The following is a 57,545-nucleotide window of genomic DNA, read 5'->3' as shown; positions in this document are numbered from 1 at the left end:
CCGTGATGGTCGCCTGCATCGCCTGGCCCTTCACGGCCGGCGTGCCGCCGATCGAACCGGCCGCGACCTGCACGTTCTGGTTCGTGATCGCCGTTTCGACGTCCACGGGCGTGAGCGCGTACTGGTTGAGCTTGTTCGGGTCGAGCCAGATCCGCATGGAGAACTGCGTGCCGAACAGCGTGACCGTGCCGACGCCATCGACGCGGCTCAGCGGATCCTCGATATGCGAGGCCACATAGTTCGCCAGGTCGTAGCGATCCATGCTGCCGTCGGACGACACGAAGGCCATCACCATCAGGAAGCTGCTGCTGGACTTGGTGACCTTGATGCCGGCCTCCTGCACCACGGTCGGCAGCACCGGCGTGGCGAGTTGCAGCTTGTTCTGCACCTGCACCTGCGCGATGTCGGGATTGGTGCCCGCCGCGAAGGTCAGCGTGATCGTCGCCGCGCCCGAATCATCGGACGTCGACGACATGTACAGCAGATGGTCGAGACCGCTCATCTGCTGCTCGATCACCTGGGTCACGGTGTCTTCGACGGTCTTCGCCGAGGCGCCCGAGTAGCTCGCGCTGATCTGGATGGAAGGCGGCGCGATCGTCGGATACTGCGCCACCGGCAAGTTGAAGATCGAGGCCGCCCCCGTCATCATCAGGATGATCGCGATCACCCACGCGAAGATCGGCCTGTCTATGAAAAATCGAGCCATTTAATGCAACCTCACACTGCGCCAGCGGACGCGGCCACAGCAGCCGATGCCGAATTCGAAGCCGTTGCGGGCGCAACCGTCGAGGTGGGCGTCGCGCCCTGGTCGACGGTCTTCACGGTTTCGCCCGGCTGCACCTTCATGCCGCCCGAGATGACGACGCGGTCGCCTGCTTCGAGGCCCTTTTCGATCACCCAGTTATCGTTCTTGACGCCGCCCGTGGTGAGCTGGCGCGATTCGATCTGGTTCTGCGCGTTGACGACCAGCGCCGTCGCATTGCCCTTCTGGTCGTGCGCGACGGCGGCTTCGGGCAGCAATACGGCCTGCTCGTTGTAGCCCTCGTCGATGCGCGCGCGCACGTACATGCCCGGCAGCAGCACGTTCTGCGGATTGTCGAAGGTGGCGCGCACGGTGACGGAGCCGGTCGTCTGGTCGACGGTGACGTCGGAGAATTCCAGATGGCCGTCGCCCTGATACGGCTGGCCGTCTTCCAGGATCAGCTGCACTTTGGCCGCGTGCGGGCCGGTCAGCGTGACCTTGCCTTCGGCGGCGGCGCGGCGCAGCTTCAGGCCATCGACGCTCGACTGCGTGAGGTCGACGTAGACGGGATCGAGCTGCTGCACGGTCGCGAGTTCGGTTGCGCCGCTCGATTGCACGTACGCGCCCGGCGTCACCGACGACTTGCCGATGCGCCCGGAAATCGGCGAATAGACGTTGGTGTAGCTGAGGTTGATCTTCGCGGTCTCGACGCTGGCGGCGTCGGCCTGCACATCGGCTTGCGCCTCGCCTGCGGAGGCCACGGCGTTGTCGTAGTCCTGCTTGCTGACCGCATTGGCCGCGACCAGCACCTTGTAGCGATCGGCCTGCGCCTGTGCGGCGATCAGCGTTGCGCGCGCCTTGGCGAGTGTCGCGACGGCATTGTCGAGCGTGGCCTGATACGGCGCGGGATCGATCTGATAAAGCAGTTGCCCCGCCTTGACCTGGCTGCCTTCGACGAAGGTGCGCTTGAGCACGATGCCGGTGGCCCGCGCCTGCACTTCAGCGACGAGGTGGGCGCTCACGCGGCCCGGCAATTCGACGGAAACGGGCACGGCGGTGGTTTGCACGCGCATCACGTTGACTTCCGGCGTGGCGGCGGCGGGGGCTTGCGGCTTGTCCGAACAGGCGGCGAGACCAATGGTGGCGCACAGGACTGCAACGGCGCGGATGATGGGTGTTCCCGGTGTAATGGCGTGAATTCCTGAATGTCTTGTCATATTCGCTTGAGGCGCGGCGGGCCTGTGGCCCCGCTGGCTTACCAATCCCTTAAACATTGCTTCACGCGCAATGTACGCGGCTACGCCTGGCGCCGGGTTACGGCACAAACGCTCCGTAAGATTCACTAAGCAAACGCATAAATCTCGCAGGTAAGATCGGCCCGACTCGATGCTCGACGTGCATTCGCGCCTGACTGGCGGGGGCGCACAACGGGGTCGGATGCAATTCGTGTGGCCTTGGCGCACACGGAGCAGAAAGAAATTCGAAGGGCTGTTTGAAGGGCTGTCTGATATGAGAAGGACGAGGGAGCAGTCGCTCGCATTGCGCAAAACGCTACTCGATTGCGCGGAGCAGATCTTCGCGCGCAAGGGCTTCGCGCAAACGACGCTCGACGAAATCGCCGCTAAAGCCGGCGTGACGCGCGGCGCGATTTACGTGCATTTCAAGAGCAAGGCCGACGTGTTCGAAGCGCTGTTCGAGCGGCCCGACCTTTCGCTCGCGCCTTTCGATCTGACCGCGCGGCCCGCCAGCATGCGGCCGATGGCGTGGCTCGCGCAGGAATTGCGCGGCAAGCTCAAGCGGATGCTGGGCAACCGGTCGGCACGGCGGCTTTACGGCATTGCGCTCGCGGACGCTGAATCGGTGCGCCGCAATGCCGCACTGGCGAAGCGCATGGAATCGGCCGTGGCCGGCGCAGAGGCAAAGATCGCCGATGTGCTTGGCGATGCAGCGCAGTGCGGCGAGATCGACACGGCGCTCGATACGCAGGCATCGGCGCGTTTCATCTACGCGGCGCTCACGGGATTCTTTTGCCGCCAGCTAGCGGGGGGCCAGCCTGGCGCGGACGACCTGCTGGTCGCGCGCGTGGTGGAGACGGTGTTGTGCTGCGTACAACTGAGCACTCCGGATCATATTGCCGCACAACCGGCGAGCCGCGCGCCGGCCTCCCCTCAGCCTGCCCTTCAATCCGCCTTGCGCGGATAAGGGAAACTCATCGTCACGACAAAGCCGCCTTGCGCGGCATTGGACACGACCATCGTGCCGTCGTGATGGCGCACGAGGCGGCGCACGATCGCGAGCCCCAGCCCGCAATGCGCCTCGCCGCTGCGCGCCGCATCGAGGCGCACGAACGGACGCTGCACGCGATGCAGGTCGTTTTCGGGCACGCCCGCGCCGTGATCGCGCACGCGCAGCACATAGCGGCCCTCCTCCTTTGAGGTCGACACTTCCACCGGCGGCTCGCCGTAGGTGAGCGCGTTTTCGATCAGGTTCGACAGGATCCGGTCGAGATCGACGGCGGGCAACTGGAAGCCCTCGCCCGCGCGCAGATCGAGTTTGACCAGCGCATCGTCATCGTGCTGCGCGCCGTAATCGCGGCGGCAGTGCTCCTCGACGCCGACGAACGCCGACTGGTTCACGCTCTCGCGCGCGAAGTCCAGGAACTGCGTGACGATGCGCGACATCGATTCGGTTTCGCGCAGGAAGGCGGCGCGGTCGGCGTCGGCGGTGAGCAGGTCGGCGCGCAATTGCATGCGCGTGATCGGCGTACGCAGATCGTGGGCAATGCCCGCGAGCATGATCGAGCGCTCGCGCTCGGCTTCCGCGAGTTCGCTCACCATGTCGTTGAAATCGCTCGCGAGTTCGCGCAGTTCCCGCGGCCCCGCTTCCGCCACCCGATGCACGCCCCGGCCAATGCGGTATTCGCGCGCAGCCCGCGCGAGCGCGCGCACGGGCCGCTGCACCTGCCACGCGAAGAGCACCGCCACGATGACCGCGCCCATCAGCGTGAGTGCGGAAAACCCCATGAAATGGCTCAGCGGCGGCATGAAGGCCGGTATGACGATCCAGTAGGACGCATTGTCTTTGCGCACCCACACGTTGCCGTTGTCGCTTTCGACCAGGACGTGGCTGCCCGGCCCGAGCTTTGGCCGCAGCGTTTCTTCGAAGGGGCCATTGGTGTCCGTGCAGGGCGCCGGGCACCCCGCCGCCAGCGCCTTGTCCACGCTGACATATTGGATGCCGAGCGTCTGCGCCACCTGGTCGGCAAGCGCCGGATCCTGCTCGCGCACCTGCGCGGCCACCACCATCGTGTTGATCGAGCGCTGCGCATCGATGCGCGCGCGCGCCTGGTCGATCAGCAGCAAGGCCATGAAATGCCCGGCCACGATCAGGCCGACCGTCATCAGCGACAGCCGGATGAACAGCGTGTCAAACGTCCGTTTCATGGGAATCTTTATCGGCATCCTTATCGGCGTCTTCGTCGGGCACGAACATGTAGCCGACACCGCGCATCGTTTGCAGGCGGCGCGGGTTCGACGGATCGACTTCGATCAGGCGGCGCAGCCGCCAGACCGGCACGTCGATGCCACGCTCGGTGACTTCCGCGCCGGGGCCATGCAGCAGATCGAGCAGGCGCGAGCGCGAAAGGGTTTCCATCGGATGCAGCGCGAACACTTCGAGCATGGCGTATTCGCTGCCGGTGAGCTTGATCGGCTCGCCGTCGCGCAGCAGCGTGCGGGTCGCGAAGTTCAGCTCGAACGGGCCGAAGCGGCATGGCGCGCGGCGCTCGACCGGTGCGCCGCGATCCGGGTCGCCCTGGCGGCGCAGCACGGCGCGAATGCGGGCGAGCAGTTCCTGCGGCATGAACGGCTTGCCCAGGTAATCGTCGGCGCCAAGTTCGAGACCCACTACGCGATCGGTGCCGTCCGCGCGGGCCGTGAGCATGACGACCGGGATGCGGTCGCCGCGCCCGCGCAGCTCCTTGAGCGCCGTGAGGCCATCGATGCCCGGCATCATCACGTCGAGAACGATGACGGAAGGCCGCTCGCGCTGGAGACGGCGCTCTAGCTGCATGGCATCGTGCAGCACGGAAAACTCGATATTGCGCTGCTGGAAGAAAACGCGCAGGAGATCGCGCAGCGCTTCGTCGTCATCGACGAGCAAGACCTGGAATTCAGGATCGGACATCGGGTGCGCCTCCAGGGACGGCAAGGCAACGGGCAACGTGCCAGCAAACGGATAGGTGCTGCAAATTCAAGGGCAAGGCGGGTGAGTCAATGGGATGCGGTTCGTACCACGGCGACTATTTTGCCCTGGCGGCGCATGTCACGACGCATCGAGCCGCTGGGCCGAAAAACGCAGCCCGTCGAAAAGCCGTTCGGCCACGCGCTGCGGAAAGCCTTCGGGCAGGTTCGCGCCGACGGTTTCGATCACCTGCGGCGTGCGCTCGACGAGGCGCTCGACGATTGGCGCGGCATCGGGGCCGTAATGGCACAACTGCGCGGTGGCGTCGAAATGCGCGCGCTTCACGTCGCGCATGCGGTAATGGCGGCTCTTGCCCCACACCGCCATCGCGAGCGTGGCCTTGTGCCATGACCATTGATTGCCGCCGTCGCCCTCCACGGGCCAGATCGACATGACGTCATAAAGCGGCGCGAGCTGGAAACGCCCGCCCGGCAGCAGGCGCAGGCTGAAATTCTTCGCGTGGCCGTCGGGCGCGGCGAGCATCCAGAAGGCAATCTGCGCGGCCAGGAACGTTTCGATATCCTCGCGCGCCGACTGCGACTGGCGCAGCAGGTCGGCGATCTCGCGCACGCCGGGGCCGCCCTGCGCCTCGTACTTTAAATGCGACGCCACGCCCAGCGCCTGGCAAAAGTCTTCCTGCGGCAAGCGCAGCAGCGCGCCGCTGCGCGAAACGGCGCGGTCGAAACGCTCGACGGCCAGCACCTTCTGCGCGCCAAACGTGGCGATGTGCGCCGACGACACCGGCAGCCCATACGCCTTGAGCACGGCCAGGCACAGCCATTCGTTTTCGACTGAGGTATTGAAATCGACCTTGCGATGGCCGATAAAGCCCAGCGGCAGCTTGAGGATGTGGGTAGTGGGCGTTGCGCCGTGCGGCAACAGCCAGCGCCCCGCGTGATGCAGCAGTGCGGTCTTTTCCTGCGCACCGGCCAGCGAGATGCGCAGTTCTTCGTCGGCGTCGCCGGAGCCTGGCTGGATGGCGCCCGAGGTCTCCAGCAACAGCCTTTCGATGGCGGCATCGTCGAGCGGCGTGCCGTCGATGCGCGCGAGCGGCGCGGGCGTTTCGTCCTCGTCGAGCAACTGCACCGCGCCAATGCAGTCGCGCCCGATCACCTTCAGCAGATCGAACGCGCCGATGGAGTCCGTGCGAAAGCGCGCCGCGATGCGGCGGCGAATCACCGTGCTATCGGGCAGCAGGTTGTCGAAGTAGTCATAGACGCGCGCGCCGCGCAGCGGCCGCTCGCCCACGCCGAACGGCAGCGAAAGCGACAACGGCCGCCCCGCTTCCGACGCCTTCCAGCGCGCGTCGTAACGCAGTTCGGCCTCGCCCGAGCCCGTCAGCGTCCAGCTGCCGACGCGCTCGCTATTGGCCCAGATCGACAGGGTGCGCGAATGCGATTTGCGGCCCATCGGCTACCACTCCGGGCCGTCTTCGCGCGCCTCGTATCGCGGCACATTGTCGTGGCGCGACTGCACGCACAGTTCGAGATCGTAGAGCGCGAACAGCGCCAGCATCTGTTCGAGCGAGATGCTGGCCGTGCCGGTCGTTTCCAGCGCGGACAGGCGCGGCTGGCCGATGCCGAGCGCCGCCGCGGCCTGTGTCTGGTTCAGGCCGAGTTCTTTTCTCGCCGATTGCAGGATCTCGGCAAGCCCCGCCGGCGTGTGGACGATGATCTTCATGCGATATTCCTGTAAGGCATAAACTGATTATATGCCTTCAGGTGATATCCCGACAATATCGCCGACACGCATAAACAGCAAATATCGCCAATACCGATACACGCCTAGAGCGACGGCACCGCCTCCCGGCGGAACGATGCGCCAGCATGGCGCTGCGGCAACGTATCGCCCGCCCCGAACAGCTTCTGGCGCAACGTGCCCTCCTCGTACGCCGTCTTGTAGAGACCGCGATCCTGCAATTCGGGCACGATCAGATCGACAAAATCCTCGTAGCTTTCGGGCACCACCGTGCGGCTCAGATTGAAACCGTCCACATCGGCCTCGTCGACCCAGGCCTGCAACTCGTCGGCGACCTGCGCAGGCGTGCCGACGATGGCCGGATAGCGCCCGCCCAGCTCGAACATCTCCAGCAGCGCCCGACGCGTCCAGCCGTGCTGCTTCGCCGTGCGCGTGGCCGACTCGATGGCGTTGCCCGGCGTGTAATCGACCGGCTCGTCCAGATCGTACTGCGCGTAGTCGATGCCCGTACTCGCCGCGAAATGCGCGAGCCCCGCCTCACGGCTCGCATAACGCCGATAGTCCGCGTACTTTTCGTGCGCCTCGCGCTCGGTCGCGCCCGTCACGACCGCCGCGCCGACGAAGACCTTCACGTCATCGGGACGCCGCCCCGCACGCACCAGTTGCTCGCGCAGCGCACGCACCGTCTCGCGCCCCACCGCGCGATTGGGCGGCGAAATGAACACGCACTCGGCGTGACGCGCGGCAAAACGCTGCCCGCGCCCCGAACTGCCCGCCTGGAACAGCACCGGCGTGCGCTGCGGCGACGGCTCGGCCAGATGGTAGCCATCGACGTTGTAATAGCGCCCCGCATGCTGCACGCGATGCACCTTCGCCGGGTCTGCGTAGACGCGCGCGGCCTTGTCGCGCAGCACGGCATCGGCTTCCCAGCTGCCTTCCCAGAGCTTGTAGAGCACGTCGAGATATTCGTCGGCGCGCTCGTAACGCTCGTCGTGCGGCAGTTGCTCCGACACGCCCATCGCCCGCGCCGCGCTATCGAGATAACCGGTCACGATGTTCCAGCCGATGCGCCCCTGCGTCAGATGATCGAGCGTCGAAAAGCGCCGCGCCAGCAGATACGGCGCTTCATACGTGAGATTCACCGTCACGCCGAAACCCAGATGCTGCGTGACCGCGGCCATCGCAGGCACGAGCAGCGTGGGATCGTTCACCGGCAACTGGATCGATTCGCGCAGCGTTACGTCGACGTTGCGCTGATAGACGTCGTAGACGCCGACGATATCGGCAAGAAACAGCCCGTCGAACAGGCCTCGCTCAAGCGTGCGCGCGAGATCCGTCCAATAGGCGATCTTGCGGTAATCCGCCGAGCGGTCGCGGGGATGCGTCCACAGCCCGTGATTGATATGGCCCACGCAATTCATGTTGAACGCGTTGAGCAGAAGTCGCTTCTTGTTCGTGTTCGGCATCACAAGGCTCCGTGGCGCGGCGGCAGTGCATCGTTCAGATAGAAGTTGCCGATGGCGTGATATTTCCAGCGCACGGGATCGTGCAGCGTGTGTGTGCGCGCGTTGCGCCAGTAACGGTCGAGGCCAAGGCCGTCGAGCGTCGCCGCTGTGCCCGCGAGTTCGAACAGCCGCGAACCGGCGTCGAGCGAGATCGAGGTGGTGAGCGCACGTGCTTCGGCGACGGCAATCGAGGCCTGGGCAACCGACAGATCGTCGGGTGCGGCCTGCGCGGCGTCCACGTAGCGGCCCGCGCGGCGCACCAGGGCTTCGGCCGCAGTCAGGCGCGCGGCCAGGTCGCCGAACTGCGCGATGGTCAGCGGATCGTCGGCGGCGCGTTCGACCTTCGCGTCGATCCACGGCCGCGAGCGCTCGCGCACGAATCGCAACGCGGCGTCGAATGCGCCGCGCGCCTGGCCCAGGTCGATGGCCGCGTGAATGATCTGCGCAAGCGGGCCGATGGTGGTCGCCCGCTCGAACGACGTCTGGAACGGCACGATCCATTCGGCCTGCACCCGCACGCCCTCGAACTGCACCGAGCCGCTGCCCGTCACGCGCTGGCCGAAGCCATCCCAGTCGTCGGTGACCGTCACGCCCGGCGCGCCGCGCGGCACGAACACGAGATACGTGACATCGCGCCCGTCCTCTTCGCTCACGACCAGCGTGGGAATCCAGTGGGCGTACAGTGCGCCCGTGCAATAGAACTTGCGCCCGTCGATGCGCCAGCCTTGCGCGTCGCGCGAGAGTCGCGTGCGGCGCATGAAATCCTTGTGGCCGATTTCCGCGAGCGCATTGCCGAAGCGTTCGCCCGCGAGCACGCGGCCATAGAAAAAGCGCCGCTGCTCGACGCTGCCGCCCACTCTCAGCACTTCGAGCGCGTAAAAGTGATTCTGCGGAATCTGTCCGAGCGAGCCGTCGGCGGCGGCAATGGTCGCCGTGACCTCGGCCAGCGTGCCGTTCTTCACGCCCGGCCCGCCGAATTCGCGCGGCACCGTGATCGCCCACAGACCGCTGGCGACGAAGGCATCGAGTTCGTCCCACGGCAAGCGGCGCTCGCGGTCGCGCAACGCGGCTTCCTGTGCGAAATCGTTCGCCAGGCGTTGCGCCACCGCGATGGCCTGCGCGTCGCTTTCGATGCGGGCGGGCGACTGTTGCGGCGCCTGCGCAGGCTGCTCGCTGCGTTCGAGCAAGCCGGTTGAAATATCGACATTCATGCTTCTTTCCCGATCAAGTCTCTTTCAGTTCCACGAATGCCGCGCGGGCAGCGCACCGTTCAGGTGGTAATTGCCCAGCAGATGCAGCTTCCAGCGCACCGGATCGTGCAGCGTATGCGTGCGCGCATTGCGCCAATGGCGGTCGAGGTTGTGCGCCGCGCGCGTCGCCGACGAGCCCGCCAGCTCGAAAAGTTTTTCGCTCGCTTCCAGTGCGATGCGCGTGGTCAGCACTTTCGCCTCGGCCACGGCCACCGAAGCACGCGCGCTGGCCTTCTCGCTCAAGCCGTTGCCGAACCGCTCCACGGCCAGTTCGTCGAGCGTGCGCCCCGCTTCGAGCAGGACTTCGCGTGCCGCGTGAAGGTCGATTTGCAGACGCCCGATATCGGCGATGATGTAGGGATCGTCCGCTGCGCGAGCGACGCCCGAATCCATCCACGGACGCGCACGTTCGCGCACGAAGGCGATGGCGTCGGCCACCGCCGCTTCAGCAATGCCCTGATCGATGGCGGCCTGAATGATCTGCGAGGTCGGGCCAAAAAGTCCGGGCTGGTCGGCAAGCTGCCAGAGCGGCAGCACGTCCTGAGGGTCGATGGCGACGTTGTCGAACCGAACCGCACCGCTCGCCGTGGTTCGCTGTCCGAATGAACTCCAGTCGTCGATCACGGTGAGACCCGGCGCGTCGTGCGGCACCCAGACCTGCACGGCGCGGCCTTCGTCGTCGGTGGCGCGCGTGGGCACGCGATGCGCGAAGAGTGCGCCCGTCGAATAGAAGCGCTCGCCGTTCAACCGCAGGCCATCAGGTGTAGAAGAAAGACGCGTCGCACCATGCAGGATCGTCGGCGAAGCGGCCGAGCGACGCTCCGGGCCGGCATTGCCGAAGCGATGCCCCGCCAGTGCTTCGGCATAAAGCCGCGCTTTTTGTGCAGGCGAACCGCTTTCGCGCAACAAGCCCAGCACACCGAAATGATTTTGCGGAATCTGGCCGAATGCGGGATCGGCTTCGCAGAGAATGACGAAGACTTCGGCGAGCGTGGCGTACGAGACTTCCGCGCCGCCGTATTCGCGCGGCACGGTGATCGCGCCCAGTCCGCTTTCCGACCAGCGTTCAAGCTCGTCCCATGGCAAGGCGCGCTCGCGGTCGCGTTGCGAAGCGCCTGGCGCGGCGGATTGCGCCAGCGCGCGGGCCGCTTCGAGCGCTTGCGCATCGTTCGTGATGCGCTTTACGCGGCGCGGATCGGGTAACCGCGGCACACGCGCCGCGGCGTTGGAAGGTTCACTAATGGGCATGGCAATCCGAACTGACCTGATTGGCGTCCCACGCTTTTGGCGCGGGTTCTGACAATCATTTGAACAGTGCGAACTCCAATCCCCTACTAGTTTTTCTGCGATTGCATATGACGATATCGGCTATGCGCGCATGCAGGCGGGGCATTCGTCGGCGTGCGCTTTAGCACGCGCATGACGCGCGGCGGCGGCCTCGCCGTAGTCTTCGCCATCGATGTCATAGCCCGACGGCTCCCAGCGGATCGCCAGCAGCACGAGCAGCGACGCGAGCGGCGCAATCGCGATCACCCAGAACACCCGGGTGCCGAGCGCCGCCGCCAGCACCGGGAACAGAAACAGCGAAACCGTGGAGGCTGAACGCACCAGCGTCTGGTTGAAGCCGACGCCGATGCCGCGCAGCGAAGTCGGATAGCTGAGCGACGCGTAAGTCATCGAATGCGAACCCGGCCCGAAACCTTGCCCGAACAGATAGGCGCCGAGCAGCAGGATCGCCAGCGCGACGAAAGCACCACTCGACGGATGGCCGATCAACGCGAGGCCAACCAGTGCGATCACCTGCAGCGTATGCCCGAGCACCGTCATTTTCCACGCGCCCACTGTGGGCGCGGTTCGCACGCCGATCAAGCCGCCCACGAACGCAAACAGCAGGTTGAGCAGCAGCGACGCCACGATGGTCGTGAGCGGCCCCTGCTTCAGGAAACTCGCGATGATGACGGGCAGCCCGAAGATGATCGCGTTATAGCCGAACGAAGACGCCGCGCCGATGGTCGCCGCGAGAATCGTGCGGCGGCGATACGTGGCGTTGAACAGCACGCCGTAGTTGCGCCACGTTGCGCGCGGCAGCTTTGCCGCCTGCGCCGCAGCATCATCGGCGCTGCGTTCGACCACCGCATGCACGCCCCACGAAAGCTTGAGAATGCGCGCGGCCTCTTCGAGATCGCCCTGATTCGCGGCCCACACCGGCGACTCGCTGATATAGCGGCGGCGCACCAGGATGATGACGATGGCGGGCACCGCGCCGAACGCGAGCGTCAGCCGCCAGAGCCAATCCGTGTGATGCGCGGGCAGGATCGCGTAAAGCCCGAGGATCAGCAGATAGCAGGTGCTCGTCGCCGCATACCACGCGGGGCACCAGGCCGCGACGCTCGCCGCCTTGTTGCCGCGCCCCGCCACGCGCGAGAACTCCGCCAGGAACGCCATCGCGACCGGCAGATCCAGGCCGACGCCAAAGCCCATCAGGAAGCGTGCGCCGCCCAGCACCCACGCATTGGGCGCGAGCCCGGCGATGATCGCGGCCACGACGAAAAACAGCATGTCGGCCATGAAGACGCGATAGCGCCCGATCCGGTCGGTCAGGTAGCCGCCGAACAGCGCACCCAGGATCGCGCCGAACGTGATCGCGGCCGACACGAAGCCGACTTGCGCCGGCGTCAGCGCGAACTGTCGCGCGATGTCCTTTACGCCATACGCGAGCGACGTGAGATCGTAGGCATCGAGAAACACGCCGCCCAGCGCAATGGCAATCACGGCGCGCGTGCGCGTGCCCTGCGTGGGGCCTGCGTTGACGAGTCGCGCGACGTCTTCGGCGCTGCGAATGACGGCAGGTGCGGTGGCATCGGTGCTGGCCGCGGCGGCGCGTGCATCGAACCCGGAATCGTGAGAAGGAACGGCAATGGTCGACATGAGGGGAACCCATCCAGATAGCATCCGCTGCATCGTAGACAGGGCTTCGCGCAGGGCAAAGCGACGTTTTCACCTATGCTTTGCGCAAATCGCGGAAATCGATGTGCAAGCGCCATGCAAGAGAAAAACGCTTGTGGGAAGGCGCTTTGCACGCTGCGTCATGTGCTTATGACGATCCCTGCGATAACCAACGCGCGCGAAATTGTTTGGCGGCAACGCAGGCGCCCCCTAGCATCGCCCCATCTTTCACCACGTCACGGTCACACTTCCATGAACAAGAACAAGAGAACACTGCTGGCATCGGGGCTGGCCTCCCTCGCGCTGATCGCCGGCGCAGCGCTGGTGCCGTTCGGCCAGTCCGCCGCAGCGGCGCAGCACACGGTGCGCGTGGGCATCATGTCGGGCGAGGACGAGGACGTGTGGCGCGTGGTCGCCGCCAACGCCGCGCAGCACGGCATCGACGTCAAGGTGACGACGTTCGGCGACTACACGCAACCCAACGCGGCGCTTTCGCAGCACGACTTGGACGCCAATTCGTTCCAGCACAAGCCTTATCTGGATGCGCAGATTGCCGCCCGCCATTATGCGATCGTGCCCGTGGGCTTCACCTATGTGCAGCCGATTGGCCTCTATTCGCGCAAGCACCCGTCGGTCGCCGCGCTGCCCGACGACGCGACCATCGGCGTGCCGAACGATCCGAGCAACGAAGGCCGCTCGCTGTTGCTGCTGCAATCGTATGGGCTCATCAAGCTGCGCGACAACGTCGGCCTGCTGCCCACCGCTCGCGATATCGCAAGCAATCCGAAGCAACTGAAGATCAAGGAACTCGACGCGGGGATCGTCGGGCGCGCCATCGGCGACCTGGACGCCGCCGTGATCAACACCGACTGGGCGATCAAGGCCGGTATCCGCATTCCGCAGGAACGCATCGCGCAGGAGAAAGTGGACGGCAGCCCGTATCGCAACTTCATCGCCGTCAACGAGAAAGACGCCAACGCGCCGTGGGTGCGCGACCTCGTCGCGAGCTATCAGCAGGCCAACGTCGCGGCGAAGATTCTGGCGGTCTATCACGGCACGACGCTGCCCGCCTGGAACGGCGCGCCGCAGCAGTAAGCGGCAGCGCAACCGCGCAGCGGCTGGGACGGCACGGAGCCGTCCAGCCGCTACGCCCCACCTCAAGCCCTCTCCAGCGCGTAACTGGCCACTGTAGTAAGGTTCCTTCTCCAGTCGAACGGAAAGGAACGCCGCCATGACCGCGAAGCCCGTCAAGATCCCCGGCCCCGACCACCCCATCACCATCGAGCGCAATCCGTCGCGTGTGGTCGTGAAGGTCGCGGGCAAGACCGTCGCCGATACGCGCCGCGCGCTGGTGCTGCGCGAGGCGAACTACCCCGGAGTGATTTACGTGCCGCGCGAGGACGCCGATATGGCCCTGCTCGCGCGCACCGATCACCGCACCTACTGCCCCTACAAGGGCGACTGCTCCTACTACTCGATCGTGCCGGGCGGCGAGCGCTCGATCAACGCGATCTGGACTTACGAAGCGCCCTACGACGCCGTCGCGCAGATCAAGGATCATCTGGCGTTCTATCCCGACCGCGTCGACTCGATCGAAGACTTGCCCGCTTGAGCTGCGTCACGCAGCCTCGCGTCGCGCCGCCTTCGCAGCGGGCACGCCAACGAGCAGCGCCACGCCGCTCACCGCAAGCAGTGCGGCGAGCGCATACAGCGCGTTGTCCATGCTGCCCGTATGCGTCTTGATGAGGCCGATTGCCCACGGACTCACGATGCCGCTCGTAATGCCGATACTGCTGATCAACGCAATGCCGCCCGCCGCCGATTTACCGGAGAGATACGCAGGCGGCACGGCCCAGAAAATCGGCAGCGCGGCAAAGATCAGCACGGCTGCGACCGAGAGAATCGCCATCATCGCGGCAAAGCTCGCCAGATGCAGCGTGAGCGACGCCAGCGCAATGCCGCCGCCCATCGTGCAGGCCGCGAAATGCCAGCGGCGCTCGCCGCCACGATCCGAGCGGCGCGCGATCAGCATCAGCCCCACCGCGCCCACCGCGTTCGGAATCACCGTATAAAGGCTGATCGCGAGCACGTCATGCACGCCGAAGTCGCGAATCATCAGCGGCATCCAGAAGTTCAGCGTGAGCGATGCACAGGTCAGCGAAAAATAGATGAACGCGAACAGATAGACACGCGGATTGCCCAGCGCCGCCAGGAATGCGCGCGACGAATGCGCGTGCGATTGGCCCTCCTGTGCAACATCGCCGTCACGTTGCGCGATCAGGTGTGCTTTTTCCGCGTCGCTCAACCAGCGCGCCTGCGCGGGGCCGTCCACGAGCTTGAACGCCGCCATCAACCCGAGCAGCACGGCGGGCAGCCCTTCGATGGCAAACATCCAGCGCCAGCCTTCGAGCCCCATCGCGCCGTTCAGGTCGCGCATGATCCAGCCTGAAACCAGCCCGCCCAGCACGCCTGCCACGGCCACACCCGCGAAGAAGATCGAGAACACGGCGGCGCGCCGGCGCGGCGGGAACCAGTAGGTCAGGTACAGCACGATGCCGGGAAAGAAGCCCGCCTCGAACACGCCCAGCAGGAAACGCAGTGCGTAGAAATGCGCGGGGGCATGCACGAACATCATGCAGGTCGACGCAATGCCCCAGAGCAGCATGATCCGCATGAACGTGCGGCGCGCACCGAAGCGCGCGAGCAGCAGGTTGCTGGGCACTTCGCACAGCACGTAGCCCACGTAGAAGACGGCGGCGCCCAGGCCGTACATCGCATCGCTAAAGCCGAGATCGTGCTTCATCTGCAACTGCGCGAAGCCGATATTGATGCGGTCGAGAAACGACACGACGTAGCAGACGAACAGGAACGGGATGACGCGCCAGGCGACCTTGCGATACAGCAGGTCGTCGCTGGCTTGCAACGCCGCAGCACCGGACGCACCTGAAGCGGCGGCGTGCGGGACGAATGCAGACTCGGACGCAGCGTCCGTGACGATCGATTGAGGCATGAGCCTGTCTCCAAACATTGGGATAGCGGCGTCTGACGCGCCTTTGTGGCGACCCGGTTTGACCCGGGCCGACGACGGCAACCATGGGCGGCGAGAGGCAGTGATATTGCATCGCAACATCGCCCTGCCCGCTCGCCAGCGACTTTCCGGCTACCGTGGGCGCATCATAGGATCGGCCGATTTTATTTGTCAATAGCTAATCATTTCGCCCTACGTAAACAATTGGATGCACCGCGCAGCCATGCTCGATGCCGCGCTCGCGAAGGCGCGTCTATGCTTCGTCTGGTGTCTGTTTTGGGAGAAACCCTATGAAAGCCATCAAGCTGGTCGCGCCCGCCGGGCTCGATAACCTGAAACTCGTCGATATCGCCGCGCCCAGCGATCCGCAAGCCGGTGAAATCCGCGTGCGTATCCACGCGAGTTCGCTCAACTATCACGATCTGGGCGTCGTGCTCGGCCGCATGGGCGCTGCCGATGGGCGCATCCCGATGTCGGACGGCGCGGGCGTCGTCGAAGCCGTGGGGCCTGGCGTGACGGAATTCGCCGTCGGCGATCACGTGGTCTCGACGTTCTTCCCGCCCTGGCTGGACGGCGCGCCGACGATCCCCGACTTCTCCGCCACGCCCGGCGACGGCGTCGACGGCTACGCGCGCGAGGCCGTGGTCGCGCCCGCCACGGCATTCACGCACAGCCCGCGCGGCTACACGCACGCCGAAGCGGCCACGCTCACGACGGCGGGCTTGACCGCGTGGCGCGCGCTCGTCGTCGATGGCGCGTTGAAGGCGGGAGAAACGGTGCTGGTGCTGGGCACGGGCGGCGTGTCGATCTTCGCGTTGCAATACGCGAAGGCGATGGGCGCGACCGTGATCGCAACATCGTCATCCGATGAAAAACTCGAACGCGCGAAGAAACTGGGCGCCGACCATCTGGTCAACTACCGCCGCGAACCGCAATGGTCGCGCCAGGTGCTGGACTACACGAACGGCCAGGGCGTCGATCACGTCGTGGAAGTGGGCGGCCCCGGCACGCTCGAACAGTCGATCCTGGCTACGCGCGTGGGCGGCCACATTGCGTTGATCGGCGTGCTGACCGGCATCGAAGGCCCCGTGCCGACGGCCACGATGATGCGGCGGCAACAGCGTCTGCAAGGCCTGATCGTCGGCAGCAGGCAGCATCAGGTCGATCTCGTGCGCGCCATCGATGCAACCGGCGTCAAGCCCGTGATCGACCGCTCGTACCCGCTCGAAGGCATCGCCGATGCGTTCCGGCTGCAACAGGCAGGCGGCCACTTCGGCAAGATCGTTCTGGAATACTGATCGATCGGAATCTTCAGCGTTGCGCGCGCGGGCCGCGTGCGAATTTTTCGCGGTAGGCGGCGGGACTCGTCAGCGCAATGCGGCGAAAGTGCCGCCGCAACGATTCTTCCGAACCGAAGCCCGCAAGGTCAGCCACGCGCTCCATCGGCAGGTCGGGCCGCGATTCGAGCAGGTCGCGCGCGATATTCACGCGCTCGCGCACGACCCACGCGTAAGGGCCCATGCCCGTCGCGTCCAGGAATTGCCGCTGCAGCGTGCGCGCGCTCATCGCCGCGTGCGCGGCCAGCGACGCCACGCTGTGCTCCATGCGCGGATTCTCACGCACCCAGTCCATCAGCCTGGCAAGCGGGCTGGCCTCGTCGCGCGGCATGGGGCGCGGCACGAACTGCGCCTGGCCGCCCTCGCGATGCGGCGGCACGACCAGCCGCTGCGCCACGCGGTTCGCCACCGCGCCGCCGTGGTCGCGGCGCACCAGATGCAACAGCATGTCGATGCCCGCCGCCGATCCCGCCGAAGTCAGCAAGGGGCCTTCGTCGATATAGAGCGCGTCGGGCTCGACCTGCAGTTCGCGATAGCGCTGCTGCAAGCGCTCTGCGTAGCGCCAGTGCGTGGTCACGCGCTTGCCGTCCAGCACCCCCGCCGCCGCCAGCACGAACACGCCGGAACAGATCGAGCAAAGGCGCGCGCCGCGCGCGTACGCGGCGCGCAGTTTCCTGAGCAGGGCTTCGGGTGGCCGCTCGTCCGGATCGCGCCAGCCCGGTATCACGATCGTCTGCGCGCGATCGAGCATCGCCAGCGTATAGGGCGCGGACACCGTGATCCCGCCCGCCGCGCGCAACGGGCCGCGCTCGGCCGCGCAGACGGCGAAGCGATACCAGGGGACGTCGAGCTCGGGCCGTTCCAGCGCAAACAGCTCGGTCACGCAGCCGAATTCGAACGTGCAGAGACGGTCGTAGGCGAGCGCCACGACAAGATGAGCGGATTGGCCATTAGATTCGGACATGGCGCGATGTTACCGGATATTGGCAATCGCGCCACTGTCGCCGGCGTCGTCCGGACGGGAAAATGGCAGCCATCGACACAAGCACAAGGAGCCACGCATGTCATCCGTATCCGAAGTCCCCGCCGCGCCGAGCGCCCAGGCGCTCGCCCATTTCAGCGCCTCGCTGAGCTTCGAAACCGATTGCGCCGACGTGCGCGCCGCGTTCGCGGCGGCCACGCCGCCCGATTTCGTGCTGCTGGACGTGCGCGGCCCAGCGCTCTTTGCCCGCGGCCATGTGCCGGGCGCCGTGAACCTGCCGCACGGCAAGATCGTCGAGTCGAAGCTTGCGGACTATCCCGCGGATACGCTCTTCGTCACCTACTGCGCGGGGCCGCACTGCAATGGCGCCACGCGCGGCGCGATCCGGCTGGCGAAGCTCGGGCGCCCGGTCAAGATCATGACGGGCGGCGTCACGGGCTGGGTGGATGAGGGGTTTGAGTTGAGCGAGAGCGTCACGCCTTAAGACGAATTGGGCTCCGTGCCGATTTTCTGCATCAAGCGCGTATTCATTTCGGCCATGATCCTAGTGTTCCGGCGTGGGGGGCAAAGTCGGCGCACCCATGTCGTCGACCCATTGCAGATCGGCGGTGCCGTTCCTGCGGAAATAGACGCGCAGATATTGCGAATTTGCCGACTCCGGCTGCGGAATCGTCACGTCGATGGTCTTGCCTTGTTGCCCGGCGCCGCTGTCGCGTTCGGCCTGGCTTTGCTCGAATGTCCAGTCCAGCCTGACCTTCTCGCCCGGCGTGATACTGCAGCCGCAGGCAAACCCGCCGCCGCCACCGTACGTCTCGCCCGCTTCGCGCCCCGATGGATTGCCGAAGCAGCCGGACTTATGTGCGCTGTCCAGCCAGAAACGGTACAGCGCGCGCGGGTACTCGTTATAGCCGCTCACGCACACCGTATGTTTTTTCGCCAGCAATGCATCATCGGCCTTGCCGCATGCGGCGAACAGCGCTGTGGAAGCGAGGGCCATCGCAGACATCGACTTCCTGAATTTCATCAAAATCCTCTCAAACCGTTTGCGCATCGTCGAGCGCGATGTGCGGAGGCGGCTTGTAGCGGTTCGGTGCTGTTTCGCCGCGTAGCAACCCATTCGCGCCGACCGCGATAGCTAGTTCGCGGCATCGGCTGCGTTGTCGGGGGGCGCGGAGTTCGATGCCGGTCTGTCCATCGATGGGCGTGAATACGCGGCCCGTCATGTCCGAGGGCGCACGGATCGCAAATTTCGTCGTGCCAGACACGCGATAGTGGCCTGTCTTCACATGGCGCGCGGTGGAGTCCGTGTCGAAAGTCAGCGCGCTGTGCGGAACGACAAATTCGAGCCGCGCCGATTGCCCCGCTTTCACGGCAATCTCCTGCGCGTAACGACGCGAGTGCGGGCTCAGCTGCGCCTCGGCAAGCCGGAGCGCAAAGCCGACCCCCGCTGTGTCAGGATCGTCCTGCTGGCCTATCGCGCCCACCTGGACATACTCCGCAACGGGAAAGTAAAGCGTGGGCGACCAGTTGTGCGGTCCGTCGACGATCACGTCCTGCGCGCCCTCGTTGACGAATGTGAGATCGACGACGAGCGCGTCGGCCGCCGAACGCATCGCCAGCGTGGGGCGAATCTTTACTTCCGGCGTGCCATGCGCGATGAGGTCGCGCGCGAGACTGTAGAGCACGCTGATCTTGTTGTCGAACTGCTCGCCGTAGTTGAAGTCGTAGGTGCCCGCATAACTGTGCCCTTGCCGCTCGAACCGGAAACCGAGGATCGGCCCGCTATTCATGGCGATTCGGTCGGGCATCGCGCGGCTGCCCAGCGTCCCCTGAACCTGATCGATCCATTGCCGGTACTGAGGGCTGATCCGCGCCGAGAATTTGCCGATGCCCGAATAGTCGGACTGCGGCAGCAAGTTCAGATCGCGGCCCCTTGAAAAACAGGTGACGCTGTCATGGTCGACCCGGATCACCAGGGGCGGCTCGGGATCGATCGTGCCCGCGCTGTCGCTGATTTCAAAACGTCCGCGATGGTCGTTTGCCAATGCCATGTTTGCCACCCCAGAAAAAAATATCGATACCGACAACATCGAGGCGAGCCATTTCACTTGACGATCTCCCACTTGACCAGCGTGCGTTTCTCAAACCAGTCCCGGAACCCGTACATGTAATAGCGGGGAATTTCCGGCGTCCGCTTGAACAGGCCGCCACCCATGATGTTGTCGGCGGTGGTGCGCTGCCAGTTGTCGATGAGCTGGGTCATCTTCACGTCGACCAGCTGCTGCGCGTTGATGTACTTGCCGTATACCGCGCCGCCGCCGTCGAAATACTCGTTGGCGCTGTCGAGGTCCGCGCCGTCCTGCGGATAGGCGGCGGTGGCGGCCTTGAAGCCGGGCTGCGCGCGCAGATTGTCGAGCCGCATCCGGCGCCAGCGCAGATACAAACCGTAGTGCGCGCGCATCAGTCCCGCGGTGCCGTACTCTTTGTTGGAGTAGTAGCCCTGAGTCGTCTTGACGTAGTTCGCGAAGGCGGTCTTGAGCCCCGGCGACATCTTGAACGAAGCGGGAACTTCAGGGCCCGCGGCGCTGAAGTCGAGCGGCACGCCCGCGATGCGCGCCGCGCGATACATATCGACGAGCGGAATCTGCGAGAGTTTGTCGGCGTCGCTTGTGCCGCGCCCCTGTTCGCCTGCCCCGTAGCCGCCGCCCACATCGGAATGCACGCCCGGATAAACGATTTCCTCGCGTCCGTCCCGCGAACTGTCGATCAGCTTGAGCGCGCCCACGCCCGAACTGCCACGCGCAGTGATATCGCCGATACTGCCCGGTTGGGGCGGCGTGCCTCCCAGATCGATGCCCTTGAAGTTCAGATCGACGCTGATGGATCGGGCGAGGTCTTTGTCCTTCTTGCCGAGCGCAACGCTCAGCGATTGACCGAAGACTTGGGTGTGCACGATGTTGTGGAGTTGCAGCAATGCCCAGTTGATTCGCCCCTCGCCGGCCCAGCCTGCCGCAGCACCGGCGGCCGCCTGCAAGCCGACGCCCTGGTCGCCCACCTCGTTGACGAACGGCGTCCCCACGCCCGTGACATAGACAGCCTGATGCCAGGTGTCCGCGGCAAACGCGGCGTGAAGACGCGCCACGTTACTGTCTCTTTGCCCCGCGCGATCGCGATCTGCGTTGTTACGCGTACCATCGAAGAAAAAGCCGATATGCAGCGTCTTGCAGCAACTCATGCCATCGTCGTCGTGCAGTCGCCGCAGAATCGCGTCCTGCTCCTCTTTCGTGACCACGTTGGCGTCCGCGCGCTCCGGCGCAGCGAAGCGAAAGCTCATGGCTTGATCCCCTGGTCAGGCGCCGGGCAACGCGGATCGCTATTCAGTAGTGTGAAATGGCCTGGACATGCACGATCGGGCGGCTGCAAGCCTTCCGGAAACCCGGCGAAGCCCGGCATCCACGACGAGGCATACACCTTGATCTTGTCGTCGGGCATGAAAAGCACCCAGACGTAGCCGTCGGAATTGAAGTCGTAGGGCTCGACCGGCACGACCCGGCTTACCGTGGACGCCGGGTCTTTCCGGTACATCAAGGCGTCGCGCCATTCGACCGTCACCGTCAACCCCGCATGCCATCGGGCCGGAAGCCTCACGCAGCAACGCGTGCCGATGCCCGAACTGTGCAGCCGCGAACGGACCACGCCGCCAAGAACGTCATTGACGTAGAAGCGATCGATGGGCACATCCGTGTAGTTGAGCGCGTTGATATTCAGGTCGAGCGCATCGCCGTCCGCGACCGCGCTCGCGGGCGTGACGACGCGTGCGGCCGCTTGAGCGTTCGCATCGTCCGCGCGCGAACACGCCGCCGCAACCAGCGCGAACGAGAGCATCGCAATCCATCGACCTATCCGCCTGATCGGCGTGACGTCCAAAATCATGTAATCCATCTCTGGTTATGCGGCACGGAACCTGTTGCCGCCTCGGTCAACCTGACGATCCCGCTACCCATTGGCCGGAGCGCTCAGCAGCCCGGCCGCCTCCAGCGCGTCGAGCGCCACCCGCGATGCCGCCGCAGCCGCTCCGTCATGCGCCGCCCACGCGCCGCGCACGCATTCGTACACCTGCGAAGGCGTCGCGACCAGTACGCCGAAGCTCTCCGGGCGCTGGCGCACGTGATAGATCGCGCTCAGGCGCCAGTTGGCGATGTCCGCATACGGGGCAAACATCGTGTCGAGCACTTGCGCGACGGTCTGGTTCATGAACGTGCGCTGGTCTCGCGCCTGGTCGAGTACGGCGAGCCAAGGCACGAGTTGCAGCCGGTACCGCGCGATCCCCGCGTCATAGCCGAGACATTCGGCTTGCGCGACCAGTCCGCTGCGCGACGCCATGCTGCCATCGGCGAGCGAGGTCTGGATCGACGCGCGTTGACCGAGCATCGCGTCGAGATCCAGTGCAGGGTCTGTCGCGAGTGCGTGGATATCCCATTCGTAAATCGCGGAAAGCGACTCGGTGCCGCTCCATCGCTCGATCTGCAGCGCAGCAAGCGCACTGTCGCCTTTGAGCGAATACAGCCGATTGAATGTGCCAAAGTACGACGCCAATTCAGTAATAGCGACCATGCGACCCCCGCACTCCCAGGATTTGTATTCTTCTAGTTGAATTTAATCGACTGATGCCAGAAGCGTGACCACGCCTTCGCAACACGCGCACGCCTGCAACGGCTTTCAGCCTTACCCCTTATGCGCACTGGCTAGAAAAAAATGAATAAAACCAACTGGATAACTCGATCTTCATGCGAAGCGCATTCTTTAATCCTACAAATATTACATTGCCAGGATTCTAGATCAGTGTTCCAATTTCGGCTACCTAAAAACCGTCGAGAGTTGAAACTTGACGAATCGGCATTGAACGCAATAATGAAATCCAGGCAATAAATTCTGAATCGTTTTTTCAATACAGTTTAAATCGATCCATAAATAAGTAATTTTGTCCGCATTCCGCGGCGTCAATGCCTCGCGCGTCCGCGCTGCAAGGAGATCCCATTCATGTCGAAGCCGTTCATCGTTCTTGGCGACAGGCACAGCCATGGCGGCACGGTCACGAGCGCGTCGGCGGTGTCGTCGGTGCAGAATCGCGGCATCGCGCGCCGCAACGACACAGTCAGCTGTCCGCTTCACGGTTCGAACCATATCGTCGATGGCGACGACACCATGATCGTGCAGGGACAAGCCGTAGCGCGCGACGGTCACAAAACAGCTTGCGATGCGCTGAAAAAGGTGCACACGCAATCAGTTGCCGTACAGCCCGATGTGGCGCCTTATGGTCTCGTCAGCGACGCCGACCAGCGCAACGCGACGCGCAAGGAAATCGTGACGCTCGCGGAGCGGCTCTGGCAGGACAAGGCTCAGGCACGCAGTCATCATCTCGGCCTGGCAAATGGCACGAGCAGCCCTGCACTGGCGCTCGCCACGCTGGCCGTGGCCGCAGACCGGGTCAACGCCACGTGGGCCGCGGAGTGATTCATGTTGTGCGTTCGCTCAGTCGCTTGGGGTTCTTAAGCAACGCGCGAATGAGCGACCACACACAGCGTGTCAGCCAAGATCTTGATGAAGGATTTGCGTTGCGCCCGACATCTACCACCCATACTTAAGCTCGACGCCAGCATAGTCGGCGTTATGGCCGCCCGCCTGGCGGATCGTGTTGCCTACCTGAAAGTGCACCGCCTCGATCGAGCCAATGAGGTTCGCGGCAATCGTCCAGTCCGCACGCAACTGGACGTACATGCCCGTCCATAGACTGCCCCTGCCCGCTGTGCCCGGCACCACCTGGCTGCCCTGCTGATAGACCGCATCGCCCGTCGTCTCGCGCCACTGGAAACCGAGCGCGCCCAGCAGCGCGAGATTCGCGCTCGGCTTGAGCGTGATGGACGGCTTCACGTGGATGAGGTTCGAGTAGCCCGTATAGCCGGCCAGCGTGAAATAGTAGCCATTGGGAAACAACGGATTGAACGTTCCGACCCGGCCATCGCCGGGATGGCGGTCGCCCGAAGCGGCGTCCACCTGCAACCCGATGCGCGGCGCCCACGGCAAATCGAGCTTGTAGCCCGCGATCGAACCGATCGCCCAGGCGCCAATCGTGCTGTTGCCGACCGTGCCCGTCTGCAGCATGCCTTCGACGTCCCAGTCGAAGCGCTCATGCGTGCCGGTATAACGCAGATCCCAGACGTCGCGCCGCTCGGGCCCGCTCGCATCGAGAAACCGCGCGTTGCTGCGGTTATAGCGCGACCAGTAGCCGGACAGGTCGCCGGGCCCCACCGACTGGCGCTCGAAACGCACGCCGCTGAAGGTGAGGTCACGGTTCGACACATCGTCGAAGGTGCTCACGTCGCGGTACTGCACGGGCTGCGTCGCATACGCAATGAAACGCCATTTCCCGTATTCGTAGTCGGCCCAGACAGCGTCGAACGCCTGGCGAACGTTCGGGCCATCGCGCACGGAAATGAAACGCTGCAAGTCGAACGCCATTTCCTGGCGGCCGATGCGAACCTTGACCGTGCCGCTGCCGAGCGCGCCGGTATAGGTCACGAATGCCTGCTCGATATCGAGCGGATTCTTGTCCACCGGCGTCACCGAGTTCTTGCCGAACGCACGCGCATCCTCAAGCTGCACAAAGAACTGCCAGTGCTGGCCGAGATGCGCGTCGGCGTTCACCTCGACGCGCTGGATCAGGTAGGTGTCCGACTGCGCGGAGCCGATGCCGAACAACGGCGCGTTGTTGCTTTCGATGCGCTCGCGCAGGTTCGCGCCGAGCGAAAGATACGACGAGGGATCGCCGCCCAGCGGCATGTACTTGAGGCCGTCGAGCGGCGCGCGCGGCACGCAGGGATTGGCAAGTACAGACCAGTCCTCCTGCCAGCGGTTGAACATCACGACAGGACGCTTGGCGCTGCATGCAGCGGGTTGTGCGGCCGTTTGCGAGTCCGTTTGCGAGTCCGTTTGTGCGACAGCCTGTGTATCTGTCTGTGTGTCCGCCTGCGCGAACGCCGCATCCGCGCCCGCCAGCAACAGCCCTGCGATAGCCGTCGCGCCGGCGGCCCTCTCGAAGCGCCACCCGCCCCTCTTGCTCGATACCATGAGTCTTCTTGCCGTTACCGGTTTGTGATGGGATGCAGCGGCCCGGTTCTCACGCCGCGCGCGCGGCGAACAGCCCGCGCGTCGCGACGCCGCTCAGTGTGTCGACCAGGCCAGCGACGGCGGCGAGGCTCACGCCCTCGCCTCATGCCTCATGCCTTATTTCGCGGCGCGGTCGTGGATCTCGGCGATATAGCCGCCCGGGAACTGGACGATTGCGGCATTGCGGCCTTCCGACGCAAACGGCGGCACCAGCACGTTCACGCCCGCGGCTTTCGCCTTCTCCAGCGTCGCGGCGAGATCCGGCACTTCGTAGCCCGTCATTTCGTGGCCAAACGGATACGGCAGATGGCCGTCGGTCACGAGCACGGTCATCTTGCCGAAGCCCGATTCGATCCGGATACGGCGGTACGTATCGTTCGGCCGCCCGATCTCGACGCCCGGCGCGTTGGCTTCGTCGGATACCACCTTGCCGTGCGAGAAGTTGACAAAGGCGTGAACGAACTTGTGCAGGCTTTGCGGCGACACGTACACGCGGTTCTCCGGCGCGGTCTGCAGCGCGTCGTACTTCGGCGCCTGGGTATGCCAATAGAGCTGCATGTTCACGCCGCCCGGCCACGTGACGACTGCGTCGCGACCAATCGGATCGGGGAACGTATCGACGATCACGTCTGCGCCAAGCGCACGCGCCGACTTCACCGCCGCGTCCATGTCGGTCACGAGATAGCCCGTGCGCTCAGCGCCGAACGGCCAGGGCACCGGCGTCTTGAAGCCGAACACGGAAATCGTGCCCGACGGCGTGAAGACGAGTTGCGACATCGTCTGGCTCGGCGTCGGCGTGACCTGGAACACGCCCTGCTTCGACTTGCTGCCGCCGAAAGTCGCGACGAAGCTGTCCGTGAAGCGGTCGAAATCTTCCGGCGCGACATACACGTGGGTCGTGTCGTACTGCGGGCCGACCGCGACCCACGGCGCCAGCGTCGGCGCTGCCGGCGGCTTGGCAAACGCGGCGGGCGCGGCCAGGAGACTGCCCGCGATCATCAGGGCAGCGAGTACAGGGCGAAGTGCTTTCATAACGAGATTTCCTTGATGTTTCAGTTTGCCGGTCAATCATGCCCGGCGGCTGCCGGATGCAGGCTGGACATCGGCAAGCAGGGTCGCGAGCACGAGCGCCGCGATCAGCCCCATATGCTCGAAAAAACTGTTGAGCGCGATGAAACGCGCGGTGCCGGCCTGGTTCCAGAAGTCGTTGGCGACCAGCATCGCCACGACCGTCAACATAGCGAGTCCGCCCGCGCCAAGCCAGGTGAATCGACGCAGCACCACGCACAGCGAACCGCCGATCTCGACCGCGATCGCGAGCGCAGCCCACAGCGCGGGGGGATGCAGGCCGAAATGCGCCTGCTCCGCAATCGCGCTGTCGAAGTGCAGCGCCTTGTTGACGCCGCCGATCAGGTACGCGGACACCAGCGCGAGGCGCATGAGCGGCGCGACCCACCCCTGCGCAAGCAGCGCACGAACCCATGCGGGATTGCCACTGCCGCTCAGCGCCGACATGTCAAACCGCCCAGCAGGAGCAGCCAAACGCGCCCCAGAAGCCGCTGGCGTCCGAGGTCGGCAACGTCTTGCCCCATGCGCTCGCGTGGCCGTGGCCATGCAGGTCGCAGGCGTTCGCGCAGGCGCACAGCGCGGCGGCCGCGGCACGCTGGAGCGGCGCGCCCTCGCGTTGCGTCGCGCCCCAGCCGCCATAGCCGCCATACTGGCGCACCGGCGACCAGTCCGGCATGGCGGGCGGAATCGGCGCGTCGTATTGCGAGAACGGGCCCGCACCCCAGACGATCCGCCCGCCAACCACCGTAAGCAAGGCCGACGTGGTGGCGATATCGTCCTCGGCGCACGCGAAGAAGTCCCGGTCGGGCACCATCAGGTCGGCCAGTTGCCCGACCGCGATGCGGCCTTTGCGGCCTTCTTCGTTCGAGAACCAGGTCACGTACTCCGTCCACATGCGCAGCGCCGTTTCGCGATCGAGCAGGTTGCGTTGCGGATACATGCGCAGGCCGCCCACCGTCTTGCCGGTCACGAGCCACGCGAGCGACACCCACGGGTTGTACGACGCCACGCGCGTGGCGTCGGTGCCAGCGGAGACCTTGATGCCCTTCTCAAGCATCTTCGCGACCGGCGGCGTGGCTTCAGCAGCCTTCGCGCCGTAGCGCTCGACGAAATATTCGCCCTGGTAGGCCATGCGGTGCTGCACGGCGATGCCGCCGCCTAGCGCCGCGATGCGATCCATCGAGCGCTCGGAAACGGTTTCCGCGTGGTCGAAGAACCAGTTGAGGCCCGCGAGCGGAATGTCCTGGTTGACCTTCTCGAATACGTCCAGCGCGCGGCTGATGGTCTCGTCATAGGTGGCATGCAGACGCCACGGCCAGCGGTTCTGCGCGAGCACGCGCACCACGCCTTCAAGCTCGCCTTCCATGCCGGGCGGCAGCTCGGGGCGCGCCACGCGGAAGTCCTCGAAGTCGGCCGCCGAGAACACGAGCATCTCGCCCGCGCCGTTGTGCCGGAAGTAGTCCGAACCATCGTGGTACTTGACCGATCCCGTCCAGTTCAGGAAGTCTTCCTTTTCGGCGTTCGGCTTCTGCGTAAAGAGGTTGTACGCGATGCGCACCGTCATCTCGCCCGCTTCATGGAGCTTGCGGATGACTTCGTAATCGTCGGGATAGTTCTGCGAGCCGCCGCCCGCGTCGATGGCGCCGGTCACGCCCAGGCGATTGAGCTCGCGCATGAAATGGCGCGTCGAGTTGTATTGATACTCGAACGGCAGCTTCGGCCCCTTCGCGAGCGTCGCGTAGAGAATCGTCGCATTGGGATTGGCGAGCAGCAGCCCGGTGGGATTGCCCGCCCCGTCGCGCAGGATCGTGCCGCCCGGCGGCTCCGGCGTTTCCTTGTTATAGCCCACGACGCGCAGCGCCGCGGCGTTGAGCAGCGCGCGGTCGTACAGGTGCAGGATGAAGACGGGCGTATCGGGCGCGACGGCGTTGAGTTCCTCGATGGTCGGCAGGCGCTTCTCTTCGAACTGATGCTCGGTGAAGCCGCCGACGACGCGCACCCATTGCGGCGCGGGCGTGATCGCGACCTGCTGCTTGAGCATGTCCATGGCAGCGGCGAGCGAGCGAACCCCGTCCCAGCGCAGTTCCATGTTGTAGTTCAGGCCGCCGCGAATCAGGTGCAAGTGATTGTCGATCAGGCCTGGCAGCGCCGGTCGGCCGCCCAGGTCGACGACGCGAGTCGCGCTGCCCGCAAGCGGCATGACCTCGGCATCGCTGCCCACGGCCACGAAGCGGCCATCGGCAATCGCGACGGCGGTGGCAAGCGGGTTCGAACGGTCGAGCGTCGTCAACCGGCCGTTATGCAGGATGAGATCGGGATGGGTAGCGGTGGCACACATGTGCGTTTCCTCGCTTCACGTACTGCGATTAAAAACCGAACAGCGGCTTGAGCGCCGGGATGGCCTGCACGCCGATCACCATGCCCAGCAAGCCGACAAGGGCGACCAGCGGCGGCGCCGGCGAACGAACCTTGATGGCGCTGTAGATCACACCGGCGAGCGCGCCAGCACCGAGCGACACGAGATACGTTTCCATAAGGTCAAGCTCTTCGAAGGAGAAAAAAACGGCGCGTTGCATCCGGGCCCGTCATGCCGGGTCGCTACGCATCCTGCGCAACGGTAATCAGCTATCCTGACCTTTAAATCCTGTCCGCCATTCGCCCATTGTTTCCTGTCGTTCCGACTGCACCGGGCCATGCCCGGACGCTTAAAACGTCAGTCCTCGTGGGCACGCCCCAGCGCCGCGTTCGCACGGAACGCCACGCTGAGGCATGCGCCATCGCGGCGAAAGCGATTACTTCGCGGGCACCGCTGCCAGCAGTTCGTGCGGCTCGGCCGTGCGTTGCGCGGCCTTGTGAACCATCGTGTAGGCGTAGTCGATACCCATGCCGTAGGCGCCCGAATGTTCCTTCGCGATCGCCATGACTGCGTCGTACGTTTCGCGGTGCGCCCAGTCGCGCTGCCACTCAAGCAAGACCTGCTGCCACGTGACAGGCACGACGCCAGCCTGGATCATGCGTTGCATTGCGTAGTCGTGCGCGTCCTTCGACGTACCGCCCGAAGCGTCGGCGACCATGTAGATCTCGTAGCCGCCTTCGAGCATCGCGCACAGCGCGAACGTCGTGTTGCAGACTTCTGTCCACAGGCCAGCCACGACCACCTTCTTGCGACCGTTCGCCTTGAGCGCGTCGCGAACCTTCTGGTCGTCCCACGAGTTCATCGACGTGCGCTCAAGCAGCTTGTGGTCGGGGAACACGTCGAGCACTTCCGGGTACGTATAGCCCGAGAAGCTTTCCGTTTCGACGGTGGTGATCGTCGTCGGGACATTGAACACCTTGGCAGCCTTGGCGAGCCCAATGACATTGTTCTTCAGCACCTGGCGGTCGATCGACTGCACGCCAAAGGCCATCTGCGGCTGCTGGTCAATGATGATCAACTGGCTGTTGTGCGGGGTGAGAACTTCAAGTTTAGGATTGCTCATGACAAAGGATTCCTTTGAACCGGGAGGGAGGCGCTGCCCCACGGGGAGGGCCGCGAGGGTGACCAGAGTGTATTGCGCTGGCGAGTCAGTCAGCCAGCTGCGCATATTTGACACGCTAAAGCGGCACTTGAACAACTTAAAAATAGAATTAATCCGGCTCCAGAAAATTTATCCTTAAATAATCTGAATGCAGCTTTTCCCGCTTCTTAAAACCCGCTACGCTCCGGGAAAACTGAGGCGCAATGGTTTTTCGGTTTTTCCATTGAACCGGTCATTCACGAGATTCGCTTTATGAAGCCCTATATCCTGTCGCTGCTCGCCGGTGTGCTTATCGGCGTCGTCTACTATGCAATCGGCGTGCAGTCGCCCGCTCCGCCGATCATTGCGCTGATGGGGCTGCTCGGCATGCTGGCTGGCGAGCAGATCCTGCCGCTCGCGCGCCGCATGCTCTCGGGCGACAAGCCGCGCGCGGCATGGCGCGAAGCCAAGTGCGGCCAGCATATGTTCGGCTCGCTGCCGGGCGCCCAGGTATCCAAAGCCGCCGCAAAAGACCAGCCAGCATCGTGACGCAGCGCCATCCCCTTGCTTGCGCTCGACATAGGCTTGCGGCACGCCCATGAATAACGTCGAGCTTTTTCAGTACCTCCTGCTGCTGATCTGCGGTGCGGGCGCACTCACGTGGCTCGCCGAGCGCGTCTCGATCCCGCCTGCCGTCGTGCTCCTGCTGGGCGGCTGCGTCATTGCGGTCGCGGGCAAACGCGTTCCCGACATGGATCCCGACCTGCTGCTCGCGGCCGTGCTGCCGCCGCTGCTGATGTCGAGTTCGTTCTACACGGCATGGAAGGAGTTCAGGCAGGAACTCGCCACCATTGCCTCGCTCGTGCTCGGTGCGGTCACCTTTACGACCGTGGCCGTTGCGGTTGCGGTGCACGCCTTCAATCCCGCCCTGCCGTGGGCCGCGTGCTTCACGCTTGGCGCGATCGTCTCTCCGCCCGATGCGGTCGCCGCGAAGGCGATCCTCCAGCGCCACCCGCTGCCCGGAAGACTGGTTGCCGTGCTCGAAGGCGAAAGCCTCGTGAACGACGCATCGGGCCTGCTGATCTATCAGATGGCGATTTCCGCCGCGCTCGCGGCCACCATCACCGCCGCCAGCGCAACGCAGATGTTCTTCACGCTGACGCTGATCGGCGTCGCGGTCGGGCTCGCGTGCGGCCAGGCGATGTGCTGGGTGCTGCCGCGTCTGCGCGACCCGATGCTGGGCATCGTTGTGACCTTCGTGATGGCGTGGGCGAGTTATGGCATCGCCGAAGCGGTGCACGGCTCTGGCGTGCTCTCGGTGGTGACCTGCGGTCTCGTGCTTGGCGTACGCCAGCATCGCGTCTTCGACGCGGACATGCGCATCAAGGCCAAGGCGACCTGGGAAGCGATCGTGTTCGTACTCGACGCGCTGGTCTTCATCCTGATCGGCCTCGCACTGCACGGCATTCTCGCGGGCGTGCATCACGAAGGCGCCATGCTCGCGGCTGGCCTGCGCGTGGCGTTGCCCGCGACCGCGGCGGCCATCGCCGCGCGCCTCGTCTGGGTGTTCGCCGCGGTCTGGCTCCCGAGCCAGCTGCGCGCAAGGCGCACCGGCGGCCAGCCGTGGTCGTTCGCGGAGGCCGTCGTGATCGGCTGGGCCGGCATGCGCGGCGTCGTCAGCCTGGCCGCAGCGATTGCGTTGCCCGCCAGTTTCCCGGGCCGCGACCTGATCGTGTTCAGCACCTTCCTGCTCATCATCGCGACGCTCGTCGTGCAAGGCGGCAGTCTCGCGCCACTCATCCGGATGCTGAAGCTGCGCCCGGCCGCACGCCATACGATGTCCGAGCACGAAGCGCGCGCGAAAACGTTCGGCGCGTCGCTGGCCGCGCTTGAGGCGATCGGCAAACGTGCATCCGCTGTCGAACACACCACGCTGGAGCGTCTGCGCGCCGAATATCGCATCCGCGTGAGCGCGAACCAGGACGCGCACATGTCGGGCATCGAACGGGTCGAAGACCGCGCGCGTTTCCTGCGCGTCGAACTCGAACTGGTGGGGGTATCGCGCACGACGCTGCTCGACCTGCACCGCGACGGCAAGGTCGACAACGCGGTCTTGCATCGCATCGAGTCCGAACTCGACCTGGAAGAGCTGCGCCTGCAGCGCCTGCTCGAACCGTAAGGCGCAATTGAGCAAAGCGTCAGGATGCGCTGCTTTGCTCCGCGCACCGGCCAAGCCAGGCGTGAATCTGCGCCACCACCGCCGCGCCATCGCCAACTGCCGAAGCCACTCGCTTGGCCGCGCCCGAGCGCACATCGCCAATGGCGAAGAGGCCCGGCACATTCGTCTCAAGCGGCAGGCAGCCCGTATCCGGGTTGATGCCGGATGGCCCGGTCATGACAAAACCGTGTTCGTCCAGATGGACGCCGGTCGACGTCAACCAGTCGGTTTTCGGGTCGGCGCCGATGAACAGGAACAGATGCCGGGTCTCGATGCGCTCGCTGCCTGCGTCGGCATGCCAGACCTGAATGCGTTCGAGCGTGCCGTTGCTCGCCTCCAGCGACTCAAGCGAGCAGCGTGCGCAAATCGAAACGTTCTGCAAGGCGCCGATCCGGTCGATGAGGTAGCGCGACATGGTGGCGTCCAGGCTGTCCCGGCGAATCAGCACGCGGATGCTTCTGGCGAAGCCCGCGAGAAACACGATGGCCTGCCCCGCCGAATTGCCGCCGCCGATCAGCACGATGTCCTGGCCTCTCACGAGACGCGCCTCGATGGGCGACGCCCAGTAGTAGACGCCGCGGCCTTCGAAGTGCTCGAAGCCCGGCACGGAAGGCCGCCGGTAGGCCGCGCCGCTCGCCACCACGACCGCTTTCGCGCGCACAGTCTGCCGGTCGGAGAGCGTGAGCGCGAAGCGACCGGACGTGCGGTCGATGCAGTCGACGGCCGTCGGGATGGCGATGTGCACGCCGAACTTCAGCGCCTGCTGGAAAGCGCGCGCCGCGAGCGCCTGCCCCGAAATGCCGGTCGGAAAGCCCAGATAGTTTTCGATGCGTGCGCTCGCGCCCGCCTGGCCACCCGGCGCACGGCGATCGAACACCACCACCGAGAGCCCTTCCGATGCCGCATAGACAGCGGCCGCGAGACCTGCCGGCCCGGCGCCGACAATGGCGATGTCGTAGCACTGCGACGCAGAGAACGTCGGCACGAGGCCAAGCCGCGTGGCAAGCTCCATTTCGTCCGGCGCGCGCAGGACGGTTCCGTCCGGGCAGAACACCAGCGGAAAGTCTTCGGGCGTCGAAGTGAGCCCGGCGAGAAACCGTACGGACTCCGCATCGTTTCGCGCATCGACGACGGCCGCGGGATACGCATTGCGGCGCAGGAAACCTTGCAGCCGCACGAGACGCGCATCGTCGCCATTGCCGACGATGATCGGCCCGAGCCCCTGCTCGATCAGCCCGAGACGCCGCAGGATCAGCGCGCGCATGATGTGCTCGCCAAGCTGCGCATCCGCGACGATCAGCGAGCGCAGTTGCTCCGGCTTGAGCACCAGCGTGTCGCAATCGGTCAGCGCGATGGCGTCGACAAGCGACGGCTTGCCGGTGAGCTGCACCATCTCGCCCATGAAATGGCCGTCGTCGTGTTCGGTGACGAGCGTGGTGCGGCCCTGCGCGTCGCGCGTCTCGATCCGCACGTGGCCGCTCAGCAGGATATGCAGTCCGTCGGCCACGCTACCGGTTTCGAAGATCCGCTCGCCTGCCCTGAATAGCTTGCGGCGCGCGAAACGGCTCGCGCTGCCGATCTCCGCGCTGGACAGGCGGGGGAACATCTGGTGCCGCCGGTGCTCCAGCGACGAAAACGGATTGCCGGATTCGGGCGCGTTCGTGCCCGTGCCGGTACTTGCGGTTGTGCTCGTGCTCGTGTCGTCTGCGTCGATCATTGCGTGTCGCCCGGCGGCCTGTCGTGCCGCTCATCGTGTCATCTTTAGCACTCGCCGGCCTTAAGCGGCTCTGAAAAATTCTGAACGGCGAGCACCGCCGACGTCCTCGCTATTGCGGGGAGACGGCGCTGGCCGCCATTGCGGCGTGTGCCGTCGGTGCGGCTTGCTGCGCCGACCAGCCGCCGCCGAGCGCCCGCACGAGCGCGACGGTCGCCACGGCCAGCGCCTGGCGCGCGTGTATGGCGTCGCGCTCGATCGACAAGGCGTCGCGGTTGGAATTGACGACCTCGAAGTAATCCACGTAGCCGAGCGTATAGCGCCGACGCGACAACTGCGCGACCTGATCCGAGGTCGAAGCCGCGGCGTCGAACGACGCGATGCGCTCGCGCCCGGCTGCGATATCGTCCAGCGCGACCTGCACTTCGCGCAGCGCGTCATAGGCAATGCCGCGATACGCCGCTTCGTCCAGCGTATAGCGGGCCTGCGCCGCCGCCAGCGCGGCGTCGCGCCGTCCGCCGTCGAACAGCGGCAGCGCGAGCGACGCCGCAAGCCCCCACAAGGAACTGTTGCGGTCGAGAAACTCGCTGAGGCTGCGGCTGGCGAAGCCGCCGTCGGCCGTCAGCGTCAACTGGGGCAGCCACGCCGTTCTCGCGACGCCCACGGCCCATGCCGCCGCGTCGAGCCGACGCCCCGCTGCATAGACGTCCGGACGCTGCGCGAGCACCTCCGCGGGCATGCCGACCGGCACCTGCGGCACAGTCACGGGGCCGCCTGCATTCCCCAGCGCGAACGTCGCCGCCGATTGACCGAGCAGCACCGCCATCGCATCGACGAGGTTGTCTCGCAGGCGCTGGCTTTCGATCAGCTCGGCGCGAGTCGTCTGCCATTCCGTGCGTGCACGCAGCACGTCGAGATCGCTCGTGTTGCCCACGCGCGCGCGGGCCTCGACGAGCTTCATGGCGGTCTCGCGCAGCGCGACGGAACGCTTGAGCGCATCGATGTCTTCGTCGACGTAGTGGAGCGTGAGGTAATCGGCGGCGATTTCGGTGGCGACGCGCAGCTTCGCGGCGTCGGCGTCTGCCTCGGCCGCCACGGCGTTCGATTCCGCCGCGGCCGCCTCGCCGCGCAGGGCGCCCGTCCAGTCCACCGTGTAGGTGACGTCGGCGGCGACTGTCCACGTGCGCATCATGCGCTTTGGCAAGGCATTGTCGATCGTCCCCGAGGCGCGGCTGTGCGAAGCCCCCGCGCCCGCCTCGACCTGCGGCGAGAGATCCGCGCGGCTCGCGGTCACGGCCGCGCGGGCGAGATCGATGCGCGCATTCGCCTGGCGGATATCGAGGTTCTGTTCGAGCGCCTGCTCGACAAGACGCGCTAGCCGCGGGTCGCCAAACATCGTCGGCCATGTGCTCGCAACGCGGGGCGCGGCGCCCTCCGTCGCAGCCGTCACATCAGTCACCGCCGCTGCGCCCGTTTGCCGGAACGGCCCAGGCGTGAGCGGAACGGACAGGTCGACACGATGCGCCACCGTGCAGCCGCCCAGCCAAACCAGCGCCGCGAGCGCGCCGCGCCTCATTGCGCGTGCCCCGCAGGCAGAATGGTCGCGTGCACGGACAGGCCAGGCGCCAGCCGCACGGGCAAGGGCGCGTCGAAGACGATCTTGACCGGCACGCGCTGCACGACTTTCGTGAAGTTGCCGGTGGCATTGTCGGGTGGCAGCAGCGCGAACTGCGCGCCCGTTGCCGGCGCGAGACTGTCCACGCGGCCATGCAGCGTGACGCCGGGTTCGGCGTCCACGGTGACGGTGGCGGCATCCCCTGCGGCGATGTGCTTCAACTGCGTCTCGCGGTAGTTCGCGACGACCCACACCGCCGGCTCGACGATTGCGAGCAGCGGCTGGCCTGGCGTCACGCGCTGGCCCGACTCGACGGTCTTGCGCCCCACGTAGCCGTCCACTGGCGCGACGATGGACGCGTATTCCCGTTGCAACGACGCGTCACGCAGGTTCGCCGTGCCTTGCGCCTCCTGCGCCTGCGCCGCGAACAGCGCAGCGCGCGCGGCCACAAGGCGCGCATTGGCGGCATCGACATGCGAGCGCGCGGCCACCCAGGCGGCGTCCGCGCTATCGAACTCCTGCTGCGAGAGCGCGCGAGGCGTGCCGGTCACGAGCGACTTTGCCCGTTCGTAGTCGAGACTCGCCTTGTGCGCGTCGGCCTGGGCAGCGACGACGGCGGCCTGCGCCTCGGCGATTGCCGCCTGTGCGCCGTGCTGCGCCGCCTGCGCCTGAAGAATGCGGGCGCGCTCCAGCGCCACGCGCACGTCGAAGTCGCGCGGATCGAGTTCGACGAGCACTTGCCCCGCATGCACGAGCTGGTTGTCGTCGACGACGACGCGCTCGACCGTCCCGTTCACGCGCGGCGAGATCAGGTGGACGTGCCCGGTGACATACGCGTCGTCGGTGGCGTGGCTGCCTTCCGAAAACGCGAACACAATCGCGACCGCCACGCAGAGCGCAAACACGGCAAAGCCCGCCATGACGAACAGATGTTTTCTCGTCAGTGCGCTATCGTTCTGCGGTACAGGTTCCACTTCACGCCCCTTGCATGCAAACAAATCCGATCGACCGTAAGATGCTTCGCACTACGATCCTTCATTGAATATGGTTTCCGATGCCCAACAGCCCGCCCTCTCCCGCCTGCCTCGCACCCGCCGTTGCCGCGCCCGTTCCCGCCGTCGCCATTCCGACCTGGCGCTCGTTCGCGGCAATCGGCGCGGTGCTGCTTGGCGCGATGATTTCGACGTTGACCTCGCGCATCACCTCGCTCGGTCTCGCCGATATTCGCGGCGCGCTCGGCGTGGGCTTCGACGACGGCTCGTGGATCAACACGGCCTTCACCGCTGCGCAGATGTTCGTGGGCCCGCTTGCCGTCTGGGCCGCGTTCGTCTTTGGGGTGCGCCGCGTGCTGCTTGTCGCCGCGTCGGTGTTCCTCGTGGCGGAGATGCTGTTGCCGTTCGCCACGGACTTTCGCGTCTTCATCCTTCTGCAAACCTGCGCCGGTCTTTCATCGGGCGCATTCGTGCCGACCACCGTGAGCTTCATCGTGCGCACACTGCCCGCGCGCCTGATTCCGTTCGGCATTGCCGCCTACGCGATGAACCTCGAAACCTCGCTCAACATCTCGGCCACCCTGGAGGGCTGGTATAGCGAGCACCTGAGCTGGCACTGGCTGTTCTGGCAAAACGCGCTGCTATGCCTGCCATTCATGCTCTGCCTGCTCCTGGCGATGCGTGACGACCCCACACATGCGCGCGAAGCGCCGCCCGATTACGCAGGCCTGTTACTGGGCGCCTGCGGTTTCACGGCGCTCGTGATCGCGCTCGACCAGGGCGAGCGCCTGTTCTGGTTCCAGTCGCCCTTCATCGTCTGGATGATGGGTGCGGGCGCGTTGCTGCTGGCCGGTTCGGTCGCCATCCAGCTTGTTTCCGCGCGCCCGGCCATTCACCTCGACTGGTTCCTGCGGCCCAACATCCTGATCCTGATTGTGCTGGTCGGGCTCATCCGCTTCTGCGTGCTGAACACGAGTTTCATTCCGTCCGTGTTTCTTGCGAACGTGCACGGCTTGCGGCCACTTCAGGTCGGCGACACGCTGCGCTGGATCGCGATTCCCCAAGCCCTGTTCGCACCGGCCATCGCGTTCATGCTGCTGCGCATCGACCCGCGCCTGCTCATCAAGATCGGTTTCGCCGCCGTGGCGATCGCATTCGCGCTCGGCACCGGCATCTCCAGCGTGTGGGCCGAAGCGGACTTCGTTCCCTCGCAGTTGCTACAGGCGCTTGGACAGACCATGGTGCTGACCTCGGTCATCTACTTCCTTGGCAAGCACGTGACCGCCGAACACGCCCTGACCTTCGGTGCCGTCATCCAGACGACGCGCCTCTTCAGCGGCCAGCTCGGCACCACTTCGCTCGCGCTCACGCAGCGCATTTTCGAAGTGACGAATTCGCAGCTGCTGGGCACCCATGTCGATGCCTTCAATCCGCTCACACTGGAGCGGCTGCTCGCGCTGCCCTCGACGGGCGGCGCGTGGCTCGCGAGCAATCCGTCTCTCGCGCCCGCCGCCAATCTCGCGCTGCTCGACCATGCCGTGCGCACGCAAGCCGTGACGCTGGCGCTCGCGGACAACTACCGGCTCGCCGCTGCATGCGCGATAACCGGCATCGTTTGCGCACTGCTGCTCGCGCGGAATCCGCGTGCCTGAGACGGCCCAGGTGCAGCCATCGATACTGACAGCACTCCGGGTCGCGCGCCTTAAGGGCTTCTGAATTGTTCTGAACGGGATGCCGGGCGGCCGGCGCCTCGCCAGCAGGTCACCATGGTGCTGGCGTGGCGCCGGTCGAACGCCCGGTTAGCGTACCGGCGCGCCGCTCAGTTGCCGGGCGTGCGCACGGTGAGCCGGTTGACGACCTGGCTCACGCCTTCCACGTCTTGTGCGTGCTGCTGGGCGGCCGCGATCTGGGTCGTTTCGGGCACCGAACCGGCAAGCGTGACGACGCCCGATTTCGCGAGCACGACGACGTTTGCCATCGGCACGTCGCCCGCCTTCGTCACTGCCTTGCGCACGTTTGCCGCCAGCTTGCGGTTGGCGGCTTTCGTGGCCTTGCTGGCGGCCTTTTTGGCTGCTTTATCCTGCGCGGCTTGCTGCTGCGCAGCGCTCTGCTCATGGGTCGTGACAGGCGGCGAATACGACGTGACCGCATCGGCGGCAAAAGCCTGGACGCTCGTCAATGCCAGTGCGGCCAGCAACGGAATGAAGCGGTTTTTCATGGTTTGAGTCTGCTTGAGTGTGAGTGGGAATGTGAATGGGAAAATGCGTGCCTGTCCGGCTGGCTCCAGCGCGAGCCGAGAATCAGCCCGCAAAAGTTCAGCCGGCAGTAATCGGGATCGAGGCGGGCAAGAATGTCTGCGCTCCAGGTGCCGCTGGTCGTCTGCGGCCGATGGCCAACGCCCCGGCCAATCGCCGCGATCATGTCTTCATTGAACGTGGCTTCGCGCGGATAGGCCGCGAGAATCGCCTCGCGCTCGGCGCAGGTGTACGCGTCGTAGTTCGCGCCGACGAGATCGGTCTGCGCCCCTTGTGCCAGCAGCCGCGCGAGCGGCGAAACATGCTCGGGAATGCCTGGCGTGGTATGCAGGGCGATCGCACGCCACACATCGTCCGCCATGTACGCAGCGATGCCCGCCAGCAGCGCGCGCGCCGCGTCGGCGCTGTCCACTTCATAGCGCAGTTGCGAGTGCGCGTAGGCCGGACTCAGCCCCATGTTTGCGTACATCGCGCTCACGTAGAGTGCTTCCGCGTCGCAGACATGACGCTCGCGCCGGGCGCTGAGCGACGCGAACACGAACACGCGGCGCGCGTGGCCGACCAGCACCGGAGCGAGCGAGGCGCGGGCATTCTCGACGGCGAGCGTCGCGAGCGCGGTGCGCGGAATGCGCACGCCCGCCACTTCGTCGGGGGCTACCGCAAGTTCAGGTTTCATGAGGCGCTCCGTGCCCGGGTCTATCGCTGCACGAACGCGAAGACGAGCAAGCCGCAGTTCAGCCGCTGCCCATGCCGAAGGCGGGATGAGAGCGAGGTGCCGTCGGCCGCCTCCACGAAGCTCTGAGCGCTCATACGTGTCTCTGTGTCCATTCAAACGGTTTCGCGGATGTCGTCTGCGGTACGCTCTTGCGTAGCGCGCGCGAGCGCGGCCGGGAAGACTCCGGCGGCAAGTGATGGACAGCGTACGCAATCACGGACGTAAAGTCCTGTTGGATCCCTTAATTGTTATGAACGCGCATGCCGCGTACGTAGCGCCAGGCAGTAAGATGGCTCGTTGCCCATGGCCTCATCCGGCGTCTGCCCGCTTCAGGCCGGTTCGCCGCGCGAGCAATTTGCAAACATCACTCCGGGAGCCGCATCCGGTTCGAGGTCGCTCCGATGATTTCATCAGCCTTCATGCCCAATGTATCGACCGGTTCGAAAGATTCGCTCGGGTGCGTCTCCACCAACCTGCGCCGGGACATGCAGGTCGATAACGGCGACATCACGTTCTTTCGCAAATGCATGGACACGCCGGAGCTCGAACGCATCGCCATGCCCGGTTGCGAACGCGGCTTACTGGTGGGCGTCTCCTTGCGAAGCGGTCACCGGCGCAAGATCTTTCGCGGGCCGCAGACCATCGACAGGCGCTTTGGCGACAGTTCGATTTATATCCGCGACTTCGCCGAGGACTACCGGGCCGATCTATATGGCAACTTCGACTTTCTGCTGGTCGAGTTGTCCCATGGCTTCCTGAATCACCTGAGCGACGAACACAACGTGCCGCCCGTCCAGGGACTGACCTGCGCCGTCGAACAGGAAGACGTCGTGCTCGGCCACCTCGCGAGGGCGCTGACCGCCAGCCTCGAAACGACCGGCCCCATCAACACGCTGCTCATCGAGCAGCTTGGCGTGGCGATCGGCACGCATCTCTCGCGTCAATACGGCAACCTGCAACCCACGGACGAACGCGCCAAGGGGACGCTGTCGCCCGCCTGTTCGGCCCGCGCCAAAGAGATGCTGCTCGACGGCTCGCGCGACGGCGTCTCGATTGCCGACGTCGCGCGCGCATGCAACCTGTCGCGCGGCTATTTCATTCGCGCGTTCGCGAAGGAGACGGGGCAGACCCCGCATCAATGGGTGCTGCAGCAGCGCGCGGAGCAGGCGCGGCAGCTCATGGACGCCACGGACATGACGCTTTCGTCGATTGCGGCGTCCTGCGGCTTTGCGGATCAAAGCCACCTGAGCCGCGTGTTCCTCAGGATCGTCGGCATGTCGCCGAGCGCGTGGCGTCGCCGCGCGCAGTAGCACACAGTAGCGGGCGCGGCAGCGCTCAAGCCGACGCGCCGCTGCTGCTCCGCGCCGCACGAGGACGCATGCCTCATAGCGTGGCGTGCACGCCAAGGTCGCCCATGACCTGCCTGCCAAGGTCGATGCCGAACTCGTACAGACGCACGCCGTTGCGCCACTCGCTTGCTTCCCACTGCTTGAGCGCCTCGTCGATCGGCCTTTCGGGGTCACGCAACTGCTGTGCAAGAGCCACCGCGTTCGAAGCGGCCTTTGCAGCGCCCGCGCCGGTATGCGGCCGTGCAACGAAGGCGGCGTCGCCCAGCAGCACCGCGCGGCCGAACACCAGCTTCGGCGCCCGATAGTCCTGGATGATCTGCAGGAATGGCGCGTCGCTTGCCTGCACCAGCGCGGCGAGTGCCGGGGCCAGCTGCTCGCGGGCGTCCGACCTCAGGCGCGCGGCAACCTCGTCGCGCAGCGCGCCGGGCGGAACGGACAGCGCGCGCTGCACGCCATGCCGGTCGGTCAGCGCGGCGTCGAGCGGCGCGCCCGCAGCCAGGGGCCGATACCAGACCCAGTTCCAGCGCCGCTCTCCCACCCGTGTCGAACCGTCTTCCCCTGGGATCAGATAAGTCAGCAACTGGTGCGCATCGCCGCCCTGGAACGTGAATGCATCGGCAAGCGTGGCCGCGCTGGCCGGGTCGAGCGCCGATTCCGGCAGCAGACCGCGCCAGGCCACGTATCCCGCATAGTCGGGGAAATCGTCGGGCAGCAGCATCGAGCGCGTCGTCGAATGCGGGCCGTCCGCGGCAATCAGGAGATCGGCGCGAACATGCTGCCCATCCGAGAGCATCACGTCGATGCCTGCGCCGTCCTGTTCGAAGCCCGCGAGCGCAACGCCCGGATGCACGACCTCATCGGGCAGCCCTGCCCTCAAGGTGTTGTACAGCACGCTCCATGCGGTCTGCGCCTGCGGCATGCGCTGGCGCATCAGCACCGCGCCGCTGGCGTCGAGATACTGCCGGTCGCGCGATGGCACGCCAAGCTGCGGCGCGTGCGCAATGCCCGCGAACCGGAACGCTTCGAGCAGCGCGGGCTGCATGACGAGGCCACCGCCGCGGCTGTCCAGTTCGCTGATCGAGCGCTCGTAGACATCGACCGACCAGCCTGCCGCCCGCAAGGACGCGGCGGTAAAGAGCCCGCCCAGCGAACCGCCGATGATCACTGCGCGACGCGATGTTTGATCAGTCATGTCGTTGACTCCTTGAGTTGAAGCTGGTTTGAACCTGGGTTGCCGCGGTTTTCCCTTGCGGCCTGATCATCAGCGTAAGGGCGACAGCGACGATCCAGAATCCAGGCTGGACGCAATGCTGCGTTGCGTGGCCCGCAAGCGGGCGCGCCCTTCTGCGCACCGGGCGTGACAGTGCCGCCTGAAATACCTGAAAAGTTCTGAAAATAGCGGCCTGGAACGGGCCAGCAAGGACTCGACGGCGGCGGCCCGTACGCTTTGACGCTATGCTCTGCTGGCAGTTGAAACACGCGTCCCGCCCAGTGGCTGATCGCCGCCATGGGCCGTCTTCAGCGCAGCGCGCCCGGCGCCTCGCGATCCGCATGGAAGCCACCCATCATGAAAATCATCATTGCCGGCGGCTCGATCGCCGGTCTCGCCACGGCCCTGACGCTCGATTGCACCGGCCACGACGTGGAGGTCTACGAGCGCTCCGCCACGCCTTTGCGCGGCCAGGGCGGCGGCGTGGCGGTACTGCGGCGCATGATGGCGTTCCTCGAACAGCATGGGCATTACTGCCGCGACATGATCAGCGTACCGACGCGCCGCCGTCGCTGGATCGACCGCGACGGCGCGCTCACACGCGACGAGCCGGAGATGCTGCCGTTCTCGTCGTGGGACGCCGTCTACCGTTCGCTTTGCGGCATGCTGCCGCCCGGGCGCATCCGCTACGGCGAGCTGGTCACGGGATTCAGTCAGGATGACGAAGGAGTCGATGTCCGCATCGGCGAGCGCACGGTGCGCGCCGATATCCTGGTCGCGGCGGACGGCACTGCGTCGATGCTGCGAACGCAGATTTTCCCCGGCTACGCCCCATCGTTCGCGGGCTATATTGCGTGGCGCGGCATTGTCGACGAAGCGGATTTCGACGCCGACGCCATCGCATCGCTCGTCGAGAACATGACGCTGCACAAGGCGCCCGGCGAACTCTTCATGGCCTTCCTGATTCCCGCGCTGGACGGATCGCTCGCGCCGGGGTCGCGGCGTTTCAACTGGCTCTGGTATCGCAACGAGCCAGATCCCGAAGCGCTGCGCCGCCACCTGACCGATCGCGCGGGCACCGTCCATCATGCGTCGATCCATGCGGGCCAGCTTTCTGACGAATCCGTTTCGACGCTCAGGCAGCTCGCCGAAGAACGGCTCCCCGCCGCATTCGCACAACTGGTGCTGGCCACGCGCGCGCCGTTCGTCCAGGCCATCTTCGACGCGCTGAGCCCCGGCTTTGCGCAGGGGCGCGTGGCGCTGGTGGGCGACGCAGCCTGCACGGTGCGCCCGCACACGGCTTCGGGCACCTCGAAGGCGGCGGCCGACGCGGTCTCGCTCGCGCAGGCGCTTGCGCCGCCCGCAACCGATGCCGTGCAGCGCCTGGCGGACTGGTCGGCGAAGCGCCGCGCCGAAGTCACGTCGCTGCTCGAAAAAGGGCCTCAGCTCGCCTCGGTGTTCGGTCTCGGCACGCCGCCATGACACGGCCCTGACGCCGCCAGCAGGCGATCCCAGGCGTGCGGCGCAAAACTGCATAGCGCGCGCGACGGATTCTCCCCGCTGCCGATCGTCGATAACGTTGCAGACATCCGCTCCCCCTCTTACCCACGGAGATACGTATGTCTGACGCCCTGTTTCAACCGGTTCGCCTCGGCCGCCACTCGCTTGCCCACCGCGTCGCCATGGCGCCGCTCACGCGTTCGCGCGCCGGCCAGCCGGGCAACGTGCCCACCCCGATGAACGTCGAGTATTACCGCCAGCGCGCCGGCGCGGCGCTGATCGTTACCGAGGCCACCCAGGTCTCGCAGCAGGGGCAAGGCTACGCCTGGACGCCCGGCATTCATAGCGCCGAACAGATCGAAGGCTGGCGCGCCGTGAGCGAGGCCGTGCACGCCGAAGGCGGCAAGATCTTCCTGCAACTGTGGCACGTGGGACGCGTCTCGCATCCGGTGTTCCAGCCAGGCGGCGGCCTGCCCGTCGCACCGACGGCCATGCCCGTGCCCGGCAAGACCTTCGTCGTCGATAGCGATGGCAAGGGGGCGTGGGCCGATGTGCCGGTGCCGCAGGCCTTGACGCTCGACGGCATTGCGCAGATCGTGCAGGACTTCCGCGTCGCCGCGCGCCATGCGATGCAGGCCGGGATGGACGGCGTCGAGATTCACGCCGGCAACGGCTACCTGATCGACCAGTTCATCAATAGCGCCAGCAACCATCGCACCGACGCCTATGGCGGCAGCATCGACAACCGCACGCGCCTGCTGTTCGACATCGTGTCTGCGGTCACCGACGAAGTCGGCGCAGAAAACGTGGGCGTGCGGCTCACGCCCATGGGCCGCTTCATGGGCATGGGCGACGAGACGCCCAAAGCCACCTTCGGCCATATCGCCGGGCGCCTCAATGACTGGAAGCTGGCTTACCTGCACCTTGTCGAGCCCGCCATCGTGGGCACGGTGAAGGACGAAAAGTACGATCCGCGCTGGGACGCCATCATCGAACTCATGCGCCGGCAATACAAGGGCGTGCTGATGCTCGCGGGCGGCTATACGCTCGAAACCGCGACGCATGCGCTCGAAAGCGGCCGCGCCGACCTGATCGCGTTCGGCCGTCCGTTTATCGCGAATCCTGATCTGCCCGCACGTTTGCGCGACGCGTTGCCGCTCAACGAGGCCGATCCGGCCACCTTCTTCGGCGGCGATGAGAGCGGCTATATCGACTATCCGGTGTTTGCTCCGGTCTCCGAGTGACGGTCGATTGAGCGCCCATTGAGCGGCGAGCGGCGGGCAGGTTGCCCGCCGCTGTCGTTCGCCCGCAGCCTGCGCCTTCGATGTTTCAGGAGTTTTTATCCTCTGGTTCAGGATCTTTTGGCAGCCGCGATCCACAATGGCATTGCCTGCCCGGGCTTAACGCGTGCCGACGAAACGGATCTGCCCAATGGACTCCTGCGCAAACGACGAACCGTGGAAGCAAACCATTCTCGCGCTCGAACTGGCCTCTCGCTCGCGCGCGGACAGCGGGGCCAGCGGGGCCATCGATCAGGCAGGCACGATGCGCAAGCCCGGTCGCGCACGCGCGCAGCATGCGACTGCGCGAGCCGCATCCCCCGTGCCGTTTTCGGGCTATATCCGCATCCTCGAACGCCTTTCCAGTACGGCCGTCTCGCTTTGCTGGTACGACGCCACCTGCGGCCATTACGCCGATCAACTCTGGAAACGCACCCGCTCGCGCCACAAGACGTTTTGCACGCTCACCGGCCGGGCCATCAAGCGCGGCGACGCTGTCTATCGCCCGTCCCGGCGCGGCTTGCAGCCCGCCAACGCGAACCACGCGATTCTCGCCTGCGTGCTGGAAGCCGCCGAGGCATGCGAGGTTCAATCGCCAGCAGGCCGTCGATTCGAACTTGAGCACTGACCGCTATTTCAGCCACTGCGAACGACACCGCGCGCATTCGCAGAAGCGAACGCGCGCGGCAGTGGATGGCAACGCGAAGGGTCAAACGCTACGCAGCGGCCACGCCCGTTCCGACGGCTCGATTCGCGACATTGCGTGCAATGCTCAACGCGCGACGAAACACGGGCACCGGCTGCGCACCACTCACGATTTCGCTTCCCAGCTTGACATACGGGACGACGTTGACCGATTCGAGCGCGGCGGCGGCTTCCAGTTCGCGCACCTGCGCGCAGCCTTCCTGCGAGGCGAGCAGTTCACTCACGCGTGCCCGGTCGAGTCCCACGGAAGCCGCGATATCGGCCAATACGTCCGGGTTGCCAATGTCGCTCCCCTGCGTGAAATAGGCGCGAAAAATCGCATCGACCAGGGCACGCGCGTCGCCGCCTTCGCTCTGGACGAACCACACCAGCCGGTGTGCCGCCAGGGTGTTGGGCGTGCGCTTGACCAGGTCGTAATCGAACGCAAGTCCGTGCAGCCGGCCTTCTTGCGTCACGTGCGCGTCCATCGCCTGCGAACGCGCCCAGCTGCCGAATTTGGCCGTGCGATAGGCCTTCCGGTCGCGCCCTTCAGGGGGCATGTCCGGATTCAGCTCATATGGCATGAACACGTATTTGACGTTCGCGCTTGCGCCTTCCAATGCCAAGGCTTCCTCAAGCTTCTTTTCGCCAATCCAGCACCACGGACAAATGAAATCCTGCGTGATACGTATTTCAAGCGGTTCCATCGTATTTCTCCTTTCAATGGGCGTGCACAGAAGATAGGGCCGCTTGTCGAAAGCTAGAATAGGAACCCCATGCAACGGTACTTTGCACTGGAGACAAAACGATGGACAAACTTCAGGCGCTGCGCGCTTTCGTCGTCGTGACGGAGAGCGGCGGCTTCTCAAGCGCTGCGCGCAAGCTCGAACTCGCGACCTCGTCGGTCACGCGCGCCGTCGATGCGCTCGAAGAGTCGCTCGGCACGGCGCTGCTCAACAGAACGACGCGCCAGGTCACGCTATCCGATGCAGGAAAGACGTACTACGCACGCGCGAGGCGCATTCTCGACGACGTCGCCGAAGCCGATGCCGCCGTCACCGACCGTGGCGACGAGCCCTCCGGCCCGCTACGCGTTTCCGTGCCGGTGGAATTCGCGCGCCAGTGCATCAGCCCGCATCTTGGGGCGTTCCTGTCGCGCTACCCCAAACTCGACCTGGACATTACGCTCACCGACTCGGTGGCCGACCTGGTGTCCGACCGGATCGACCTGGCGATCCGCCTGGGCACGCCGCCACCCGACGCCAGCGTGATCAGCCGGCATATCGGCGACTTCAGCCGCTGCGTTGTCGCCAGCCATGCTTATCTGAGCGAGTTCGGCACCCCGCTGGAACCCGACGAACTGAGCGCGCACCAAAGCCTTCGCTTCTCGTATGGCGCCGACCAGCAGGTCTGGACGTTCTGCAAGAATGGGCAGCAGTGCGAAGTCGTGGTCACCGGAAGGCTGAAGACGAACAACTCGGACATTCTGCGCGAAGCGGCGCTCAACGGCGCGGGCATTGCGCTGCTGCCCAGCTGGCTGGTGGCCGCCGACGTGCAAAGTGGCCGCCTGACCAGGCTCTTCGAAGACTATGAAGTCAACCCGAATAACACACGGTCTGCCGTCACTGCGATTTATTTGCCGAATCAGCGCGGTTCGAGACGCATCAGCGCCTTTATCGAACTGGTCGCCGGGGCCGCGAACCTGCGCTGATTGAACTATTCAAGTCAATCAGATTCGAAAGCGCCGCATGAGCGCTGTTGTTTGTCAGAACGGATTCAAAGTCAGGTGACAAACTTAAAAAACGCCAATTGGGAATCGGCATACAAATGACCTGAACATAAAACGCCATCAGGCGTGGATTCGATCGTTCCTTCACGTCGAAATTATTCGGCCCATAGCAGTCCCGTTATATTGCCCCACTAACGAAAACCCCTATTTCCAGGTGACATTTATACAGTGCGCCGAACAGCCGCACGCACCCGCAGGCTGGCTCGTACGATTGTAGACAATGCGACGATACGGTTCGATTCGCGAGTTTGAAAACGATCTATTGGCCATGTGCTGAGCATTTTTATTCAAGACACCCCACCAATCTTTGTTTAAACTCCGCATTGTGTGCAATCGCCACCCAACTGGCCCAGCATGAGGGCCGCCTGACGTTTCATTGTCCATGCCCGATCAGATGCACCTTCGATATAGTCACGATATCGCCAGCCGGAGACGACCATGCTTCAGATAGGATCGTTGCAGGTCAGCTTCGAACAGCGAAGCATCGAGAAGGATGGTGTTTCCGTGCGCATCGGCGCGCGCGCTTTCGATATTCTCGAAGTGCTCTATCGCGCCAATGGCGCCATCCTGTCGAAAGACGACATCATGGACGCGGTCTGGCCAGGCCAGATCGTCGTGGAGAATCGCCTTCAGGTGCATATTGCGGCGTTGCGCACGCTGCTCGGCGTCGACCGCGACCTGATCAAGACCGTGCCTGGGCGAGGCTACCTGCTGGTTGCCAGGAGTGCCCAGGCGGTCGAGACGACCGACATACCCAGTACACCCGATATTCCCGCTCAAGGCGACGCGCCTGCGCACATTGCTACCACGCCCCCGCTTGAGTTGACCGCACTGCCTTTGCTCGTTGAGCCGCCGATCGGGCGCGCGGTGGAAATCGGGCAACTGCTGGAGCGCCTCGAACGGAGCCCGGCCACGACGGTCGTCGGCGCGGGCGGTATCGGCAAGACCGCGCTCGCTTTGCACGTCGCGAACCAATGGCATGCCCGCAGCGGTCGGGCGATCTGCTTCGTGGAGCTCGCCAGGGCCGCCTCGGACGATGCAGTCCTCGCGCTCGTGGCAGACGCGCTCAAGCTTCCCGCGCACGATGGACGGCGCCACGCAGACGCCCTTTATGATGCGCTCGCCGGTTCCGGCTGCCTGCTCGTGCTCGACAACGCCGAGCATGTGATCGACGTCGTGGCGAGGCTCGTGGAAGCGCTGCTGGTGCGCAATTCGTCGGTGCGCGTGCTCGTGACGAGCCGCGAGGCTTTGCACATCCGGGCCGAATCCGTGCTGCGTCTCGAACCGCTTGCCGTCCCCGAGCCCGGACTCGCTACCCAGGACATGCTTGCGTACCCGGCCGTGGAACTGTTCCTGTGCCGCGCGCGCTCGCTGGCCATGGCCTGCGCCGCCGACGAAAAGAGCATCGCCCTGGCCGCCGACATCTGCCGGCGTCTCGACGGCCTGCCGCTGGCGATCGAACTCGCTGCCGCACGTGTGGCGACGCTCGGCATCGAGGGGGTCGCTTCGCGGCTCGACGACCAGCTCGACCTGCTCACGGGCGGCTTGCGTTCGGCGCTGCCGCGCCACCAGACCTTGCGGGCGACGTTCGAATGGAGCTACGCGCTGCTCGACGCGCCGTCGCGCATCCTGTTCCGTCGACTCGGCTGCTTCACGGGCCCGTTTACGTTCGATGCGGTCTGCGCCGTCGCCACCGAACCCGGCATGTCGATCACCGTGGTGGTGTCGAGCCTCGGCGAACTCACGTCCAAGTCGCTCTTGAACGTGGAATTTCATGGGTCGATCGCAACCTACCGGCTGACCGGAAGCACCCGCGCCTACGCGATGGAGAAACAGCGCGACGAAGGCGAAGTGAACGTCATCGCGTCACGGCACATGCGCTACATGCGAAAGCGCGTCGAAGAGAACCGCCTGGTGATTGCGGAAGGCGGCCAGGACGGCGCGGATCTCAGCGCGCGTCTTTCGCTGGACGACGCGCGCACCGCTTACGACTGGGCCTTCTCCGAAAACGGCGACCCGGCGCAAGGCGTCGCGCTCGCGGGAGCGCTGGTCGGCACGCTGCTCGATGCATCGCTCGTCCACGAATGCTTCGAACGCTCGCGACGCGCGCTGGATCGGCTCGATACCCTGCCTGCGGGCTCGGTCGATGTCGTCTGCGAAATGCGGCTGTGCGCGGCCAGCGCCTCCACGCTCGTGTATGTGGGCGAGAACGTCGAGACGGCGTTGTCGCTCTGGCAACGGGTGCTGCGGCTCGCCCAGGCCGCGCGCGACGACGCGTTCACGACGCGCGCCCTGTGGGGCCTGTGGAACACGACGCTGTCGGTCGCCGACATTCACGCCTCGATCCGCTACGCCACGCGCATCCAGCAGGCGGCCGAGCATGGCGATTCACGCAGCACGCGCCTGCTGGCTGGCGCCATGCTGGCCATTTCGCTGCACTGCTTCGGCGAGCACGAGCAGGCCCGCGAACGCCTCGAATATGCCGTCGCGGCGCTCGGCGAAACGGGCCTTGAGAACGCGTCCTGCGGCATGCCCGGCATGGAGCCGCTGATTTTCTGCAAAGGCACGCTCGCCCGCATTGCGTGGCTTCAGGGCAAGCCGGCGCACGCCATGCAACTCGTGGAAGCCTCGTTAGACCCGGCGCGCCGGGATACGCTGGAACCCACGCTTAGCCATCTGCTTGCGACCGTGGCCGTGCCGGTCGCGCTGCAATGCGGCGACCTGCAGGCCGCAACACGCTATCTCGCCCTGTTGCGCTCGCAAGTGGCGACCCACCGGTTCGCCATCTGGGAAGACTATGCGCAATGCCTGTCCGTCCAGATCGATCTTCACTGCGGCGTCGATGCAGCATCGGCGCTGGAGAGGCTGGAGCCTGCCCTGCAACGGCTCGTGGCGCGCGGCTTCCGGCGCGTGATTGCATCGTTCATCGTGCTGAGCGCCGAGGCGCTCGCCCACGCGGGGCGCTTCGCAGAGGCGGCTGAGAGGCTCGACGACGCGATCAAGCGCAGCGAGAGCCACAGCGAGTATTACTTCCTGCCCGAACTGCTGCGGGCCAAAGGCTGGGTGGAACTCCAGCACGCGCGCTCGCTGGGCCGCGCGGCGCACGGGGAGCGCACCCAGCGCGAAGCGCAGGCGCGCCGCGACCTGAATGCCGCGATGGCGCTCGCAAGCGAACACGGCGCGCTGACCTGGAAGCTGCGCGCCGCGCTCGACCTCGCCGCCCACTACATCGACAGCGACGAACCCGCGCAAGCCGTGGCCCTGCTTGCCCCGTTCGACGCGCACGTCGACCTCGGCTCGCCCGCACCCGATATCCAGCGCCTTGTCCAGTTGCGTCAGCGCCTGGGCACAACGGCGGTTCCGGGGGCTCCGGGTGCCCGTACGCGAGCCATCCACGCGAGCATGCCCGATGCCAGCCCGGAGCAAGGCTCGACGCAAGCGCTCCGCCCGAAGATGTCTACGGGGGCACGCTAGCGGCACACGTCAAACGTAGCGATCGTCGATCGTTGCGATGACTGCGTCCTGGTGTCGACGGTCGTCTCACCCGTGGCGCGGCGGGCACGATAGCGCCAGCTTCACGATCAGCCCTGGATCGTTGTCTTCGAGCGTCAGCGTGCCGCGATGCAGCGTCGCCACCCCTCTGACCAGCGCAAGCCCGAGCCCCACGCCGGGCGTTCCGCGACTTGCGTCACCACGGTAGAACCGCTCGGTCACCCTGGCTTTTTCCGCATCCGCCACACCGGGGCCGTCGTCGGCCACCGCCAATTCGATCAGGCCGCCGGCATCGCCCAGATGCACATGCACCTGCGTGCGCGCGAACTTCAGCGCGTTGTCGATCAGATTGCCGATCGCCTGGGCCAGCAGCAACGGATCGACCAGCCCCGGCAGGCTCTCCGGGCCACTCAGCGTCAAGGCGAGCCCGCGCAGTTCGGCGAGCGGCTGGTAGAACTCCACCGCCTCGGCGGCGATGTGCGCCAGGTCGCTGTCCACGAAGCCCGAGCGGCGCACGCCCGCATCGATTTCCGCGAGCCGCAGGAGCGCATTGAAAATGCCGATGACCCGGTCGATATCGCTTAACGCACCCTCCAGACGCTCCAGCGTTTCGCCATCGACCCTGGTCTTGAGATCGAGGATCATCGCTTCCATCCTGAAGCGAAACTCGGTCAGCGGCGTGCGAAGATCGTGAGCGATGGCATTCGAGGTATTGCGCACGCTATTGATCATTTCGATCAGGGCGTCCTGCGCGGCCTCGCGGCTGCGCACCTCTTCCTGAAGACGCGCGTTCTGCTCCTTGAGGGTTTTCTGCAGGCGCCCCAGCTTCAAATGCGTCTTCACGCGCGCCAGCAGTTCTTCCATCTGCAGCGGCTTGGTCACATAGTCGACGGCACCGACATGAAAGCCTGCGGTCTTGTCTTCCGTCTGCGAAAGCGAGGTCATGAAGATGACCGGAACCGCGCGCGTGCGCGGATTGTCCTTCAACCTGCGGCACACCTCGAACCCATCGAGGCCCGGCATCATCACATCGAGCAGGATCAGGTCGGGATGCACGAGGTCGGCCCGCCTGAGCGCCTCTTCGCCGTCGCGGGCAATCGAGACGCGCAGGTCGTTGCCTTCGAGAAAATCGACCACGAGGCCCAGGTTCGACGCCGTATCGTCCACTACCAGCACGAGCGGCGCCATGCATTCAAGTTCCTCTGTCATGTCGGCTCTCTTCCGTTCCAATGCCGTTCGATGAACGCAAGCAGCTCCCGCGATTCGAAGCTTTCCGCCAGCCCGCGCACGCGCAGCACGAACGCCTGGTAACGCGCGTCGCTTTCCAGCAGCGAATTGGCATGACGCACGACATCGCGCATCTGGCCTCGCAATGCCAGCCGGTGAAGAATCGCCATGTTCTCGTGCGAGGGCACGGCCAGCGGCTGCACCGGCTCGTCGGCCATGGCATCGACAACCGGCCTCTCGATGCAATCCGCGTCGTTCGCCGCGCCGGCTGCATCGCCCTGGCCCGCCAGCGCAAGATCGAACCAGAAGCGGCTCCCGCGACCGGGTTCGCTCTGCACATGGATCTCGCTGCCCATGAGGCGCACGAGATGCTGGCTGATGGACAGGCCCAGCCCCAGGCCTGCACTGCGCCGCTCGGTATCGCCCGCCTGTTCGAAAGGCTGGAAGACGCGCTCGATCTGCCCCGGCGCGATGCCCACGCCTGAGTCGGACACCTCGAAGCGCATGACACCCTCGCTCACCTGTCGAACCGCAAACGTGACCTCGCCTTCATCGGTGAATTTCACGGCATTCGAAAGCAGGTTGAGCAGCACCTGGCGCAGGCGCTTTTCGTCGACTCGAATCACGACCGGCAAGCAAGGCGAAATCACCGCGGTCTGCGTCAGTCCCTTTTCCCGCGCACGCACGCCGACCATCTGCGCGAGCATTTCCAGGAACGGCGTGAGCGGCACATCGGCCAGATGCAGCTCGATGCGGCCCGCGCCGATGCGCGCGAACTCCAGCAAGTCGTTGATCAGCGTCGACAGGTGCGTCCCGCTTTGCTCGATGACCGCGACCTGCGAGCGCTGGCGCGCACCGAGCGCGTCATCGTGGCGCAGGATCTGTGCATAGCCGAGGATGCCGTTCAGCGGCGTGCGCAATTCGTGGCTGATATTGGCGAGAAATTGATCCTTGGCCTTGTTCGCGGCTTCCGCTTCGTCGCGCGCCTCGCGCACGTTCGCTTCCAGCGCCTTGCGCCCGGAAATGTCCTGCAAGACCGCGATCGTATGGTAGATCTGGTCGTCCGGCTCCCATTGCATCGCGACGCAGACATTGACCCAGACGCGCGTGCCGTCGCCTCGGACGACGACCTTGTCTTCGGCGTAGTGCGAGATTTTCTTCTCGAACAGCAGGCCGAAGCGGGAAACGCTGTCCGGCAGGCTGGAGGCGTCCGTGACGTCCCTGAACGTCATGTTGAGCAACGCGTCGCGGCTATAGCCGACAATCTCGCAGTAGCGCTGGTTCACGCGCAGGAATCGACCGTCCGCGGCGCAGTGCGCAATCCCCACTGCTGCGTTTTCAAACGTGCCCCGGAAGCGCTCCTCGCTGGCGCGCAACGCCAGTTCCGCACGCTTGAGCTCGCTAATGTCGATCAGCGTGCCGCTCAGGCAGACCGGCGTGGCGCCCGCGGGCGTGCGCCGCGTGCCGCGCGTGAGCACCCATCGGTACGCCCCGTCGCGATGCAGCAGCCGGTGCTCGACCGCCAGCGCGCCGCCGTTCCTCGTCTGGCCTTTGATGGCCTGCGCGAAGGACGCACGGTCGTCGGGATGCACCAGCTCCATGAAACGGCTGAAGCCGGGCGCGCCCTCATGCTCGCCATAGCCGAGCCACTCGCGCACGTTCCAGCATCGCAGTATCCAGTGCCGCTCGTCTTCGCCATCGCATTCGAGCTCCCATACGCCGACGTTCGACCCCCACATGGCCGCGCCGAGGCGCTCGTTGGTCTCGCGCAGGATCTCGGCCTGCGCCGCACGGCGCGCGGCCGTCACGTCGCGGATCGCGAGCACGACGCCGACCACTTTCCCCACGCTGTCGACAATCGGCGTGACCCGGTTTTCGACCGGGACTTCGCGACCGTGCCGGCCGACCAGCCGGGTCTTGACCGGCATGTCGACGTCCGCCCGGTCGCGCAGCACGGCAGCGCCCACGTCGTCCAGCGGCGTGTTCGTGTCCTCGTCGACCAGCACGAGCACCTTCTCCAGCGGCTGGCCGATGGCCTCCCCCTGCGACCAGCCTGTCCATGCCTCGGCGACGGGGTTGATCAGCGTGATCCGCGAATCGCAGTCCGTCGCGATCACGCCGTCGCCAATGCTCGCCAGGGTGGCCGCGTAGCGCTGCTCGCTCTCGCGCAGGCGGCGCTCGGCGGCATGCTTGTAGAGCGCCATTTCGACGACCGTACGCAGTTGCTGGTCTTCGAAAGGCTTGAGGATGTACCCGAAGGGTTCGGTGACCGCCGCGCGCTGAACCGTCTCCTCGTCCGCATAGGCGGTGAGAAAGACGATGGGCAGGCCGTGCGCTTCGCGCAGCCGCCGAGCGGCATCGATACCATCGAGCTTGCCTTCGAGGCGCACGTCCATGAGAACGAGATCGAGCGGCGTGCGCGCCGCCACGACGATCGCCTCCTCGCCGCTCGCGACACTGCTCACGACGGTATGCCCGCAGCGCACGAGCTGCTGACCGATATCGCGCGCCACGACGCGATCGTCTTCCACGATAAGAATGCGCGCGGATGCCATGACGAAGCCCGAAAAATCCTTAGAGTTTGAACTGGATGACAAAGCTCGTCCCCGCGCCGCTGTCCTGGCGCACTGAGGCATGGAGCTGGCTGGACAGGTCGGAAACGAGCTGGAGGCCGAGCGTATCGGCGCTCTCAAGGGAAAAATCGGCCGGCAAGCCCACGCCGTCGTCCGCGACGACCAGCTCGCAGCAGTGCTCGTCGGCCATCACCAGTTGCACGCGCAGCTGGCCGCGCCGCCCCTGCGGAAACGCATGCTTCAGCGCATTCGAGACGAGTTCGTTCACGATCATGCCACACGCCACCGCGCGGTTCATGTCGAGCTGGACGTCGTCCACCTGCACGTCGAGCGACACGTTCAACTGGCTCAGTTCATAGACGCGGGAGAGGTGCGCGCACAGGTTCCGGATATGGGACGCCATGTCGATGCGCGCAAAATTCCCGGCCCGATACAGGTTCTCGTGAACCATGGCCATCGAACGCACGCGGTTGCGGCTGTCCAGGAAGCGCTCGGCCGTCGAGCGGTCTTCCACGCGCGACGCCTGGAGGTTGAGCAGGCTGCTGATCAACTGCAGATTGTTTTTGACCCGGTGATGCACTTCCTGCAGCAAGGCTTCCTTTTCTTCGAGCAGCGCCTCGACCTCTTCCAGGCTGGCATTTTCAATCGATATCGCGGCCTGCGATGCAAGCAAGCTGAGCACCGCCATGCGCGCGAGCGTAAACACGCCGGGCGCCAGTTCGTTCTCCAGATACAGCGCGCCGATCAGCCTGTCCTGCTTGAGGAGCGGCAAGGCCAGCACCGAGCGCGCATTGCCCGCGCGGAAGTATTCGTCCGCCCCGAACGGATTCTCGATCGACGCGTCGTCAAGGCGCACCGGCTCGTGCGTGCGCAGGCTGTGATGGAGCATCGCGAGCGGCACGGCGTCCGCCGCGGCGGCGCGACGGCCGACATTGACGCTCGCGCCTTCGCGGATCGCGTTGGCCTCCGCCTCGATCCAGAGCTGCTCTGCGTGCGGCAGGATCAACACGGCACGGCGGGCGCCCGCGTGTTCGAGCACAATGGTCATCAGCGTATGCATGAGCCGTTCCAGCACCCGCTCGCCGGAAATTGCCTGGGATGCCTTAACGACTGTTTCCATCTCCAGTTGATTCGCGACCGCCCCACCCGGTGCATTCGGCGCCTCTTCCTGCGCCAGGCCCGGATAGCGCGCATCGAGCGACCTCACTCGCGCCATCGCCCCCCAGTTCAGCCAGGCCTGCCGTGCGTTGCGCAGGTAGACGACGCTGATCGCCGCAAATCCATGCTCCGCATAGAACCGGCCGGCGATTTCATGGGCGAGTCCCTCGACATGCAGCAGACGCTGCTCGCGCGCCTGCGCGATCGCCTGCTCGTAGAGACGCATCGCCTCGAACTCGCGGCCGCCCACGCGCGCGAGTTCGGCGTCGACCAGTGCGGTGCGCGAAGCGAAGTTCGCGGGGGCGTGCTGGGCCCAGCCGCGCAGTTTGTCGACGTGATCCGCGAGCGCCGCCTGGTTGGCGGCCTGGTTGGCGGCCTGGTCGGCGGCCTGGTCGGCGGGCGCAAGCGCGTCATGCCGCTGCAAACGCGCCAGTGCACCAAAGAAGTGATATTCCGCCAGCTCGAAATGTCCCGACGTCGTCCACAGCAAGGGCGCCGCGCGCTGCTGCGCCTCTAGCGCGCGCTCGATGTCGCCCGCGAAGTACCGCGCCTGCATCTGGCGTATCCAGTACCAGCATGCCGCGATGGCGAGTGCGGGATTGCCCTCCAGGTGGCTTTCGAACGCGCGCTCGTCCGCATGGTCGGCGCCACGGGAACCCAGCCAGGGCGGCAGCCCTCGCAGTCCCCGGATCAGCGACAGCTGCGCGTTCATGATGTCGACGATCAGCCCGAAACCCGCCGCGCGAACGATACGCAGACGCTCTACTGCCTCGTCCTCGATCTCGGCGAGCGGATGGCCCGCGGCAAGCAGGCTCGTCACGAGGCAGCAACTGCTGAAGCCGATATAGGTCAGGTCGCCGCTCTGGGTCGCTGCTTCGAAGGCCCGCCGCAGCAGCGGCAGGCCCGCGCGCATGGGCTGCGTCCACGGCATCACGTGATAGGCGAAGCACATGTACACGCGTGCGCGGAACCGCCCCAGCCCGCGCTCGTCCACCAGCGCCAGTCCCAGGCTGCCGAACTCGAATCCCGCACGGTAGTCGCCGAAGATCGGGCCCGCCACCATGCCAAGGTAGGCAAAACCCAGCGAGGACGCGTCGGTGTTGCCATGCCGGATGCTCAGGTTCGCCATGCGCGACAACACGAGGCACACCAGGTTCTCGTCGGTGAAGAAGGCCGGCGGCAGCACGGCGGTCAGCACATTGAGCGTCGCTTCCAGCGTTTCGTCGCGCAGCAGCGGAAGGTCGATCAGCGAAGCGATCGATCGCTGGCCGATCTGCTCGTGCAGCGTCGCGTATTCCGCCGCGGCTGCCGTGCGCGCGGGATGCGCAACCCAGTCGATCCCGACCTCGCGCAAATAGTCCAGGCAGATTTCGACGGCGGCCTGCATCTGGTCGAGCGCCGTATGCAGCGTCACGCGCAGAAAGGCCACGGCGGCCTTGTGCGGCACGTTCATGGCGCGGCCTGCGAGCGCGCCCAGGCGCTGTTCGGCCTGTGCGGCGTTGCCCGTGAGGAATTCGCATTCGGCGCGCAGCAGCTCGAACGAGAACTTCTCGGCGTAATGGGTCTGCCATGCGCCACTGCCGATCATGTCGCTGCCGAGCGCCAGATACGCAAGCGCCGAACCATACGCCGCCGAAGCCCTCGCTCTGCGGCCCGCGCGCAAGTTGAGACTGGCGACGCGCAAGCGCACTTCGAAATCCTCGATCACAGGGATTGCGCGATTGAACTGGTTGACGATCTCGAAGATGTTGCGTTCGACCTCCGGGTCGTCGTCGTCGCCGTCCAGCAGGGCGCCGATGCGCAAATGCGCCGGTGCGCGATCGGCTTCGGCGATCAGCGCATAGGCGGCCTCCTGGATGCGGTCGTGAACGAATGCATAGCCCTCAGCGTGGCGATACACAAGGCCCTGCGCGCCCGCTTCCGCCAACGCCGCATCGATCGCCTCCTGCGACTGGCCGCTCACGCGCGCGAGCACCGCGCCCGAGACCGTCGTGCCAAGGCACGCAAAATCCACCAGCACGCGGCGCGTGGAACCGGACAGGCGGCCAAGCTTGTCGACCATCAGGTCTACAACGCTGTCGGGAAAGGCCCGCTGCGCGATCAGCTCTGCGTTGCAGGCCCACGCCTGGCTCGCCTTGTCGAAAGTCAGAAAGCGCTCGTCGGCCAGAAGCTGGAGGAACTGGACGGCAAAAAACGGATTCCCGCCGGTCTTGTCGAACAAAACCTGCGAGAGCTGCGCGGTGCGTTGCGCGTCGCCGTGCGTCGCATCGCGCACGAGACCTGCGACGTCGTTCACGCCGAGCGGAGCCAGC

At 65.5% G+C, this 57,545-nt stretch carries 46 protein-coding genes and 2 pseudogenes (2 of these 48 running past the window's edge); 15 read left to right on the top strand and 33 right to left on the bottom strand.

The window, feature by feature from the left end; translation table 11 throughout:
* Window positions 1-706 carry the beginning of an efflux RND transporter permease subunit gene (locus BBA01S_RS42525; protein WP_042297792.1) on the bottom strand. Its footprint begins 2,450 nt before the window's first position, so 706 of the gene's 3,156 nt are visible here — the first part of the coding sequence; the start codon lies at window positions 704-706; its stop codon lies off the left edge, out of view.
* A gap of 11 nt (window positions 707-717) precedes the next feature.
* The gene (locus tag BBA01S_RS24385; protein WP_084162508.1) at window positions 718-1,959 is read right to left on the bottom strand and encodes an efflux RND transporter periplasmic adaptor subunit; all 1,242 of its coding nucleotides are present in this window, start codon (window positions 1,957-1,959) and stop codon (window positions 718-720) included.
* 322 nt (window positions 1,960-2,281) lie between these two features.
* Here BBA01S_RS24385 and BBA01S_RS45275 point away from each other — a divergent pair, with 322 nt between their 5' ends.
* A complete protein-coding gene (locus BBA01S_RS45275) occupies window positions 2,282-2,944 on the top strand; it encodes a TetR/AcrR family transcriptional regulator (protein WP_052391866.1) in 663 nt (220 codons plus the stop codon).
* Here the strand turns inward: BBA01S_RS45275 and BBA01S_RS24375 are convergent.
* The 8 genes from BBA01S_RS24375 to BBA01S_RS42510 form a co-directional block, all read right to left on the bottom strand.
* Window positions 2,923-4,185 carry an ATP-binding protein gene (locus BBA01S_RS24375; protein ID WP_027818735.1) on the bottom strand — a complete coding sequence of 421 codons (1,263 nt, stop codon included), beginning with the start codon at window positions 4,183-4,185 and terminating at the stop codon, window positions 2,923-2,925. The genes BBA01S_RS45275 and BBA01S_RS24375 overlap by 22 nt on opposite strands.
* Window positions 4,169-4,927 carry a response regulator gene (locus tag BBA01S_RS24370; protein WP_027818734.1) on the bottom strand — a complete coding sequence of 253 codons (759 nt, stop codon included), beginning with the start codon at window positions 4,925-4,927 and terminating at the stop codon, window positions 4,169-4,171. Before BBA01S_RS24370 ends, BBA01S_RS24375 begins: the two co-directional genes overlap by 17 nt.
* Before the next feature lie 138 nt (window positions 4,928-5,065).
* Window positions 5,066-6,394 (bottom strand): type II toxin-antitoxin system HipA family toxin, encoded by a 1,329-nt coding sequence (locus BBA01S_RS24365; protein ID WP_027818733.1) that lies wholly within the window; start codon window positions 6,392-6,394, stop codon window positions 5,066-5,068.
* A gap of 3 nt (window positions 6,395-6,397) precedes the next feature.
* Entirely contained in the window at window positions 6,398-6,664 is a 267-nt protein-coding gene (locus tag BBA01S_RS42515; RefSeq protein WP_042297791.1) for a helix-turn-helix domain-containing protein, read from the bottom strand.
* Between the two features lie 104 nt (window positions 6,665-6,768).
* On the bottom strand, window positions 6,769-8,148 hold the full coding sequence (locus tag BBA01S_RS24355) for an LLM class flavin-dependent oxidoreductase (RefSeq protein WP_027818732.1): 1,380 nt from the start codon (window positions 8,146-8,148) through the stop codon (window positions 6,769-6,771).
* On the bottom strand, window positions 8,148-9,398 hold the full coding sequence (locus BBA01S_RS24350) for an SfnB family sulfur acquisition oxidoreductase (RefSeq protein WP_027818731.1): 1,251 nt from the start codon (window positions 9,396-9,398) through the stop codon (window positions 8,148-8,150). The genes BBA01S_RS24355 and BBA01S_RS24350 overlap by 1 nt, the downstream gene beginning before the upstream one ends.
* A gap of 24 nt (window positions 9,399-9,422) precedes the next feature.
* Window positions 9,423-10,685, bottom strand: coding sequence for an SfnB family sulfur acquisition oxidoreductase (locus BBA01S_RS24345; RefSeq protein WP_027818730.1), 1,263 nt, complete (start codon window positions 10,683-10,685; stop codon window positions 9,423-9,425).
* A 120-nt stretch (window positions 10,686-10,805) separates the two neighbouring features.
* Complete coding sequence (locus tag BBA01S_RS42510) at window positions 10,806-12,365, bottom strand: MFS transporter (RefSeq protein WP_042297790.1); 1,560 nt, start codon at window positions 12,363-12,365, stop codon at window positions 10,806-10,808.
* 270 nt (window positions 12,366-12,635) lie between these two features.
* On the opposite strand from BBA01S_RS42510, the gene BBA01S_RS24335 reads away from it, so the two are divergent.
* Window positions 12,636-13,478: a MetQ/NlpA family lipoprotein gene (locus tag BBA01S_RS24335; RefSeq protein ID WP_042297789.1), complete on the top strand. Its 843-nt coding sequence runs from the start codon at window positions 12,636-12,638 to the stop codon at window positions 13,476-13,478.
* 136 nt (window positions 13,479-13,614) lie between these two features.
* Window positions 13,615-13,995, top strand: coding sequence for a DUF427 domain-containing protein (locus tag BBA01S_RS24330; protein WP_027818728.1), 381 nt, complete (start codon window positions 13,615-13,617; stop codon window positions 13,993-13,995).
* A 6-nt stretch (window positions 13,996-14,001) separates the two neighbouring features.
* Here BBA01S_RS24330 and BBA01S_RS24325 read toward each other — a convergent pair whose 3' ends face one another.
* Window positions 14,002-15,393, bottom strand: a complete 1,392-nt coding sequence (locus tag BBA01S_RS24325; protein ID WP_027818727.1) for an MFS transporter — start codon at window positions 15,391-15,393, stop codon at window positions 14,002-14,004.
* Window positions 15,394-15,701: 308 nt separating this feature from the next.
* On the opposite strand from BBA01S_RS24325, the gene BBA01S_RS24320 reads away from it, so the two are divergent.
* A complete protein-coding gene (locus tag BBA01S_RS24320; protein ID WP_027818726.1) occupies window positions 15,702-16,709 on the top strand; it encodes a zinc-dependent alcohol dehydrogenase family protein in 1,008 nt (335 codons plus the stop codon).
* Between the two features lie 13 nt (window positions 16,710-16,722).
* Here the strand turns inward: BBA01S_RS24320 and ftrA are convergent, their stop codons facing one another.
* Window positions 16,723-17,712: a transcriptional regulator FtrA gene (gene ftrA / locus BBA01S_RS24315; protein WP_027818725.1), complete on the bottom strand. Its 990-nt coding sequence runs from the start codon at window positions 17,710-17,712 to the stop codon at window positions 16,723-16,725.
* Between the two features lie 97 nt (window positions 17,713-17,809).
* On the opposite strand from ftrA, the gene BBA01S_RS24310 reads away from it, so the two are divergent.
* The gene (locus BBA01S_RS24310; RefSeq protein ID WP_027818724.1) at window positions 17,810-18,214 is read left to right on the top strand and encodes a rhodanese-like domain-containing protein; all 405 of its coding nucleotides are present in this window, start codon (window positions 17,810-17,812) and stop codon (window positions 18,212-18,214) included.
* A 60-nt stretch (window positions 18,215-18,274) separates the two neighbouring features.
* Here BBA01S_RS24310 and BBA01S_RS24305 read toward each other — a convergent pair whose 3' ends face one another.
* The 5 genes and pseudogenes from BBA01S_RS24305 to BBA01S_RS24285 all read right to left on the bottom strand — a co-directional run.
* Entirely contained in the window at window positions 18,275-18,781 is a 507-nt protein-coding gene (locus BBA01S_RS24305) for a hypothetical protein (protein ID WP_245641567.1), read from the bottom strand.
* Window positions 18,765-19,838 (bottom strand): hypothetical protein, encoded by a 1,074-nt coding sequence (locus tag BBA01S_RS42505; RefSeq protein WP_156966062.1) that lies wholly within the window; start codon window positions 19,836-19,838, stop codon window positions 18,765-18,767. The genes BBA01S_RS24305 and BBA01S_RS42505 overlap by 17 nt, the downstream gene beginning before the upstream one ends.
* Window positions 19,835-21,064, bottom strand: coding sequence for a DUF2235 domain-containing protein (locus BBA01S_RS42500; protein WP_052391864.1), 1,230 nt, complete (start codon window positions 21,062-21,064; stop codon window positions 19,835-19,837). Before BBA01S_RS42500 ends, BBA01S_RS42505 begins: the two co-directional genes overlap by 4 nt.
* A complete protein-coding gene (locus BBA01S_RS24290) occupies window positions 21,061-21,663 on the bottom strand; it encodes a DUF3304 domain-containing protein (RefSeq protein WP_042297819.1) in 603 nt (200 codons plus the stop codon). Before BBA01S_RS24290 ends, BBA01S_RS42500 begins: the two co-directional genes overlap by 4 nt.
* A 207-nt stretch (window positions 21,664-21,870) precedes the next feature.
* Window positions 21,871-22,344: pseudogene (locus BBA01S_RS24285) on the bottom strand (contractile injection system protein, VgrG/Pvc8 family); the annotation flags it as partial.
* Window positions 22,345-22,770: 426 nt separating this feature from the next.
* Between BBA01S_RS24285 and BBA01S_RS47010 the strand changes: the two are divergent.
* Window positions 22,771-22,995, top strand: a pseudogene (locus tag BBA01S_RS47010) (PAAR domain-containing protein); the annotation flags it as partial.
* Between the two features lie 363 nt (window positions 22,996-23,358).
* Here BBA01S_RS47010 and BBA01S_RS24275 read toward each other — a convergent pair.
* The 6 genes from BBA01S_RS24275 to BBA01S_RS24245 form a co-directional block, all read right to left on the bottom strand.
* Window positions 23,359-24,858 (bottom strand): alginate export family protein, encoded by a 1,500-nt coding sequence (locus tag BBA01S_RS24275; protein WP_027818720.1) that lies wholly within the window; start codon window positions 24,856-24,858, stop codon window positions 23,359-23,361.
* A 156-nt stretch (window positions 24,859-25,014) separates the two neighbouring features.
* Window positions 25,015-25,929: a VOC family protein gene (locus BBA01S_RS24265; RefSeq protein ID WP_027818719.1), complete on the bottom strand. Its 915-nt coding sequence runs from the start codon at window positions 25,927-25,929 to the stop codon at window positions 25,015-25,017.
* A 36-nt stretch (window positions 25,930-25,965) separates the two neighbouring features.
* On the bottom strand, window positions 25,966-26,412 hold the full coding sequence (locus tag BBA01S_RS24260) for a DoxX family protein (protein ID WP_027818718.1): 447 nt from the start codon (window positions 26,410-26,412) through the stop codon (window positions 25,966-25,968).
* A gap of 1 nt (window position 26,413) precedes the next feature.
* Window positions 26,414-28,303, bottom strand: coding sequence for an amidohydrolase (locus tag BBA01S_RS24255; protein ID WP_027818717.1), 1,890 nt, complete (start codon window positions 28,301-28,303; stop codon window positions 26,414-26,416).
* 28 nt (window positions 28,304-28,331) lie between these two features.
* The gene (locus BBA01S_RS42490) at window positions 28,332-28,499 is read right to left on the bottom strand and encodes a DUF1427 family protein (protein WP_042297817.1); all 168 of its coding nucleotides are present in this window, start codon (window positions 28,497-28,499) and stop codon (window positions 28,332-28,334) included.
* A 258-nt stretch (window positions 28,500-28,757) separates the two neighbouring features.
* Complete coding sequence (locus BBA01S_RS24245; RefSeq protein ID WP_027818716.1) at window positions 28,758-29,444, bottom strand: hydrolase; 687 nt, start codon at window positions 29,442-29,444, stop codon at window positions 28,758-28,760.
* A 291-nt stretch (window positions 29,445-29,735) separates the two neighbouring features.
* Between BBA01S_RS24245 and BBA01S_RS24240 the strand changes: the two genes are divergently transcribed.
* Complete coding sequence (locus BBA01S_RS24240; protein WP_027818715.1) at window positions 29,736-30,011, top strand: XapX domain-containing protein; 276 nt, start codon at window positions 29,736-29,738, stop codon at window positions 30,009-30,011.
* Window positions 30,012-30,060: 49 nt separating this feature from the next.
* On the top strand, window positions 30,061-31,641 hold the full coding sequence (locus tag BBA01S_RS24235) for a cation:proton antiporter (RefSeq protein ID WP_027818714.1): 1,581 nt from the start codon (window positions 30,061-30,063) through the stop codon (window positions 31,639-31,641).
* A gap of 19 nt (window positions 31,642-31,660) precedes the next feature.
* On the opposite strand, the gene BBA01S_RS24230 is transcribed toward BBA01S_RS24235, so the two are convergent.
* From BBA01S_RS24230 to BBA01S_RS24220, 3 genes are all read right to left on the bottom strand, one after another.
* Window positions 31,661-33,397, bottom strand: a complete 1,737-nt coding sequence (locus BBA01S_RS24230) for an FAD-dependent oxidoreductase (RefSeq protein WP_027818713.1) — start codon at window positions 33,395-33,397, stop codon at window positions 31,661-31,663.
* A 109-nt stretch (window positions 33,398-33,506) separates the two neighbouring features.
* Window positions 33,507-34,970 (bottom strand): efflux transporter outer membrane subunit, encoded by a 1,464-nt coding sequence (locus BBA01S_RS42485; protein WP_084162504.1) that lies wholly within the window; start codon window positions 34,968-34,970, stop codon window positions 33,507-33,509.
* Window positions 34,967-35,983 carry an HlyD family secretion protein gene (locus BBA01S_RS24220; protein ID WP_052391869.1) on the bottom strand — a complete coding sequence of 339 codons (1,017 nt, stop codon included), beginning with the start codon at window positions 35,981-35,983 and terminating at the stop codon, window positions 34,967-34,969. The genes BBA01S_RS42485 and BBA01S_RS24220 overlap by 4 nt, the downstream gene beginning before the upstream one ends.
* Window positions 35,984-36,063: 80 nt before the next feature.
* On the opposite strand from BBA01S_RS24220, the gene BBA01S_RS24215 reads away from it, so the two are divergent.
* Entirely contained in the window at window positions 36,064-37,653 is a 1,590-nt protein-coding gene (locus BBA01S_RS24215; protein ID WP_027818711.1) for an MFS transporter, read from the top strand.
* Window positions 37,654-37,820: 167 nt separating this feature from the next.
* Here BBA01S_RS24215 and BBA01S_RS24210 read toward each other — a convergent pair whose 3' ends face one another.
* Window positions 37,821-38,219 (bottom strand): BON domain-containing protein, encoded by a 399-nt coding sequence (locus tag BBA01S_RS24210; protein WP_027818710.1) that lies wholly within the window; start codon window positions 38,217-38,219, stop codon window positions 37,821-37,823.
* Window positions 38,216-38,932: an HD domain-containing protein gene (locus BBA01S_RS42480; RefSeq protein WP_063750564.1), complete on the bottom strand. Its 717-nt coding sequence runs from the start codon at window positions 38,930-38,932 to the stop codon at window positions 38,216-38,218. Before BBA01S_RS42480 ends, BBA01S_RS24210 begins: the two co-directional genes overlap by 4 nt.
* Before the next feature lie 440 nt (window positions 38,933-39,372).
* Here BBA01S_RS42480 and BBA01S_RS24195 point away from each other — a divergent pair, with 440 nt between their 5' ends.
* On the top strand, window positions 39,373-40,281 hold the full coding sequence (locus BBA01S_RS24195; protein ID WP_042297786.1) for a helix-turn-helix domain-containing protein: 909 nt from the start codon (window positions 39,373-39,375) through the stop codon (window positions 40,279-40,281).
* Between the two features lie 73 nt (window positions 40,282-40,354).
* Here the strand turns inward: BBA01S_RS24195 and BBA01S_RS24190 are convergent, their stop codons facing one another.
* A complete protein-coding gene (locus BBA01S_RS24190; protein WP_027818708.1) occupies window positions 40,355-41,512 on the bottom strand; it encodes an FAD binding domain-containing protein in 1,158 nt (385 codons plus the stop codon).
* 375 nt (window positions 41,513-41,887) lie between these two features.
* Here BBA01S_RS24190 and BBA01S_RS24185 point away from each other — a divergent pair, with 375 nt between their 5' ends.
* From BBA01S_RS24185 to BBA01S_RS42475, 3 genes are all read left to right on the top strand, one after another.
* On the top strand, window positions 41,888-43,012 hold the full coding sequence (locus tag BBA01S_RS24185; RefSeq protein WP_027818707.1) for an FAD binding domain-containing protein: 1,125 nt from the start codon (window positions 41,888-41,890) through the stop codon (window positions 43,010-43,012).
* Between the two features lie 137 nt (window positions 43,013-43,149).
* Window positions 43,150-44,274 carry an alkene reductase gene (locus tag BBA01S_RS24180; protein ID WP_027818706.1) on the top strand — a complete coding sequence of 375 codons (1,125 nt, stop codon included), beginning with the start codon at window positions 43,150-43,152 and terminating at the stop codon, window positions 44,272-44,274.
* A gap of 187 nt (window positions 44,275-44,461) precedes the next feature.
* Window positions 44,462-44,938: a DUF3331 domain-containing protein gene (locus tag BBA01S_RS42475; protein WP_052391863.1), complete on the top strand. Its 477-nt coding sequence runs from the start codon at window positions 44,462-44,464 to the stop codon at window positions 44,936-44,938.
* Window positions 44,939-45,026: 88 nt separating this feature from the next.
* Here BBA01S_RS42475 and BBA01S_RS42470 read toward each other — a convergent pair whose 3' ends face one another.
* The gene (locus BBA01S_RS42470; RefSeq protein WP_042297785.1) at window positions 45,027-45,701 is read right to left on the bottom strand and encodes a DsbA family oxidoreductase; all 675 of its coding nucleotides are present in this window, start codon (window positions 45,699-45,701) and stop codon (window positions 45,027-45,029) included.
* 101 nt (window positions 45,702-45,802) lie between these two features.
* Between BBA01S_RS42470 and BBA01S_RS24165 the strand changes: the two genes are divergently transcribed.
* Both BBA01S_RS24165 and BBA01S_RS42465 read left to right on the top strand, forming a co-directional pair.
* On the top strand, window positions 45,803-46,705 hold the full coding sequence (locus tag BBA01S_RS24165; RefSeq protein ID WP_027818705.1) for a LysR family transcriptional regulator: 903 nt from the start codon (window positions 45,803-45,805) through the stop codon (window positions 46,703-46,705).
* Window positions 46,706-47,221: 516 nt separating this feature from the next.
* Window positions 47,222-50,257: a winged helix-turn-helix domain-containing protein gene (locus BBA01S_RS42465; protein ID WP_042297784.1), complete on the top strand. Its 3,036-nt coding sequence runs from the start codon at window positions 47,222-47,224 to the stop codon at window positions 50,255-50,257.
* 66 nt (window positions 50,258-50,323) lie between these two features.
* Here the strand turns inward: BBA01S_RS42465 and BBA01S_RS42460 are convergent, their stop codons facing one another.
* The 3 genes in view from BBA01S_RS42460 to BBA01S_RS24140 are tightly spaced (at most 19 nt apart) and all read right to left on the bottom strand, a layout consistent with a single transcriptional unit that may run on beyond the window.
* Window positions 50,324-51,484, bottom strand: coding sequence for a hybrid sensor histidine kinase/response regulator (locus BBA01S_RS42460; RefSeq protein ID WP_218004253.1), 1,161 nt, complete (start codon window positions 51,482-51,484; stop codon window positions 50,324-50,326).
* The gene (locus BBA01S_RS42455) at window positions 51,481-54,057 is read right to left on the bottom strand and encodes a hybrid sensor histidine kinase/response regulator (RefSeq protein ID WP_042297782.1); all 2,577 of its coding nucleotides are present in this window, start codon (window positions 54,055-54,057) and stop codon (window positions 51,481-51,483) included. The genes BBA01S_RS42460 and BBA01S_RS42455 overlap by 4 nt, the downstream gene beginning before the upstream one ends.
* Before the next feature lie 19 nt (window positions 54,058-54,076).
* Window positions 54,077-57,545, bottom strand: the 3' portion of a protein-coding gene (locus tag BBA01S_RS24140; RefSeq protein WP_052391862.1) for an AAA family ATPase. It continues 1,607 nt past the right edge of the window; the window shows 3,469 of its 5,076 coding nt (coding positions 1,608-5,076); the start codon falls outside the window, past its right edge; the stop codon is at window positions 54,077-54,079.

Origin of the sequence: Paraburkholderia bannensis NBRC 103871 (assembly GCF_000685015.1) — a bacterium.
GTDB classification, from domain to species: Bacteria; Pseudomonadota; Gammaproteobacteria; order Burkholderiales; family Burkholderiaceae; genus Paraburkholderia; species Paraburkholderia bannensis.
This window is presented reverse-complemented; position numbering and strand designations above follow the sequence as displayed.

Excerpts from the sequence above, each read along its gene's own strand:
- BBA01S_RS24385 (WP_084162508.1), bottom strand. The coding sequence starts at position 1,959 with ATGACAAGACATTCAGGAATTCACGCCATTACACCGGGAACACCCATC.
- BBA01S_RS24375 (WP_027818735.1), bottom strand. The coding sequence starts at position 4,185 with ATGAAACGGACGTTTGACACGCTGTTCATCCGGCTGTCGCTGATGACG.
- BBA01S_RS24370 (WP_027818734.1), bottom strand. The coding sequence starts at position 4,927 with ATGTCCGATCCTGAATTCCAGGTCTTGCTCGTCGATGACGACGAAGCG.
- BBA01S_RS24365 (WP_027818733.1), bottom strand. The coding sequence starts at position 6,394 with ATGGGCCGCAAATCGCATTCGCGCACCCTGTCGATCTGGGCCAATAGC.
- BBA01S_RS42515 (WP_042297791.1), bottom strand. The coding sequence starts at position 6,664 with ATGAAGATCATCGTCCACACGCCGGCGGGGCTTGCCGAGATCCTGCAA.
- BBA01S_RS24355 (WP_027818732.1), bottom strand. The coding sequence starts at position 8,148 with ATGCCGAACACGAACAAGAAGCGACTTCTGCTCAACGCGTTCAACATG.
- BBA01S_RS24350 (WP_027818731.1), bottom strand. The coding sequence starts at position 9,398 with ATGAATGTCGATATTTCAACCGGCTTGCTCGAACGCAGCGAGCAGCCT.
- BBA01S_RS24345 (WP_027818730.1), bottom strand. The coding sequence starts at position 10,685 with ATGCCCATTAGTGAACCTTCCAACGCCGCGGCGCGTGTGCCGCGGTTA.
- BBA01S_RS42510 (WP_042297790.1), bottom strand. The coding sequence starts at position 12,365 with ATGTCGACCATTGCCGTTCCTTCTCACGATTCCGGGTTCGATGCACGC.
- BBA01S_RS24335 (WP_042297789.1), top strand. The coding sequence starts at position 12,636 with ATGAACAAGAACAAGAGAACACTGCTGGCATCGGGGCTGGCCTCCCTC.
- BBA01S_RS24330 (WP_027818728.1), top strand. The coding sequence starts at position 13,615 with ATGACCGCGAAGCCCGTCAAGATCCCCGGCCCCGACCACCCCATCACC.
- BBA01S_RS24325 (WP_027818727.1), bottom strand. The coding sequence starts at position 15,393 with ATGCCTCAATCGATCGTCACGGACGCTGCGTCCGAGTCTGCATTCGTC.
- BBA01S_RS24320 (WP_027818726.1), top strand. The coding sequence starts at position 15,702 with ATGAAAGCCATCAAGCTGGTCGCGCCCGCCGGGCTCGATAACCTGAAA.
- ftrA (WP_027818725.1), bottom strand. The coding sequence starts at position 17,712 with ATGTCCGAATCTAATGGCCAATCCGCTCATCTTGTCGTGGCGCTCGCC.
- BBA01S_RS24310 (WP_027818724.1), top strand. The coding sequence starts at position 17,810 with ATGTCATCCGTATCCGAAGTCCCCGCCGCGCCGAGCGCCCAGGCGCTC.
- BBA01S_RS24305 (WP_245641567.1), bottom strand. The coding sequence starts at position 18,781 with ATGCGCAAACGGTTTGAGAGGATTTTGATGAAATTCAGGAAGTCGATG.
- BBA01S_RS42500 (WP_052391864.1), bottom strand. The coding sequence starts at position 21,064 with ATGAGCTTTCGCTTCGCTGCGCCGGAGCGCGCGGACGCCAACGTGGTC.
- BBA01S_RS24290 (WP_042297819.1), bottom strand. The coding sequence starts at position 21,663 with ATGATTTTGGACGTCACGCCGATCAGGCGGATAGGTCGATGGATTGCG.
- BBA01S_RS24275 (WP_027818720.1), bottom strand. The coding sequence starts at position 24,858 with ATGGTATCGAGCAAGAGGGGCGGGTGGCGCTTCGAGAGGGCCGCCGGC.
- BBA01S_RS24265 (WP_027818719.1), bottom strand. The coding sequence starts at position 25,929 with ATGAAAGCACTTCGCCCTGTACTCGCTGCCCTGATGATCGCGGGCAGT.
- BBA01S_RS24260 (WP_027818718.1), bottom strand. The coding sequence starts at position 26,412 with ATGTCGGCGCTGAGCGGCAGTGGCAATCCCGCATGGGTTCGTGCGCTG.
- BBA01S_RS24255 (WP_027818717.1), bottom strand. The coding sequence starts at position 28,303 with ATGTGTGCCACCGCTACCCATCCCGATCTCATCCTGCATAACGGCCGG.
- BBA01S_RS42490 (WP_042297817.1), bottom strand. The coding sequence starts at position 28,499 with ATGGAAACGTATCTCGTGTCGCTCGGTGCTGGCGCGCTCGCCGGTGTG.
- BBA01S_RS24245 (WP_027818716.1), bottom strand. The coding sequence starts at position 29,444 with ATGAGCAATCCTAAACTTGAAGTTCTCACCCCGCACAACAGCCAGTTG.
- BBA01S_RS24240 (WP_027818715.1), top strand. The coding sequence starts at position 29,736 with ATGAAGCCCTATATCCTGTCGCTGCTCGCCGGTGTGCTTATCGGCGTC.
- BBA01S_RS24235 (WP_027818714.1), top strand. The coding sequence starts at position 30,061 with ATGAATAACGTCGAGCTTTTTCAGTACCTCCTGCTGCTGATCTGCGGT.
- BBA01S_RS24230 (WP_027818713.1), bottom strand. The coding sequence starts at position 33,397 with ATGATCGACGCAGACGACACGAGCACGAGCACAACCGCAAGTACCGGC.
- BBA01S_RS42485 (WP_084162504.1), bottom strand. The coding sequence starts at position 34,970 with ATGAGGCGCGGCGCGCTCGCGGCGCTGGTTTGGCTGGGCGGCTGCACG.
- BBA01S_RS24215 (WP_027818711.1), top strand. The coding sequence starts at position 36,064 with ATGCCCAACAGCCCGCCCTCTCCCGCCTGCCTCGCACCCGCCGTTGCC.
- BBA01S_RS24210 (WP_027818710.1), bottom strand. The coding sequence starts at position 38,219 with ATGAAAAACCGCTTCATTCCGTTGCTGGCCGCACTGGCATTGACGAGC.
- BBA01S_RS42480 (WP_063750564.1), bottom strand. The coding sequence starts at position 38,932 with ATGAAACCTGAACTTGCGGTAGCCCCCGACGAAGTGGCGGGCGTGCGC.
- BBA01S_RS24195 (WP_042297786.1), top strand. The coding sequence starts at position 39,373 with ATGATTTCATCAGCCTTCATGCCCAATGTATCGACCGGTTCGAAAGAT.
- BBA01S_RS24190 (WP_027818708.1), bottom strand. The coding sequence starts at position 41,512 with ATGACTGATCAAACATCGCGTCGCGCAGTGATCATCGGCGGTTCGCTG.
- BBA01S_RS24185 (WP_027818707.1), top strand. The coding sequence starts at position 41,888 with ATGAAAATCATCATTGCCGGCGGCTCGATCGCCGGTCTCGCCACGGCC.
- BBA01S_RS24180 (WP_027818706.1), top strand. The coding sequence starts at position 43,150 with ATGTCTGACGCCCTGTTTCAACCGGTTCGCCTCGGCCGCCACTCGCTT.
- BBA01S_RS42475 (WP_052391863.1), top strand. The coding sequence starts at position 44,462 with ATGGACTCCTGCGCAAACGACGAACCGTGGAAGCAAACCATTCTCGCG.
- BBA01S_RS42470 (WP_042297785.1), bottom strand. The coding sequence starts at position 45,701 with ATGGAACCGCTTGAAATACGTATCACGCAGGATTTCATTTGTCCGTGG.
- BBA01S_RS24165 (WP_027818705.1), top strand. The coding sequence starts at position 45,803 with ATGGACAAACTTCAGGCGCTGCGCGCTTTCGTCGTCGTGACGGAGAGC.
- BBA01S_RS42465 (WP_042297784.1), top strand. The coding sequence starts at position 47,222 with ATGCTTCAGATAGGATCGTTGCAGGTCAGCTTCGAACAGCGAAGCATC.
- BBA01S_RS42460 (WP_218004253.1), bottom strand. The coding sequence starts at position 51,484 with ATGACAGAGGAACTTGAATGCATGGCGCCGCTCGTGCTGGTAGTGGAC.
- BBA01S_RS42455 (WP_042297782.1), bottom strand. The coding sequence starts at position 54,057 with ATGGCATCCGCGCGCATTCTTATCGTGGAAGACGATCGCGTCGTGGCG.